General features: G+C 58.4%; 52 protein-coding genes (1 of these 52 running past the window's edge). 35 read left to right on the plus strand and 17 right to left on the minus strand.

Annotated elements, in window-relative coordinates:
• The 4 genes from fmt to AC19YX_RS30115 form a co-directional block, all read left to right on the plus strand.
• Positions 1 to 499: the 3' portion of a methionyl-tRNA formyltransferase gene (fmt, locus tag AC19YX_RS30100; RefSeq protein WP_500607702.1), read on the plus strand. 461 nt of this gene lie to the left of the window's left edge; only the last 499 of its 960 coding nucleotides appear in the window; its start codon lies beyond the left edge, outside the window; it ends in the stop codon at positions 497 to 499.
• Positions 496 to 1,821, plus strand: coding sequence for a 16S rRNA (cytosine(967)-C(5))-methyltransferase RsmB (gene rsmB / locus AC19YX_RS30105; protein WP_500607703.1), 1,326 nt, complete (start codon positions 496 to 498; stop codon positions 1,819 to 1,821). The genes fmt and rsmB overlap by 4 nt, the downstream gene beginning before the upstream one ends.
• A 22-nt stretch (positions 1,822 to 1,843) precedes the next feature.
• Positions 1,844 to 3,217, plus strand: a complete 1,374-nt coding sequence (gene trkA / locus AC19YX_RS30110; RefSeq protein ID WP_078470318.1) for a Trk system potassium transporter TrkA — start codon at positions 1,844 to 1,846, stop codon at positions 3,215 to 3,217.
• A gap of 99 nt (positions 3,218 to 3,316) precedes the next feature.
• On the plus strand, positions 3,317 to 3,634 hold the full coding sequence (locus AC19YX_RS30115; RefSeq protein WP_500607704.1) for a tetratricopeptide repeat protein: 318 nt from the start codon (positions 3,317 to 3,319) through the stop codon (positions 3,632 to 3,634).
• Between the two features lie 62 nt (positions 3,635 to 3,696).
• Here AC19YX_RS30115 and AC19YX_RS30120 read toward each other — a convergent pair whose 3' ends face one another.
• The 3 genes from AC19YX_RS30120 to tag form a co-directional block, all read right to left on the minus strand.
• Entirely contained in the window at positions 3,697 to 3,936 is a 240-nt protein-coding gene (locus AC19YX_RS30120) for a hypothetical protein (RefSeq protein ID WP_020294969.1), read from the minus strand.
• A 72-nt stretch (positions 3,937 to 4,008) separates the two neighbouring features.
• A complete protein-coding gene (locus AC19YX_RS30125) occupies positions 4,009 to 4,896 on the minus strand; it encodes a lysophospholipid acyltransferase (protein WP_500607705.1) in 888 nt (295 codons plus the stop codon).
• 42 nt (positions 4,897 to 4,938) lie between these two features.
• A complete protein-coding gene (tag, locus tag AC19YX_RS30130) occupies positions 4,939 to 5,502 on the minus strand; it encodes a DNA-3-methyladenine glycosylase I (protein WP_078470322.1) in 564 nt (187 codons plus the stop codon).
• An 81-nt stretch (positions 5,503 to 5,583) separates the two neighbouring features.
• Between tag and glyQ the strand changes: the two genes are divergently transcribed.
• The 4 genes from glyQ (at position 5,584) to AC19YX_RS30150 (ending at position 9,988) form a co-directional block, all read left to right on the plus strand.
• Positions 5,584 to 6,537, plus strand: a complete 954-nt coding sequence (glyQ, locus tag AC19YX_RS30135; protein ID WP_003213601.1) for a glycine--tRNA ligase subunit alpha — start codon at positions 5,584 to 5,586, stop codon at positions 6,535 to 6,537.
• Positions 6,534 to 8,591 carry a glycine--tRNA ligase subunit beta gene (gene glyS, locus AC19YX_RS30140; RefSeq protein WP_500607706.1) on the plus strand — a complete coding sequence of 686 codons (2,058 nt, stop codon included), beginning with the start codon at positions 6,534 to 6,536 and terminating at the stop codon, positions 8,589 to 8,591. The genes glyQ and glyS overlap by 4 nt, the downstream gene beginning before the upstream one ends.
• Positions 8,592 to 8,601: 10 nt before the next feature.
• Positions 8,602 to 9,135, plus strand: a complete 534-nt coding sequence (gene gmhB, locus AC19YX_RS30145) for a D-glycero-beta-D-manno-heptose 1,7-bisphosphate 7-phosphatase (RefSeq protein ID WP_078470324.1) — start codon at positions 8,602 to 8,604, stop codon at positions 9,133 to 9,135.
• An 82-nt stretch (positions 9,136 to 9,217) separates the two neighbouring features.
• Positions 9,218 to 9,988, plus strand: coding sequence for a lysophospholipid acyltransferase family protein (locus AC19YX_RS30150; protein ID WP_078470325.1), 771 nt, complete (start codon positions 9,218 to 9,220; stop codon positions 9,986 to 9,988).
• Between the two features lie 231 nt (positions 9,989 to 10,219).
• Here the strand turns inward: AC19YX_RS30150 and AC19YX_RS30155 are convergent, their stop codons facing one another.
• The 3 genes from AC19YX_RS30155 to AC19YX_RS30165 all read right to left on the minus strand — a co-directional run bounded on the left by AC19YX_RS30155 (position 10,220) and on the right by AC19YX_RS30165 (position 14,268).
• A complete protein-coding gene (locus AC19YX_RS30155) occupies positions 10,220 to 12,523 on the minus strand; it encodes a CHASE2 domain-containing protein (RefSeq protein ID WP_500607707.1) in 2,304 nt (767 codons plus the stop codon).
• Between the two features lie 18 nt (positions 12,524 to 12,541).
• Positions 12,542 to 13,552, minus strand: a complete 1,011-nt coding sequence (locus AC19YX_RS30160) for a FecR family protein (protein WP_500607708.1) — start codon at positions 13,550 to 13,552, stop codon at positions 12,542 to 12,544.
• A 434-nt stretch (positions 13,553 to 13,986) separates the two neighbouring features.
• Positions 13,987 to 14,268, minus strand: coding sequence for a hypothetical protein (locus AC19YX_RS30165; RefSeq protein WP_421548149.1), 282 nt, complete (start codon positions 14,266 to 14,268; stop codon positions 13,987 to 13,989).
• A gap of 228 nt (positions 14,269 to 14,496) precedes the next feature.
• Between AC19YX_RS30165 and AC19YX_RS30170 the strand changes: the two genes are divergently transcribed.
• Positions 14,497 to 15,225, plus strand: a complete 729-nt coding sequence (locus AC19YX_RS30170) for a response regulator transcription factor (protein WP_078470329.1) — start codon at positions 14,497 to 14,499, stop codon at positions 15,223 to 15,225.
• 27 nt (positions 15,226 to 15,252) lie between these two features.
• Here AC19YX_RS30170 and AC19YX_RS30175 read toward each other — a convergent pair whose 3' ends face one another.
• The 11 genes from AC19YX_RS30175 to dnaA form a co-directional block, all read right to left on the minus strand.
• Positions 15,253 to 15,573, minus strand: a complete 321-nt coding sequence (locus AC19YX_RS30175; RefSeq protein WP_178102932.1) for an immunity protein Imm33 domain-containing protein — start codon at positions 15,571 to 15,573, stop codon at positions 15,253 to 15,255.
• 11 nt (positions 15,574 to 15,584) lie between these two features.
• Positions 15,585 to 15,926 (minus strand): hypothetical protein, encoded by a 342-nt coding sequence (locus AC19YX_RS30180; protein ID WP_500607709.1) that lies wholly within the window; start codon positions 15,924 to 15,926, stop codon positions 15,585 to 15,587.
• 23 nt (positions 15,927 to 15,949) lie between these two features.
• Positions 15,950 to 16,435, minus strand: coding sequence for a DUF4265 domain-containing protein (locus AC19YX_RS30185; protein ID WP_500607710.1), 486 nt, complete (start codon positions 16,433 to 16,435; stop codon positions 15,950 to 15,952).
• Between the two features lie 56 nt (positions 16,436 to 16,491).
• Entirely contained in the window at positions 16,492 to 16,875 is a 384-nt protein-coding gene (locus tag AC19YX_RS30190) for an Imm10 family immunity protein (RefSeq protein ID WP_500607711.1), read from the minus strand.
• Positions 16,872 to 17,384 (minus strand): DUF4265 domain-containing protein, encoded by a 513-nt coding sequence (locus AC19YX_RS30195; protein WP_500607712.1) that lies wholly within the window; start codon positions 17,382 to 17,384, stop codon positions 16,872 to 16,874. The genes AC19YX_RS30190 and AC19YX_RS30195 overlap by 4 nt, the downstream gene beginning before the upstream one ends.
• 6 nt (positions 17,385 to 17,390) lie before the next feature.
• Positions 17,391 to 17,867 carry a hypothetical protein gene (locus AC19YX_RS30200; protein WP_500607713.1) on the minus strand — a complete coding sequence of 159 codons (477 nt, stop codon included), beginning with the start codon at positions 17,865 to 17,867 and terminating at the stop codon, positions 17,391 to 17,393.
• A 22-nt stretch (positions 17,868 to 17,889) separates the two neighbouring features.
• Positions 17,890 to 18,294 (minus strand): Imm1 family immunity protein, encoded by a 405-nt coding sequence (locus tag AC19YX_RS30205; RefSeq protein WP_421548154.1) that lies wholly within the window; start codon positions 18,292 to 18,294, stop codon positions 17,890 to 17,892.
• A 122-nt stretch (positions 18,295 to 18,416) separates the two neighbouring features.
• Positions 18,417 to 20,834 (minus strand): DNA topoisomerase (ATP-hydrolyzing) subunit B, encoded by a 2,418-nt coding sequence (gene gyrB / locus AC19YX_RS30210; RefSeq protein ID WP_020294943.1) that lies wholly within the window; start codon positions 20,832 to 20,834, stop codon positions 18,417 to 18,419.
• Positions 20,835 to 20,838: 4 nt separating this feature from the next.
• Entirely contained in the window at positions 20,839 to 21,942 is a 1,104-nt protein-coding gene (gene recF / locus AC19YX_RS30215) for a DNA replication/repair protein RecF (protein WP_020294942.1), read from the minus strand.
• A 20-nt stretch (positions 21,943 to 21,962) separates the two neighbouring features.
• A complete protein-coding gene (dnaN, locus tag AC19YX_RS30220) occupies positions 21,963 to 23,066 on the minus strand; it encodes a DNA polymerase III subunit beta (RefSeq protein WP_020294941.1) in 1,104 nt (367 codons plus the stop codon).
• Positions 23,067 to 23,104: 38 nt separating this feature from the next.
• On the minus strand, positions 23,105 to 24,616 hold the full coding sequence (gene dnaA, locus AC19YX_RS30225) for a chromosomal replication initiator protein DnaA (RefSeq protein WP_043228446.1): 1,512 nt from the start codon (positions 24,614 to 24,616) through the stop codon (positions 23,105 to 23,107).
• Between the two features lie 565 nt (positions 24,617 to 25,181).
• Between dnaA and rpmH the strand changes: the two genes are divergently transcribed.
• The 26 genes from rpmH to AC19YX_RS30355 all read left to right on the plus strand — a co-directional run bounded on the left by rpmH (position 25,182) and on the right by AC19YX_RS30355 (position 53,960).
• Positions 25,182 to 25,316 carry a 50S ribosomal protein L34 gene (rpmH, locus tag AC19YX_RS30230; protein WP_003213577.1) on the plus strand — a complete coding sequence of 45 codons (135 nt, stop codon included), beginning with the start codon at positions 25,182 to 25,184 and terminating at the stop codon, positions 25,314 to 25,316.
• A gap of 16 nt (positions 25,317 to 25,332) precedes the next feature.
• Positions 25,333 to 25,734, plus strand: coding sequence for a ribonuclease P protein component (rnpA, locus tag AC19YX_RS30235; RefSeq protein ID WP_020294939.1), 402 nt, complete (start codon positions 25,333 to 25,335; stop codon positions 25,732 to 25,734).
• Positions 25,727 to 25,972 carry a membrane protein insertion efficiency factor YidD gene (gene yidD, locus AC19YX_RS30240; RefSeq protein ID WP_010465488.1) on the plus strand — a complete coding sequence of 82 codons (246 nt, stop codon included), beginning with the start codon at positions 25,727 to 25,729 and terminating at the stop codon, positions 25,970 to 25,972. The genes rnpA and yidD overlap by 8 nt, the downstream gene beginning before the upstream one ends.
• Positions 25,973 to 25,974: 2 nt before the next feature.
• Positions 25,975 to 27,678, plus strand: coding sequence for a membrane protein insertase YidC (yidC, locus tag AC19YX_RS30245; protein ID WP_078470338.1), 1,704 nt, complete (start codon positions 25,975 to 25,977; stop codon positions 27,676 to 27,678).
• Positions 27,679 to 27,757: 79 nt separating this feature from the next.
• Positions 27,758 to 29,128 carry a tRNA uridine-5-carboxymethylaminomethyl(34) synthesis GTPase MnmE gene (gene mnmE, locus AC19YX_RS30250; RefSeq protein ID WP_500607714.1) on the plus strand — a complete coding sequence of 457 codons (1,371 nt, stop codon included), beginning with the start codon at positions 27,758 to 27,760 and terminating at the stop codon, positions 29,126 to 29,128.
• Between the two features lie 550 nt (positions 29,129 to 29,678).
• A complete protein-coding gene (gene mnmG, locus AC19YX_RS30255; protein WP_201128691.1) occupies positions 29,679 to 31,571 on the plus strand; it encodes a tRNA uridine-5-carboxymethylaminomethyl(34) synthesis enzyme MnmG in 1,893 nt (630 codons plus the stop codon).
• Between the two features lie 5 nt (positions 31,572 to 31,576).
• Positions 31,577 to 32,212 (plus strand): 16S rRNA (guanine(527)-N(7))-methyltransferase RsmG, encoded by a 636-nt coding sequence (gene rsmG, locus AC19YX_RS30260; RefSeq protein ID WP_500607716.1) that lies wholly within the window; start codon positions 31,577 to 31,579, stop codon positions 32,210 to 32,212.
• A gap of 18 nt (positions 32,213 to 32,230) precedes the next feature.
• Entirely contained in the window at positions 32,231 to 33,028 is a 798-nt protein-coding gene (locus tag AC19YX_RS30265) for a ParA family protein (RefSeq protein ID WP_020294934.1), read from the plus strand.
• A gap of 9 nt (positions 33,029 to 33,037) precedes the next feature.
• Positions 33,038 to 33,910, plus strand: a complete 873-nt coding sequence (locus AC19YX_RS30270) for a ParB/RepB/Spo0J family partition protein (RefSeq protein ID WP_020294933.1) — start codon at positions 33,038 to 33,040, stop codon at positions 33,908 to 33,910.
• A 148-nt stretch (positions 33,911 to 34,058) separates the two neighbouring features.
• The gene (locus tag AC19YX_RS30275) at positions 34,059 to 34,466 is read left to right on the plus strand and encodes a F0F1 ATP synthase subunit I (RefSeq protein ID WP_020294932.1); all 408 of its coding nucleotides are present in this window, start codon (positions 34,059 to 34,061) and stop codon (positions 34,464 to 34,466) included.
• Between the two features lie 16 nt (positions 34,467 to 34,482).
• The gene (atpB, locus tag AC19YX_RS30280; RefSeq protein WP_078470341.1) at positions 34,483 to 35,355 is read left to right on the plus strand and encodes a F0F1 ATP synthase subunit A; all 873 of its coding nucleotides are present in this window, start codon (positions 34,483 to 34,485) and stop codon (positions 35,353 to 35,355) included.
• A gap of 130 nt (positions 35,356 to 35,485) precedes the next feature.
• Complete coding sequence (gene atpE, locus AC19YX_RS30285) at positions 35,486 to 35,743, plus strand: F0F1 ATP synthase subunit C (RefSeq protein WP_002555987.1); 258 nt, start codon at positions 35,486 to 35,488, stop codon at positions 35,741 to 35,743.
• Positions 35,744 to 35,800: 57 nt separating this feature from the next.
• Positions 35,801 to 36,271 (plus strand): F0F1 ATP synthase subunit B, encoded by a 471-nt coding sequence (locus AC19YX_RS30290; protein WP_020294929.1) that lies wholly within the window; start codon positions 35,801 to 35,803, stop codon positions 36,269 to 36,271.
• Between the two features lie 12 nt (positions 36,272 to 36,283).
• The gene (locus AC19YX_RS30295) at positions 36,284 to 36,820 is read left to right on the plus strand and encodes a F0F1 ATP synthase subunit delta (RefSeq protein WP_020294928.1); all 537 of its coding nucleotides are present in this window, start codon (positions 36,284 to 36,286) and stop codon (positions 36,818 to 36,820) included.
• Between the two features lie 21 nt (positions 36,821 to 36,841).
• Positions 36,842 to 38,386 carry a F0F1 ATP synthase subunit alpha gene (gene atpA / locus AC19YX_RS30300; RefSeq protein ID WP_020294927.1) on the plus strand — a complete coding sequence of 515 codons (1,545 nt, stop codon included), beginning with the start codon at positions 36,842 to 36,844 and terminating at the stop codon, positions 38,384 to 38,386.
• 50 nt (positions 38,387 to 38,436) lie between these two features.
• A complete protein-coding gene (atpG, locus tag AC19YX_RS30305) occupies positions 38,437 to 39,297 on the plus strand; it encodes a F0F1 ATP synthase subunit gamma (RefSeq protein ID WP_020294926.1) in 861 nt (286 codons plus the stop codon).
• A gap of 27 nt (positions 39,298 to 39,324) precedes the next feature.
• Complete coding sequence (gene atpD, locus AC19YX_RS30310; RefSeq protein ID WP_020294925.1) at positions 39,325 to 40,701, plus strand: F0F1 ATP synthase subunit beta; 1,377 nt, start codon at positions 39,325 to 39,327, stop codon at positions 40,699 to 40,701.
• Positions 40,702 to 40,746: 45 nt separating this feature from the next.
• Positions 40,747 to 41,172, plus strand: a complete 426-nt coding sequence (locus tag AC19YX_RS30315) for a F0F1 ATP synthase subunit epsilon (RefSeq protein ID WP_078470342.1) — start codon at positions 40,747 to 40,749, stop codon at positions 41,170 to 41,172.
• A 114-nt stretch (positions 41,173 to 41,286) separates the two neighbouring features.
• Entirely contained in the window at positions 41,287 to 42,654 is a 1,368-nt protein-coding gene (gene glmU, locus AC19YX_RS30320; RefSeq protein ID WP_078470343.1) for a bifunctional UDP-N-acetylglucosamine diphosphorylase/glucosamine-1-phosphate N-acetyltransferase GlmU, read from the plus strand.
• Positions 42,655 to 42,892: 238 nt separating this feature from the next.
• Complete coding sequence (locus tag AC19YX_RS30325; protein WP_020294921.1) at positions 42,893 to 43,660, plus strand: DeoR/GlpR family DNA-binding transcription regulator; 768 nt, start codon at positions 42,893 to 42,895, stop codon at positions 43,658 to 43,660.
• Positions 43,661 to 43,670: 10 nt separating this feature from the next.
• A complete protein-coding gene (gene glmS / locus AC19YX_RS30330) occupies positions 43,671 to 45,503 on the plus strand; it encodes a glutamine--fructose-6-phosphate transaminase (isomerizing) (protein WP_078470344.1) in 1,833 nt (610 codons plus the stop codon).
• Positions 45,504 to 45,785: 282 nt separating this feature from the next.
• On the plus strand, positions 45,786 to 46,640 hold the full coding sequence (locus AC19YX_RS30335; RefSeq protein WP_042556885.1) for a TnsA endonuclease N-terminal domain-containing protein: 855 nt from the start codon (positions 45,786 to 45,788) through the stop codon (positions 46,638 to 46,640).
• Positions 46,637 to 48,805, plus strand: coding sequence for a TnsB C-terminal domain-containing protein (locus AC19YX_RS30340; protein ID WP_042556884.1), 2,169 nt, complete (start codon positions 46,637 to 46,639; stop codon positions 48,803 to 48,805). Before AC19YX_RS30335 ends, AC19YX_RS30340 begins: the two co-directional genes overlap by 4 nt.
• Positions 48,802 to 50,262: an ATP-binding protein gene (locus AC19YX_RS30345; protein ID WP_042556883.1), complete on the plus strand. Its 1,461-nt coding sequence runs from the start codon at positions 48,802 to 48,804 to the stop codon at positions 50,260 to 50,262. Before AC19YX_RS30340 ends, AC19YX_RS30345 begins: the two co-directional genes overlap by 4 nt.
• Positions 50,263 to 50,278: 16 nt before the next feature.
• Positions 50,279 to 51,946, plus strand: a complete 1,668-nt coding sequence (locus AC19YX_RS30350) for a TnsD family Tn7-like transposition protein (protein ID WP_042556882.1) — start codon at positions 50,279 to 50,281, stop codon at positions 51,944 to 51,946.
• 382 nt (positions 51,947 to 52,328) lie between these two features.
• The gene (locus tag AC19YX_RS30355; protein WP_224450881.1) at positions 52,329 to 53,960 is read left to right on the plus strand and encodes a TnsD family Tn7-like transposition protein; all 1,632 of its coding nucleotides are present in this window, start codon (positions 52,329 to 52,331) and stop codon (positions 53,958 to 53,960) included.
• Positions 53,961 to 54,231: the final 271 nt, after the last annotated feature.

The following is a 54,231-nucleotide window of genomic DNA, read 5'->3' on the forward strand; positions in this document are numbered from 1 at the left end:
GGTCAGCACCCCGATCACCGCCGAAGACACCGGTGGCAGCCTGCACGACCGCCTGGCGCACATGGGCCCACCGGCCGTGGTGCAGGCCATCGCTGGCCTGGCTGCCGGCACCTTGCACGGCGAAGTGCAGGACGACACGCTCGCCACCTACGCCCACAAGCTGAACAAGGACGAGGCGCGTATCGACTGGAGCCGCCCGGCCGTTGAGCTGGAGCGCCTGGTGCGCGCCTTCAACCCGTGGCCGATCTGCCACAGCAGCTTGAATGGCGAAGCCTTGAAAGTCCTGGCCGCGCAACTGGCTGAAGGCCAGGGCGCACCGGGTGAAATCCTCGGCGCCAGCAAGGACGGCCTGATCGTCGCCTGCGGTGAACAGGCGCTGTGCCTGACCCGCCTGCAATTGCCCGGCGGCAAGGCCCTCAGCTTCAGTGACCTGTTCAACAGCCGCCGCGAGAAATTCGCCATCGGCACGGTCCTCGGCCAAACGGTAGACGCCCAATGAACCCGCGTCTGGCCGCCGCCAAGGCCCTGGCAGCCGTACTCAACGGCAAGGCATCGCTCAACAGCTCGCTGCCGACCCAGCTGGACAAGGTCGAAGACCGCGATCGCGGCTTCACCCAGGACCTGGCCTTCGGCACTGCGCGCTGGCAGCCACGGCTGTCGGCACTGGCGGCCAAACTGCTGCAGAAGCCGTTCAAGGCAGCCGATGCCGATGTCGAGGCCCTGCTGCTGGTCGGTCTCTACCAACTGCTCTACACCCGGGTTCCACCCCACGCCGCCATCGGCGAAACCGTGGGTTGCGCCGACAAGCTGAAAAAACCCTGGGCCAAGGCCCTGCTCAATGCCGTGCTGCGCCGCGCCCAGCGTGAAAGCGAAACGCTGCTGGCCGAGCTGGAACATGACCCGGTGGTGCGCACAGCCCACCCGCGCTGGCTGCAAAAGTCGCTCAAGGCGTTCTGGCCCGAGCAGTGGGAGGCCATCTGCGCGGCGAATAACGCGCACCCGCCGATGATCCTGCGGGTCAACCGCCGTCACCATTCCCGTGATGCCTACCTCGGGCTGCTGAGCGCCGCCGGTGTAGCGGCCACGCCTTGCGTGTACAGCCAGGATGGCATCGTCCTCGACGCCGCCGCCGATGTGCGCGGCCTGCCGGGCTTTGCCGAAGGCTGGATCAGCGTGCAGGACGAAGCCGCGCAACTGGCCGCCGACCTGCTGGACCTGGCCCCCGGCCAACGGGTGCTGGACGCCTGCTGCGCACCGGGCGGCAAGACCTGCCACATCCTTGAAGTCGAGCCCAAGCTGGCCGGCGTGGTCGCCGTCGACCTGGAAGCCAAGCGCCTGGTGCGCGTGCGGGAAAACCTCGAACGCCTGGGGCTGGCCGCCGAACTGATCGCCGCCGATGGCCGCGACACCCAGGCCTGGTGGGACGGCAACCCGTTCCAGCGGATCCTGCTGGACGCGCCATGCTCGGCCACCGGGGTCATCCGCCGCCATCCGGACATCAAGCTCACCCGCCAAGCCGACGACATCGCCGCCCTCGCACAGCTGCAAGGCGAGCTGCTGGACGCGCTGTGGCCAACCCTCGACGTCGGCGGGATCCTGCTCTACGCCACCTGCTCGACCCTGCCCACTGAGAACACCGCAGTGATCGAAGCGTTCCTGGGGCGCACCCCGGGAGCTCGCGAATTGGACATCGCCGGGCAAAACGGGCAGCCTGCGGCCGGCTTGAAGCAACCCCACGGTCGTCAGTTGCTGGCTCAGCAAGGCGGCCATGACGGGTTCTACTACGCCAAGCTGATCAAGATCGCCGCCGCGCGCGGTTAACCGGGTTTAAGGGAGTGACTGGATGAAGATCATCATCCTCGGCGCAGGGCAGGTGGGTGGCACCCTGGCGGAACACCTGGCCAGCGAAGCCAACGACATCACCGTGGTCGACACCGACGGCGAACGCCTGCGGGACCTCGGCGACCGCCTGGACATCCGCACCGTGCAGGGCCGCGCCTCGTTCCCGACGGTGCTGCGCCAGGCCGGTGCCGACGACGCCGACATGCTGGTGGCGGTGACCAACAGCGACGAGACCAACATGGTCGCCTGCCAGGTCGCCCACACCCTGTTCCACACCCCGACCAAGATCGCCCGGGTGCGCGAAGCCGCGTACCTGACCCGCGCCGGCCTGTTCGACAACGACGCGATCCCGGTGGACGTGCTGATCAGCCCCGAGCAGGTGGTGACCAACTACATCAAGCGCCTGATCGAACACCCCGGCGCCCTGCAAGTGATCGACTTCGCCGAAGGCAAGGCGCAGCTGGTGGCGGTCAAGGCCTACTACGGCGGCCCGCTGGTGGGCCAGCAACTGCGCCAGTTGCGTGAGCACATGCCTAACGTCGATACCCGGGTGGCGGCGATCTTCCGTCGTGACCGGCCGATCATGCCCAAGGGCGATACGGTGATCGAAGCCGACGACGAGGTGTTCTTCATTGCCGCCAAGGCCCACATCCGAGCGGTGATGAGCGAGATGCGCCGCCTTGATGAAACCTACAAGCGCATCGTCATCGCCGGTGGCGGGCAGATCGGCGAGCGTCTGGCCGAGGCCATCGAAAGCCGCTACCAGGTGAAGATCATCGAGATGAACCCGGCGCGCTGCCGCTACCTCTCGGACACCCTGGACAGCACCGTGGTGCTGCAGGGCAGCGCCTCGGACCGCGACCTGCTGCTGGAAGAGAACATCGCCGACGCCGACATCTTCCTGGCCCTGACCAACGACGACGAGGCCAACATCATGTCGTCGCTGCTGGCCAAGCGCCTGGGGGCGAAGAAGGTCATGACCATCATCAACAACCCGGCCTACGTCGACCTGATCCAGGGCGGCGATATCGACATCGCCATCAGCCCGCAGTTGGCCACCATCGGCACCCTGCTGGCCCACGTGCGCCGTGGCGATATCGTCAGCGTGCACTCCCTGCGCCGGGGCGCGGCGGAGGCGATCGAGGCCATCGCCCATGGTGACGCCAAGTCGAGCAAGGTGATCGGGCGCGCCATCGAGAACATCGGTCTGCCGCCGGGCACCACCATCGGCGCGATCATTCGCGATGAAGAAGTGCTGATCGCCCACGATGACACCGTGATCGAGGCCGGCGATCACGTGATCCTGTTCCTTGTGGATAAAAAGCACATCCGCGACGTGGAAAAACTGTTCCACGTCGGCCTGAGCTTCTTCTAACCCCTCGCGCTCGCCTGTGGCGGCTGCCCCAGGCTCGGGCGCGTTGCCACAGCCGCTGTGCTTCTTGCACAACCAAAACTATCCACAGGACCCAAGACCATGCTGGATTCCCTGGAAAAAATGCTCGCCAAGGGTGTGGATAACGCCCTGTTACGCTTCGGCCTGGGCAAGGGCTACCTGGACCTCGGTGAACCCGCCAAAGCCGCCGAGCACCTGCAACGCTGCGTGGCCTTCGACCCCAAGTATTCGGCCGCGTGGAAGCTCCTGGGCAAGGCCTTCCTGGCCCAGGCCGACTATCCGGCCGCACGCCAGGCCTGGGAACAGGGCCTGGAAGCCGCCCGCGCTCATGGCGACAAGCAGGCAGAAAAGGAAATGACCGTCTTCCTCAAAAAGCTCGAGCGCCACTCCCAACCGTAAATCCCCCCGACCGTCCCAACCCGCGCCTCGGCGGCTACAGGGTTGAGGGGCGGTTGGAGGGTTCAGAGATAGCGCAGCGCAATGCCTTGCGCGTCGACCTGCACCACTTCCATGCGCACTCGCGGCGCAATGACCGGCAAGCCCTGGACCTGTCCATAGACCACCGCGCCCTTGGGCAGGGCGGCCAGGATCGGGTTTTGTACATACACGCCGCTGGACGACAGGTTGCGCGTCTGCCCCAGGCACTCGCCGAAGCTCTCGTGCTGGATGGTGATGCGGAAGGATTTACGCTGATCGGACATCTGTTGCGCCCTTGCTCGTCAGGTGTGGATAACTTCAGGCATGAAGTTATCCACAGATCATGCCAGCTCTTGTCAGTACCAGCGCTCTTCGCCGGGCGGACGTTTCTTGAAGCGTTTCATGCTCCACATGTACTGGCTCGGATACGCCGCCACATAGCGCTCGACCACCTTGCTCATGGCCGCGCAGGACACCTGGGTATCGGTGCTGTACATCGCTTCGGGTGCCGCTTCGAGGATCACCTTGTAGCCTGAACCGTCAGGCAGGCGCAGGGCGTGCAGGAATACACCCACCGCCTTGCCCCCGGCCAGCATGTTCGGCACGAACTTGCTGGTGAGCGCCTGGGTGGCGAAGAAGGGCACGAAGATCCCGGCGGATTCGGCCGGTTCCGGGTCGGCGGGAATCCCCACTGCCCCCCCTTTGCGCACTTCCTTGATGACACTGAGGATGCCTTCCTTGGTGGACGCGGCAACGCGATTGCCCAACTGCACCCGCTGTTTGCGCAGCAGATCATCCACCGCCTTGAGCTTGGGCGGACGGTAGAAAATGATCGGTTTGCACTGGTTGCAATAGAAGTGGTTGAGCACCTCCCAGTTGCCCAGGTGGCTGGTGATGCCGACCACGCCCTTGCCCGAGGCCAGAGCCTCCTTCAGCACCTCCAGGCCCTGGACTTCACGCACCAGGTCGATGGAGCGCTGGGCCGGCCAGATCCAGGCGCAGGCGCTTTCGGTCAGGGACTTGCCGATGTCTTTCAGGCTCTGTCCCACCAAACGCTCGCGTTCGGCGGGGTCCATTTCAGGGAAGCACTTGGCCAGGTTGATCCGCACCACATCGCGGGAACGGTTGGGGGTTTTCCACATGATCCAGCCAATGGCCGAACCGACGGCCTGCACTGCGCGCCACGGCAGCAGGGCAAACAACCGCAGAGCGCCCACCAGCAGGGCGCCTTTGAACTTATCCACAAGTGACTCCTGAGCTGTTGGTCATGACCTAGTCGCAGCCGGCTATTCTAACCGCGCGTTGGCGAGGAAGGCGTAGCGATCACAGTCACGGGTGTGATCCATGACCATGCCCGAGGCCTGCATCAAGGCATAACAGATGGTCGGTCCGACGAACGTGAAGCCGGCTTTCTGCAGGCCCTTGCTCATCGCCTGGGCCTCGGGCGTGACCGCCGGCACTTCACTGCGGTCCTTGAAATGATTGACTTTGGGCACCCCGCCGACAAACGACCAGAGCAGACCCACCGGGTCTTCCAGCTCCAGCCAGGCCTGGGCATTGCGCCGGGCGGCGTTGAGTTTGAGGCGGTTGCGGATGATCCCGGGGTCGAGCATCAGCTCGTCGATTTCGGCATCGCTCATCTGCGCCACCCGCTGCACATCGAAGCCGAACAGCACCTGGCGATAGCGCTCGCGCTTCTTCAAAACGGTGATCCATGACAGCCCGGCCTGGAACCCTTCGAGCAATAACAACTCGAACAAGCGCTGCGCATCGCGTAGCGGCACGCCCCACTCCTGATCGTGATAAGCCATGTACAGCGGATCATCGGAACACCAAAAGCAGCGTGGCATAAGGCTCCAGGGGGCGTGCGCACGACCGAATCGGGTATACTCCCGCTCCTTAAATCGCAGCCCAAGTAACAGGTGAATTTCGTGAGCCAGCCTACGCCAGCCGTGCGTACCTTCCAAGACTTGATCCTCGCCCTCCAGCAATACTGGGCCGAGCAAGGTTGTGTGGTACTTCAGCCCTACGATATGGAAGTAGGCGCCGGCACTTTCCACACCGCTACCTTCCTGCGGGCTATCGGCCCGGAAACCTGGAACGCCGCTTATGTGCAGCCCAGTCGTCGCCCGACTGACGGCCGCTACGGCGAAAACCCAAACCGCTTGCAGCACTACTACCAGTTCCAGGTGGTATTGAAGCCCAACCCGGACAACTTCCAGGAGCTGTACCTGGGTTCGTTGAAGCACGTGGGCCTCGACCCGCTGGTGCATGACATCCGTTTCGTCGAAGACAACTGGGAATCGCCAACCCTCGGCGCCTGGGGTCTGGGCTGGGAAGTCTGGCTCAACGGCATGGAAGTCACCCAGTTCACCTACTTCCAGCAAGCCGGCGGCATCGAGTGCTACCCGGTCACCGGCGAAATCACCTACGGCCTGGAACGCCTGGCCATGTACCTGCAGGGCGTGGACTCGGTGTACGACCTGGTGTGGGCCGACGGCCCGTTCGGCAAGGTCACCTATGGCGACGTGTTCCACCAGAACGAAGTGGAGCAGTCGACCTACAACTTCGAACACGCCAACGTCGAGAAGCTGTTCGAACTGTTCGACTTCTATGAAAGCGAAGCCAAGCGCCTGATCGAGCTGGATCAGCCGCTGCCGTTGCCGAGCTACGAAATGGTGTTGAAGGCTTCCCATACCTTCAACCTGCTGGACGCCCGCCGTGCCATCTCGGTAACCGCGCGCCAGCAATACATTCTGCGAGTCCGCACCCTGGCGCGTTCCGTTGCGCAAGCCTACCTGCTGGCCCGTGCCAAGCTGGGCTTCCCGATGGCGACCCCGGACCTGCGTGACGAAGTGTTGGCTAAGCTGGAGGCGGCACAATGAGTGCGCAAGATTTCCTGGTTGAACTGGGCACTGAAGAACTGCCACCCAAGGCCCTGAATACCCTGGCCGAAGCCTTCCTGGCCGGCATCGAGAAAGGCCTGCAGGCCGCTGGCCTGGGCTTTGAAGCCAAACAGGTCTATGCCGCGCCACGGCGCCTGGCGGTCCTGATCACCGCGCTGGCCACCCAGCAGCCTGATCGAAGCATCAACCTCGACGGCCCGCCACGCCAGGCCGCGTTCGACGCGGAAGGCAACCCGACCCAGGCAGCCCTGGGTTTCGCCAAGAAATGCGGCGTCGAGCTCAGCGAAATCGACCAGAGCGGCCCGAAACTGCGCTACAGCCAGAGCATCAAGGGCAAGCCGACTGCCAGCTTGCTGCCGACCATTGTCGAAGACTCGCTGAACGACCTGCCAATCCCCAAGCGCATGCGCTGGGGTGCCCGCAAGGAAGAGTTCGTGCGTCCGACCCAATGGCTGGTGATGCTGCTCGGTGACCAGGTCATCGATTGCACCATCCTGGCCCAGAAAGCCGGTCGTGAATCCCGTGGCCACCGTTTCCATCACCCGGAAACCGTGCGCATCAGCTCGCCGGCCAGCTACCTCGACGACCTGCGCGGCGCCTACGTGCTGGCAGACGCCAATGAGCGTCGCACGCTGATCAGCAAGCGCACCGAAGAACTGGCGCGCCTGCAGGAAGGCACCGCCATCGTGCCGCCAGCCCTGCTCGATGAAGTGACCGCCCTGGTCGAATGGCCAGTGCCGCTGGTGTGCTCGTTCGAGGAGCGCTTCCTCGACGTGCCGCAAGAAGCCCTGATCATCACCATGCAGGACAACCAGAAGTACTTCTGCCTGCTGGACGTCGACGGCAAATTGCTGCCGCGCTTCATCACCGTGGCCAACATTGAAAGCAAGGACCCGCAGCAGATCATCGCCGGTAACGAGAAAGTCGTTCGTCCGCGCCTGACCGATGCCGAGTTCTTCTTCAAGCAAGACAAGAAGCAGAAGCTCGAAGACTTCAACTTGCGCCTGCAGAACGTGGTCTTCCAGGAAAAACTCGGCAGCGTCTACGACAAGGCCGAGCGGGTTTCCAAGCTGGCCGCCTTCATCGCCCCACGCATCGGTGGCGACGCCCAGCGCGCGGCCCGTGCCGGCCTGCTGTCCAAGTGCGACCTGGCCACCGAAATGGTCGGCGAGTTCCCGGAGATGCAAGGCGTTGCCGGCTACTACTACGCCCTCAATGACGGCGAGCCGCAAGACGTTGCCCTGGCGCTGAACGAGCAGTACATGCCCCGTGGCGCCGGCGCGGCCGAACTGCCGAGCACCCTGACCGGTGCGGCGGTGGCCATTGCCGACAAGCTTGACACCCTGGTGGGGATCTTCGGCATCGGCATGCTCCCGACCGGCAGCAAGGACCCCTATGCCTTGCGCCGTGCGGCCCTGGGCGTACTGCGTATCCTGATCGACAAGAAGCTCGACCTGGACCTGACCGAAGCCGTGGCCTTCGCCGTCAACGCTTTCGGCAGCAAGATCAAGACCGCCGGCCTGGCCGACCAGGTGCTGGAATTCGTCTTCGACCGCCTGCGTGCGCGTTATGAAGATGAAGGCGTGGACGTGGCCACCTACCTCTCGGTGCGTGCACTGAAGCCGGGCTCGGCGCTGGACTTCGACCAGCGCGTACAAGCCGTGCAGGCCTTCCGCAAACTGCCGGAAGCCGCCGCACTGGCCGCCGTGAACAAGCGTGTATCGAACCTGCTGAGCAAGGTCGAAGGCAGCGTGCCGAGCACCGTGGAAGCCAAGTACTTCGACAACGCCAACGAGTTCTCCCTGTATTCGGCGATCCAGCAAGCGGATCAGGCGGTGCAGCCAATGGCCGCAGCGCGTCAGTACAGCGAGACCCTGGCCCGCTTGGCCGCCCTGCGCGAGCCGGTGGATGCGTTCTTCGAAGCGGTGATGGTCAACGCTGAAGACGCCAACGTACGGGCCAACCGCTATGCGCTGCTGGCGCGTCTGCGGGGCTTGTTCCTGGGCGTTGCCGACATCTCGCTGCTGGGCTGAGGGGCTGCTGGTGAAACTGCTGATTCTCGATCGGGACGGGGTGATCAACTACGACTCCGACGCTTACATCAAGTCGGTGGAGGAGTGGCACCCACTCCCCGGATCGATCGCGGCCATCGCGCAGTTGAGCAAGGCCGGCTGGACGGTAGCGGTCGCTACCAACCAGTCGGGCATCGCTCGCGGCTACTACGATATCGCCACCCTCGACGCCATGCATGAGCGCCTGCGGGCGCTGGTGGCCGAGCAGGGTGGCGAGGTCGGGCTGATCGTCTACTGCCCACACGGTCCCGATGAGGGTTGCGCCTGTCGCAAACCCAAGCCGGGAATGCTGCACGCCATTGCCGAGCACTATCAGGTGCCCCTGACCGGTCTATGGTTTGTAGGCGACAGTCTCGGTGACCTGGAAGCGGCCAAGGCCGTCGACTCTCAGCCAGTTTTGGTAAAAACCGGGAAAGGCACAAAGACCCAGGGCTTGAACCTGCCGGTTGGCACCTTGATTTTTGACGACCTGGCGGCTGTTGCCGCTGAACTTATCCACCACTAAAGCTCTTCTGAAATCCTGATCAAGGACTGTTCGGGGGTGCGCTTTTAATAGGCGGGCAGTGCCCGCAACGGTAAATGCCGCTATGTCGATCGTGCAGGCCATCAGAACTTTTTTCTTTTACCTGCTGCTGGGCACCAGCTCGTTGCTGTGGTGTTCCCTGAGCTTTTTTATCGCGCCTTTTTTGCCGTTCAAGGCGCGCTACCGCTTTATCAACGTTTACTGGTGCCGCTGCGCGTTGTGGCTGACCAAGGTTTTTCTCGACATCCGTTTTGAAGTCAAAGGCGCCGAAAACATCCCGGACCGCCCCTGCGTGATTCAGTCGAACCACCAGAGCACCTGGGAGACGTTCTTTCTCTCGGCGTACTTCGAACCTCTGAGCCAGGTGCTCAAGCGCGAGTTACTGTTTGTGCCGTTCTTCGGCTGGGCCATGGCCATGCTGCGGCCGATCGCCATCGACCGCGACAACCCCAAGGCCGCCTTGAAAGTGGTCGCCAAGAAGGGCGATGAACTGCTCAAGGACAACGTCTGGGTACTGATTTTCCCCGAGGGCACCCGGGTCCCCTACGGTCAGATCGGCAAATTTTCCCGCAGTGGCAGCGCCCTGGCGGTGAATGCCAACTTGCCGGTCCTGCCGATTGCCCACAACGCGGGCAAGTTCTGGCCGAAGACCGGTTGGGCCAAGCGCTCCGGCACCATCACCGTGGTGATTGGCGAGCCGATGTATGCCGAAGGCTCGGGACCACGGGCCATTGCCACCCTGAACGACCGGGTACAGGCCTGGAACGAACAGGCACAACGGGACATGGGTTCACTGCCGCCAGTGAGCGCCGAAGCGGAGTCGCTGGCGTCCTGAGTATCTGTGGATAACCTGTGTACGGTTTTCTGTCTAATCGGCGAAATAGCTTCGTAAATTTATGATTTATATACATATTTCCGAAGCTCATAAAACGCCGAAAAACGTGCATAAGTTTTTCGCAGCCCCTCGCGAGGGCCGAACTCGCGAGGCTGCGCTGGACCTGTAACACGCCGTCCATGCACCTGACACCCCCACGGCGGCCAGCAGCCTGGCAGCAGCGGCCACGGGTTACTCTTCCAGCAGTGGCAGTTGCAGGGTGAAGGTCGAGCCTTGCCCCAGTTGACTGCGGCAGATGATCCGCCCCTGATGGCGCTCCACCACGGCCTTGACCATCGACAACCCCAGCCCCAGCCCATCAATGCCCTGGGCCGAGGAAAATCTCTGGTACTGACCAAACAGCTGCGGCAGATCCTGGGCGGCGATGCCTTTGCCCTGGTCGCTGATCTCACAGCTCAGCCAGCCCTCGCGGCAACTGACATGCACGCTCACCACAGAGCCCTCGGGGCTGTACTTGATCGCGTTCTCCAGCAGATTGAACAACGCCCGCGTGAGCAGGGACTGATCGGCCAGGACCATGCCTTCGGCATCTTCGTCGAGGTCGTGGACCAGGGTGATGCGCTTCAACTGGGCAATGGTCGCCGCCAGGTCGAACGCATCCAGCACCAGCATCGCGAAGATGCTCGGCTGGAACTGATAAGCCTCGGACTCGGCCTTGGCCAACTGCACAAAGGCTTCGGTCAGGCTCAGTGCGCGGCGTACCTGCTGTTCGATCTGCAGGTACACCTGGTTCTCACCGGGCGCCTGATGGCGCTGCACATCGAGCAAGGCGAGGATCGCCGAGTGGGGCGCGCGCAAGTCATGGGACAGAAACCGCAGCAGCACCGCGCGCTGCTGCTCGGCATCGCGCTCGACGCTGAGGTCGGTGAAGCTCAGCAGCCAGCCGATCGGTGTATCGCTGTCAGCTGGCAGCAACGGGGCCCGATCCAGGCGCAGGCTGCGCTCTTGGGTATCGCGAAACTCCAGGCACTGCAGTTGCGACAGGTCAGGCGACGAACCCTGTGGATAACCCAGCTCCGCCAACTGGGCGAGCAGTTCAGTGCCCAGCAGCGGGTTGGCGAACAGTTCGCGGGCCTTGCGATTGGCCAGCAGGATCCTGCCATCGGGGTTGCTGATCAGCGTCGCCACCGGCAGGTACTCCAGGCCATCGGCGATAAACCGGCGAGTGTCGCGGGTGCGGCTCATGGCCTGTTCCAGGGCGACAATCTGCCCCTGCAATACATCGCCGGACGCGACCGGGGTATGGCGGCGCTCGGGCAGAACCTTGGGTTCGCTGTCCAGGCGCGCCAGCTCCCAGCCGAAATAAGCCAGGATCACGCTCAAGCGCCGCCAATTCCAGATCAGGTACGCCAGCAGCATCCCCAGCAGGCTGGCTGCGGGCGACCACCAGCCGCCCGCCCGCAGCAACAGTGCCGAGCCCAGCAATGCCAGGCCCATGCACCCCAGGGTCAACCACAGCGCATGGCGTGGGCGCCACAACAGCAGGCCGAGCAGGGCGGCCACCAGGGCCACCGACAGCAGGGTCGCCGGCCAGTTGCCCAGCGCCACGATACTGCGCTGCTGCAATAAACCGTTAAGCAGGTTGGCCTGGATCTCGATGCCGGGAGTGGTCCCCAGGCTGGCCGACTGCGGCGTGACGTAGCGATCACCCAGGCCCGGGGCCGTGGAACCGATCAGGATCAAGCGGTCACGCAGCAACTCCGGCGGCACGTCGCCACGCAACACACTGACATAGGGCACGCTGGGAAAACCGCCCGCCGCGCTGATGAAGGGAATCCGCACCTCATGGGCTCGCAGCCAACCCTGGGCCAGCTGAGGCTCGGCAGAGCCGGGCAGGGTCGCAGACGAGCCGGCCGGCCGCGTCATTTCATACAGCAGCCAGGCCAGTTGCGCCTTGGGGCTCTGCGCCAAGCCCTCACGCAAATACACGCTGCGCACAATGCCGTCGGCATCAGCCTGGGCATTGATATGCCCCACGGCCTTGGCACAGTCGCGCAACACGGCCACCGGTTCGATCTCACCCAGGGGTTGCCCATAGCGGGCGACGCTTTCGCGCAGCAACGGCAACAGCACATTGCCCGAGCGACACAGGGCCTGGGCCAGGCGCACATCGTTATCCGGCTGGCTGTCGGGCTCGCTGAAAATCACATCGAACAGCACGCCCCGAACCTCGGCCTCGCGCAAGCGGTCCAGCAGATCCGCATGCAGCGACCGCGGCCAGGGCCATCGGCCGAGTTGTTGCAGGCTGTAGTCGTCGATGGTGACGATCAGGATTCGCGGGTCGACGGGCAGGGGGCTGAGCCGGTTCAGGCTGTCGTACAGCAGGTTGTTCAGCGCCAGCCCCGGGGTCAGGGACAACAGGGCGGTCAGGGGCAGCAGGATCAGGCTGACCCAGAGCCATTCCCGTACCAGACCGCGAAACAGGCGCTGAGCCTGGGTCGGCTCCCGACCTTCCACACGGCGCCAACGCTTCATCGGCAGCAGGCCGCAGGCTTATTGAACATTGCTGGTGCGCGGGTAATAGAAAATGTCATACACACCCGTCTCGCCCTCCAGCCCGTGCTCATCGAAAGCAGAGAGACGCACATGGTAGAAAAAGGCCTTCAGGCCGCTGAAGTTGACCTCGGGGGTGCTGGAAAACTGCTCCTGCTTGATGTTCAGGAATTCCTTGTCGGTCGCCACCTGGGCACGGTAGCGCCTGGCGCCCGGCAAGGGTTTGAAGATCAACTGCCAGACCGGCGCGCTGCCTGTCTGTCCGGCCTGGCCCAGCAGTCGCGGTGCCGGCAGCAGGTCGATCGGGGTCAGGGTGCCTTGTTTCTGAATGCGCAGGCCCTGGCGGGCCATGACCTGCACCTCGCCGGGGAGCGGGCCCACCGGTTGATCCACAGGCTTGTTCCTAACCGGCTTTTTAGCCTGGGGCGGATCATCCTCCCGACTCACCGCCACCTGCCCGTTAAGCACTTCGACCAACGCCTGCTGATCGTCATTGCGCACTCGGAAATGAGTACCACGTACCCCCAGGACACCTACTGGCGTGAGGATCTGGAAGCGATCGTGGTCACTGCTGCGCTTGATCACATAGGATTCGATCTGGCCCTGTTCCAGGCTGACCTGGGGCACCGCGTACTCCTGGTTCAGGCGCAGGGTGATCTTCGAACTGGAGGGCAGCACCACCCGCGAACCGTCTCCCAACGAGAGGCTGACGAAGGCTGAAGGCGAGGTCTTCACCCCCTCCTGCTCATCAATATTCATGCCCTCTTCGAGGAGGGTTTCCCGGCCCTGGGCATCCACCTTCCAGGCTTCACCCGTCAGATGCTCCACCGTTGCCGGCAAGGGCTGGCCGCGGCATTGCAGATTGTCATCGATATAGGGCAAACGCCGAGGCGCGGCGCCGGCGTCCATCAGCGGCAGGAGCAGACACCCGAGCACACCACTCAGAACCAGCAGGCGACGGCCCGGGAAAGGCCAGGATAACGTGGGCTGCAAAGGGGTCGTTTGAGTCATGGAGTGTGCTTGGACCTGTGGCAAACCGACGGGTAAACCCTGTTATCGAACCTGTGCACCATACCTGAGGCCGATCCTGAGCCGATAGCTGCCCTTTCAAGCGCCAGCCAACGCGTGCGGTGCTGGTCAGGGTATGCGGTACAAAGCGCAGGTAAAAGTGCGTGGCGATCCAGGCATGCCGACACAAGGGGAGGGTGACACTTCCGTGTGTCGGCACCGTGGCGACAGATCGCCCGGTGATCATCCTGAGGAGGCACTCCTTTTATTCCCCTTCAACACGGCTTGCGAGCAACCCGTGTCCCGCCAGCCTGGCGGTTGACACTCCCTGTGTCGGAGCACTTCCTGATGCCCCGTGTGCCACTCAGCGAATAGGAATCTACCGCCCCCAAGGCTCGGCTGGCCGATTTGCAAGATTTGTTCAGAATCCTTGGGTTCTAGAACACCCAGCGTTGCTGCTCCTGGTGCAGGGCACTTTGCTCGACGTAATGCAGGGTACTGGGAGCCACCTGGTTCGAATCAGCAAAGCCTGTGACACTGGCACTCGCTTGCGGGCTGCGCTGAACCGGCAGGTGCCCAGGGTGGGCGCTGGCAGGCGACAACACCGTCGACCCCAGGCTGAGATAGACAGCCAGTGCCAAGGCACCGAAACACCCGAGATCCTTACCCTGCACCGCCCTCACCAGCAGCCCACGGCCTGTACGAAACATCTTCCCCATGATCCTTTTCCTTGCGGGTTGCAGTCGGTATGGTTCTGCCGCACGGCAGGCCGTGACAGTGCTCCTGTCGCCTACCGGCTATTTGACATCAGCGTACCGAGCCCGCAATCGCGTCAGAGCAAATCGCCACAATTGTTCAGATTCACCTTGGCGGCCTAAACTCACCTCCACTCAGACGCCGTAAAAAACGGCCACAGTGCTCCCCCTGCAATCAAGGAACTGCCCCGCATGCGTGTCGCAATACTGGATGACGAGCCCGCCGAACTGGCCCGGGTGGAACAGACACTGCGACAGATCCCCGGGCCGGGGGACCAGCCCTGGACCCTGCACAGCTTCGAACGTGGTGAGGACCTGCTGCGCCAGCTGCGTCGAGAGACCTTTGACCTGCTGGTGCTCGACTGGCAACTGCCCGACCTCAGCGGCCTGTCATTGCTGCGCTGGACCCGCGAACACATGGAAGCGCCGCCGGCCGCGATCATGCTCACCAGCCGGGATGCCGAAAGCGATATCGTCCAGGCGCTGAATGCCGGGGCCGACGATTACGTCAGCAAACCCTTCCGTCCCAACGAACTCAAGGCTCGGGTCATGGCGGTACTGCGCCGCCACGGTTTGCAGCGCAGCACCGCCACCGAAGTGCTGAGCTTCAATGACCTGACCTTCGATGATGCGGAGCTGACCGTGACCCGGGCAGGTCAACCCATCAGCCTTACCGACCGCGAATACCGCCTGGCGCGCTGCCTGTTCGACAACCTGGGGCGACCGCTGTCACGGGAATACCTGTACCAGCGGTTCTGGACCCACGAAGAGATCGTGTCCTCACGGCCGCTGGACACCCACATCTACCGCCTGCGCAACAAGTTGGGGCTGACCACCGACCGTGGCTGGCAGTTGCTGACCATCTACGGTTACGGCTACCGGCTGGAAAGTGTCGCGTCGCCTGGCGAGCAGGGCAACTGACCGCTTACCGTTAATAGCGACTTGATATCAGTGCGGGTCCTGCCAGACATCTTCATAGCCGGCGCGGTCGATGATGAAACGCGTCCCGCTCGGCAGGTACAGGTAATCGATCACCTCCGGCAGCAGCTCGACCAGGTGCTCGGCGCATAGGGGCTGGTAGAAATCCACGGCGGTGGAATGTTCGCCGCAGTGGATAAACCAACTGACCGTGCCGTTCTCGGGCAACTCGACCCGGGTGCCATAGATGGGCGACTGCGCAAGGGAGCCGGTGGCCAGTGCAATCATCGGCTCCGGCGCCTGGGGAGCGAGGTCGTAGCGTTCACAGATAAGCTGCTGTCGTTCGTTCATTGGCCCAGCCATCAAGGGAAAATAGGGAGAGTCCTGCCCAGGGCAAAGACCTGTTCGAGTGCCACCTCGTCATCGCTGTCACCGTCTTCGAAACACCTGAAACGACGCCCCCGCAGTGCCGGCTCCAGGCACTCGTGCAACGCCGCGGTCCGAAACAGCAACTCCATCCACAGCGTCTGCTCGCTCTCGAAGGTCAGGCGCAGATCATAGTCGGCGCGGCTGCCCAGGCCAGGGTCCTTGAACTCGATCACCTGCTCGGCCGCCCGCACACAATTCGCACTGCCGCGCAGCTGATCCATGACCTGCCGCACGTCCAGCGGCTCATCAAACACCAGACGATATTCATAGCTCATGCTCGTCTTAACTCCGTTCGCGGTCAGCTATCCAGCCACCAATTGAGCAAGGTCTCGTCATTGGTGTCATCGAGGTTTTTATAGATGTTGGCGTAGTACCACTCGATGCCCGTGGTCTCGCGGAAACGGTTGAAGAACAGGGCGATGTTGTCCATGCCGTTTCGCGCCGGCACCGACAATGTCAGATTGCCCTTATAGCGCCCGTCGAGCATGCCGCCCAACTCGGTCGCCACATCCGCCCCCAGGGCGATGATGTGTTCTTCCGGGATGTGATTCGAATAAATATGGATGCAGAAGTTACCGCCACGCTTGAGCACCACGGCGGGGACCTGCGGGTCCTTGATCGAAATAATATCGCCCTTGGCCAGGTTCAGCGTCAGCCCCGGTGAGTAGAGAATCTCGTAACTGTCCGCATCGATCCGCCGTACATGCAGCGGCTCATAGACCGGGCCATGGTCATTCTGCCCCGCGACGACCCGGATCGATATTTCCTGGTTTTCATCATCCATAACAAACTTCCGAGCGATTACTGTTTTTACAAAGGGTGAAAAGAGCCGAGCCGGGCTCAGCCCCGGATAGGGGTCAACTGCTCGACAAACACCTCTCGAAGCGCCTGTTCGATGGCCGGATCGTCTTGCAGCTCAGGTGCCAGCAACAGCACCAGCTGATCCAGGCCCATACACCAGGTGACGGAGCTGGCCATGCTGAAAATGATGCGGTCCTGTTCGATACGCACCTGTGCAACCCCGCCATAGCCGGAGAGGGCAGGGCTGGAGATTTCGAGGTGGTAGGTGTCCTGGCCCAGGGCGGCGTCCTGTTCGTCGCACTCGGTGCTGCGTTGCAACAATAGGTAGTGCTCGGGCTCATCGGCGGCATCGGCAAAAGCCACAAGCCATACATAGTCTTCCAGGGTTGCGCTGAAAAAACTGGCAGGCCATTCAACAGTCATGCTTGAACCTCAAGTGAAGCCAGTGAAGAGCACTCGCTCATGCGCGCAGGCTCAATGGCCCCGTGCTGTAAACAGGCATCTTCATAGGCGATATGTTGGTCGTCGGTGATGGAGGACAGGTAGTGGTCGATTACGGAAAAACCGACCTCGGGCGCGATATCCACAGTGAACAGCGACAGGCCCCGGGTAACCGTACACCTGGCGCCGAGGCTGCGCAGGTGCTGCACAATGCTCGAGCGCTCTGACTCGCGCTCGGCAAAAACCCGCAGCGTCGAGTGCCCGGATTGCCGCACCACGCGGATAGCGATCAGCTCATGGGCATCGGCGCGAGTCAGTACCCAGTCCCCCTTGCTCACGCCGTAGAGGTAATAGGGCGTGTTGTCCAACTCGTAGACACCTGCGCCCCGTTGGATGCCCCACAGCGACTCGTACTCCACCGGTGGGTAACCGTCGGCGTCGAGGGTGAGTTTGAAAATGATCTTGTGAAACTGTGCTGTCGAGTTATCCATTCCATCTCAAAGAGGCGCCGCCATGGGCCTCACGAACTGTCCGTAAAAGAAGTTTTCCTCGAAGGAAAATATGACCTCTGCACTGCCCGGCATCACCAGGGCCGTATTCTCATCGGACGGATAGAAAAAGTCGTCCCAACATTTTATAAAAATATCCCTGGGCACCTGCGCCGCGCAGCGTCTGCCCCAGAACAGCCAGAGCAGATCCGCCTCCGGGCTTAGCCGCCGCTCGAAGAACAATGACGACTCTGCGCGCCGGGCAAAATCCAGTGTGGTTTTTTCATGGCATTGAAACAGGCTGGGCAGCTCAGTGATAAGGCTGGGCACTGGAATGAATCGGTCCCATAGCGCCTGTGACGCTGCCTGATCAAACAGCACGACTCGCTGTTTATCGTCCGCACTCAGAGCACAATCCGCGGCATTGAAACGCCAGGCGATGGGGTAGCGTGCTTCATCGAATAGGTGGCTGCTTGTACCTGCCAAGGTCAACGTCCTTATTGTCCAGTTAGCCTTCCACTTCCCAAGCCAGATCGGGATCGGCCGAGCCATAGTCCGAGAAATAAGCCAGGGCCTGCCTCGCCCGCTCTTTAGCCACACACTGATGCCGAGGGTAACTGCCGGACTGGCCGCCCGCGACCAGTTCAATCTGCTGATCGTCAGGACTGTCTGCGCTGAGCAGGGTCTGCAACGATTGGTCGATGTCCTGGGCGATAAAAACCACATACTGCTCGGCCGCACCGCCCCCGATATGCATCAGGGTCTCGTCGCTGAAGAAAAAAACCGTCGAGCTGAAAGCCTTTCCGTCCAGGCGGTTGAACGCGGACAGCACCTGCGCCGAGTCGGGGTTTAACCACTCATGGGGGTGGCAACGATTACCGGCATATTCATCTTCAATGATTTTCTTGAGCATTCGCCATGGCTGCCTTGGCCGGATAAAAACATAAATCGTTATAGATGACGGATTGAACAATCTGCCAATAAAAAAGGCCAACGCTAAGCGTCGGCCTTTTTATTTTCAGCTGTGTCCCGGGATCAGAAGTCCAGGTTGGACACGGCCAGGGCATTGCTTTCGATGAAGTCACGGCGAGGTTCGACCGCATCACCCATCAGGGTGTTGAAGATCTGGTCTGCGCCAATGGCGTCTTCGATGGTCACTTTGAGCATCCGGCGCTGGCTTGGGTCCATGGTGGTTTCCCACAGCTGATCCGGGTTCATTTCACCCAGACCTTTGTAGCGCTGGATGGTGTGACGCTTGGTGCTTTCAGCCATCAGCCACTCAAGGGCTTCCTTGAACTCGGTGATGGCTTTCTTGCGCTCGCCGCGCTGGATGTACGCGCCTTCGTCCAACAGGGTGCTCAACTGCGCGCCCAGGGTGACGACCGTCTTGTAATCATTACTGCCGAAGAAGTCGCGGTTGAACGTGATGTAGTTCGACAGACCGTGGGAGATCAGTTCGACCTCTGGCAGCCAGACGTTACGTTCACGGTCTTCACGCAGGCTGGCCTTGTAGACCAGGCCGGACTTCTCGACGGTGCGCAGGCGCACTTCGTACTGGGCCAGCCAATCCTGCATCGCGGCATGATCGCCCAGCTGTTCCAGGCTGACGGCAGGCAGGTAGATGAAGTGCTCGGTCAGTTCCTGAGGGTACAGGCGCGACAGACGCTTGAGGGTCTTCATCACCATGCGGAAGTCGTTTACCAGGCGCTCCAGCGCCTCGCCGGAGATGCCCGGGGCTTCTTCGTTCAGGTGCAGGCTGGCGTCTTCAAGGGCCGACTGCGTCATGTACTCTTCCATGGCGTCGTCGTCTTTGATGTATTGCTCTTGCTTGCCTTTCTTCACCTTGTACAGCGGCGGCTGAGCGATGTAGATGTAGCCGCGCTCGATCAGCTCCGGCAACTGACGGAAGAAGAAGGTCAGCAGCAGGGTACGGATGTGCGAACCGTCGACGTCAGCATCGGTCATGATGATGATGTTGTGGTAACGCAGCTTCTCGATGTTGTACTCGTCGCGACCGATACCACAGCCCAGGGCGGTGATCAGGGTGCCAACCTCTTGCGAGGAAATCATCTTGTCGAAGCGAGCTTTCTCGACGTTGAGGATCTTGCCCTTCAACGGCAGGATGGCCTGGGTACGACGGTTGCGACCCTGCTTGGCGGAACCGCCAGCAGAGTCACCTTCCACGAGGTAAAGCTCGGAGAGGGCAGGGTCTTTTTCCTGGCAGTCCGCCAGTTTGCCCGGCAGGCCGGCGATATCCAGCGCGCCTTTACGGCGGGTCATTTCACGAGCCTTGCGCGCCGCTTCACGGGCACGGGCAGCGTCGATCATCTTGCCGACCACCAGCTTGGCTTCGTTCGGGTTTTCCAGCAGGAAGTCGGAGAAGTACTTGCCCATTTCCTGTTCGACCGCGGTCTTCACTTCGGAAGACACCAGCTTGTCTTTGGTCTGGGAGCTGAACTTCGGATCCGGCACCTTGACCGAGATAATTGCGGTCAGGCCTTCACGGGCATCGTCACCGGTGGTGGCGACTTTATGCTTCTTCGCCAGGCCTTCCTGTTCGATGTAGTTATTCAGGTTACGGGTCAGGGCCGAACGGAAGCCCACCAAGTGGGTACCGCCGTCACGCTGTGGAATGTTGTTGGTGAAGCACAACAGGTTCTCGTTGAAGCTGTCGTTCCACTGCAGGGCGATTTCCACGCCGATGCCGTCTTCACGCTGCATGCTGAAGTGGAACACCTGGTTGACCGCAGTCTTGTTGGTGTTCAGGTATTCAACGAATGCACGCAGGCCGCCTTCGTACTTGAACAGCTCTTCCTTGCCGCTGCGCTCATCCTTGAGGACGATGCCGACACCGGAGTTGAGGAAGGACAATTCACGAATCCGCTTGGCCAGGATGTCCCAGCTGAAGTGGATGTTCTTGAAGGTTTCAGCCGAAGGCTTGAAGTGAATCTGGGTACCGGTGGTTTCGCTTTCGCCAACGATCTTCATCGGCTCTTGCGGAACGCCGTGGACGTAAGTCTGTTCCCAGATCTTGCCGCTACGGCGCACAGTCAGGATCAGCTCAGCAGACAAGGCGTTCACTACCGACACACCCACACCGTGCAAGCCGCCGGATACTTTGTAGGAGTTGTCGTCGAACTTACCGCCGGCGTGCAGCACAGTCATGATGACTTCGGCTGCGGAAACGCCTTCTTCTTTATGCACATCAACCGGAATGCCGCGACCGTTGTCGCGCACAGTGATGGATTCGTCCGGGTGGATGATGATGCTGATGTCGTCGCAGTGGCCAGCCAGTGCTTCGTCGATCGAGTTGTCGACCACCTCGAACACCATGTGGTGCAGACCGCTGCCATCGTCGGTGTCACCAATGTACATACCGGGACGTTTGCGTACGGCATCCAAACCTTTCAGCACTTTAATGCTGGTCGAGTCGTACGTATTTTCTTCGCTCATGCCTTCACTCCCGATGGTCGTGGGTCTGGGTGATACGGCCCTGTTCCACGTGGAACAGAGCGACTGGCGTTTCCGTCTGCCAGCCTTCCCTCAATAATTCGTGGTCTACACAGGTGATAAACACCTGGCAGCGTAAGTCTTCCAACAAGCGACAAAGTGCGCGGCGATGCTGCTCGTCCAACTCGGACGGCAAGTCATCCACCAGATAAATACACTGCCCGCGCCGGGCCTGGCTGACCAAGTGCCCTTGGGCAATGCGCAAGGCACAGACCACCAGCTTCTGCTGGCCGCGGGACAAGATATCCGCGGCGTTATGTGCACCCAACTTGAGGCGCAAATCAGCACGCTGGGGACCGGCCTGGGTATGACCCATCTGCTGATCACGGTGCAGGGACGTCGCGAGCACATCACTGAGCTCCCGGTCTTTATCCCAACCACGGTAATAGCTAAGCGTCAGGCCCTCGAGCTCCAACAGTTCGCCCAAGGTCCGCTCAAAGACTGGTTTCAAGGCTTTGATATAAGCGCGGCGGTATTCATCAATTTCAGCGCTGGCCTGACACAGTTCCCGGTCCCAGGCTGCTTGCGAAGCGGCGTCAAGTGTACCATGCCGCAGCCATGAGTTCCGCTGCCTCAGGGCCTTCTGCAAGCGCTGCCAGGTCGACATGAAGCGGGGTTCCACGTGGAACACACCCCAGTCGAGAAACTGTCGACGAATTTTCGGAGCCCCTTCCAGCAGGCGAAAGCTGTCGGGGTTGATCAGTTGCAGCGGTAGGATTTCCGCCAACTGAGCTGCACTGCGAGCGTTCTGCCCGTCGATGCGAATCTGAAACTCTCCCTGTCGATCCCGGGAAATCCCCAAGCTGCTATGCCCGCCTTCCGCCAGCTCGACCTGACCAAACACGGTGCACGCCAACTGCTCGTACTGGATTACCGGCAACAGACGAGCACTGCGAAACGAGCGAGCAAGCCCCAGCAAGTGGATGGCTTCGAGCACGCTGGTTTTGCCACTGCCATTGGCGCCGTAGAGAAGGTTGATGCGGGGGGAGGGGGAGAAGGTCACCGGGTGCAGATTGCGCACCGCGGTGACCGAGACGCGACTGAGGGACATCTAGCTTCTGCTGAGCATGGTTACAGGCGCATCGGCATGACAACATAAGCCGAGTCGTCGTTGTCGGATTCCTGGACCAGGGCGCTGCTGTTGGAATCGGAGAGGATCAGGCGCACCTGTTCGGTGGTCATCACCCCCAGCACATCGAGCAGATAGCTGACGTTAAAGCCGATTTCCAGGGAGCCGCCGTTGTATTCCACGCCGACTTCTTCTTCCGCCTCTTCCTGTTCCGGGTTGTTGGCCTGGATCTTCAGTTGACCATTGGCCAATTGCAGACGGATACCTCGGTACTTCTCGTTGGAGAGAATCGCAGTACGGCTGAAGGCTTCACGCAGCGCCTGACGGTCGCCCAGTACCAGCTTGTCGCCACCTTTAGGCAGCACACGCTCGTAATCCGGGAACTTGCCGTCGACCAGCTTCGAGGTAAAGGTGAACTCGCCGGTGGTGGCGCGGATGTGGTGCTGCCCCAGGACAATGCTGACGTTGCCATCCGGCTCGGTGAGCAGGCGTGCCAGCTCGAGGATACCTTTGCGCGGCACGATCACCTGGTGGCGATCCGGCTGGCCGATATCGGCTTGCATCGAGCACATGGCCAGACGGTGACCATCAGTGGCCACGGCACGAATGATCCCGGCCGATACTTCCAGCAGCATACCGTTGAGGTAGTAGCGCACGTCCTGCTGGGCCATGGCGAAGCTGGTGCGTTCGATCAGACGACGCAACTTGCTCTGCTCCAGGCTGCAGGTCAGCGAGCCCGGGCCTTCCTCGACAGTCGGGAAGTCATTGGCTGGCAGAGTCGACAGGGTGAAACGGCTACGGCCGGCCTTGACTACCAGCTTCTGCTCATCGAGCTTGATATCGATCAAGGCGTCGTTGGGCAGGCTTTTGCAGATGTCCATCAGCTTGCGCGCCGGCACGGTGATTTCGCCAGGCTCGGCTGGCTCTTCAAGTTGCACGCGACCGACCAGCTCGACTTCCAGGTCGGTACCGGTCAGCGACAGCTGCTGGCCTTCGACAACCAACAGCACGTTGGAGAGCACCGGCAAGGTCTGGCGGCGTTCGACGACGCCTGCGACCAGTTGCAGGGGTTTCAACAGGGCTTCGCGTTGAATGGTGAAATGCATGGTCTAGTCCCTTGCCTTAATAAGCTGCGCTGGTGTCATCAAGTGGTCAGTGTACGCAGCAGGTTCTTGTAGTCCTCGCGGATGTCCGCGTCGGATTCCTTAAGTTCATTGATCTTGCGGCATGCGTGCAAGACCGTGGTGTGATCGCGGCCGCCGAACACATCGCCGATTTCCGGCAGGCTGTGGTTGGTCAGCTCTTTGGACAAGGCCATGGCCACCTGGCGTGGACGCGCAACGGAGCGCGAGCGACGCTTGGACAGCAGGTCGGAAATCTTGATCTTGTAGTACTCGGCGACAGTGCGCTGAATGTTATCCACAGAGACCAACTTGTCCTGCAAGGCCAGCAGGTCCTTCAGGGATTCGCGAATCAACTCGATGGTGATGTCGCGCCCCATGAAGTGCGAGTGAGCGATGACACGCTTGAGCGCCCCCTCCAGCTCACGCACGTTGGACCGAATGCGCTGGGCAATGAAAAACGCGGCATCGTGCGGCAGATCGACTTTGGCCTGGTCGGCCTTCTTCATCAGGATCGCGACCCGGGTTTCCAGCTCCGGCGGCTCCACGGCCACCGTCAGGCCCCAGCCAAAACGCGATTTCAGACGCTCTTCGAGGCCCTCGATCTCTTTCGGGTAGCGGTCACTGGTGAGGATCACCTGTTGCCCACCTTCGAGCAGGGCGTTGAAGGTGTGGAAAAACTCTTCCTGGGAACGCTCCTTGCGGGCGAAGAATTGAATGTCATCGATCAGCAACGCATCCACCGAGCGGTAGAAGCGCTTGAACTCGTTGATGGCGTTCAGTTGCAGGGCCTTGACCATGTCGGCCACGAAGCGCTCGGAATGCAGGTACACGACCTTGGCATTCGGATTCTTCTTTAATAGGTGGTTACCCACAGCGTGCATCAAGTGAGTCTTACCCAGACCTACACCGCCATACAGGAACAGCGGGTTGTAGCCATGCTTGGGGTTGTCCGCGACCTGCCAGGCAGCGGCACGCGCCAGCTGGTTGGATTTACCTTCGACAAAGTTTTCAAAGGTGAAGGTGCGGTTCAGGTAGCTGGTGTGCTTGAGCGCACCTTCGACCTGGACAGTCCGTTGTTCGGCGCGCACCGGTGCCTGCTGCGAGCTGGCGCCGGCCATCGGGTCGAAGCTGTCACGGGAAGGCTCTTCACTGACATGGGCGACTTTCTTCGCAGAAGCCTTGGTCGGTGGCGGGGCACTTACTGGCGCACTGGAAGGTTCAGCCGCCTGGGCTTTGGAAGCGGCAGCCGCCAAAGGCGCGTTAGGCGCAGCCCGGGGTGCCGAACTGCGTTTGCTGCCTATTAATAAGGAGAGCGCAGGTGTTGAACCATTGCCGTGCTCATCGAGCAGCTCGAGCACACGACCCAGGTACTTTTCATTGACCCAATCGAGAACAAAACGATTCGGTGCGTAGACACGCAACTCGTCGCCTTCGGCTTCGACCTGTAGCGGACGGATCCAAGTGTTGAATTGCTGGGCAGGCAGCTCATCACGCAGAAGCTCCACGCACTGCTGCCAAAGTTCCACTGACACGGATATCCCCTAAGTTGAAAGCCGGTGAGGCAAAAACAGCCGCCATTGTAGCGGCCGCACGCAGACTTATCCACACGTAGGTTGCTCACAGACCACTAAGAATCAATGTCTTAACCGGAAAAAACACGACCAATGGTATGTGCATAAGCTCTGTGGATAACCCCACTTAAGGTCGTTGTACAAGTGGGGGCTAAACTCGGTGGATAACCTGGCTGTGGATAACTACCTATTCCACACACAGCTTATCCGATAGCGCAGCACAGGCAGAGCACCGCTTCTCGACAGTGTTGTCATTCCCTGTACAGTACGTCGTTCAAGGGCTTAAGGTACTTATCCACAGAAGAGTGGCTGCCTAACTTTTATAAGCTTTACAGAAAAGCTTTAAATAATTCCCTTCTTTATTTCTATATCTAGGTAACCGGTGTCTCGAACCAACAGCCGCCCATATCTGTTTACAAGGAAAAGCTGGTTGGAAATTGACCTAGAGGCTTGCATTCTCTAGAATCGCCGGTCTCTTAAAACGGGGGCCATTCCGGCCCGTTGTGGACGAACCAGGTAACACGACATGAAACGTACTTTCCAACCAAGCACTATCAAACGCGCTCGTACTCACGGTTTCCGTGCTCGCATGGCTACCAAGAACGGCCGTGCCGTCCTGTCGCGTCGTCGCGCCAAAGGTCGTGCGCGTCTGGCAGTTTGATAATCCGGCACTGGAGGTGAGTCAGGACTTCAGTCGGGAAAAGCGTCTGCTTACTCCCCGGCATTTCAAGGCAGTCTTTGACTCCCCTACCGGCAAGGTTCCGGGGAAAAATCTCCTGCTCCTTGCGCGCAACAACGACCTTGATCACCCCCGTCTGGGGCTGGTTATCGGAAAGAAGAGCGTAAAGCTCTCCGTTGAGCGCAACCGCCTGAAACGTTTGATGCGCGAATCGTTTCGCCTGCACCAGGATTCTCTGGTCGGCTGGGACATCGTTATCGTCGCGCGCAAAGGTTTGGGCGATGTAGAAAGCCCCGAATTGATTCAGCATTTCGATAAGCTCTGGAAACGTCTGGCTCGTAACAAGCCGGTACCAGCAGTCAAAACCGAAACTGCAGGGGTAGACAGTCCTGATGCGTAAACTGGCGCTCGTTCCGATCCAGTTTTATCGCTATGCCATTAGTCCTCTGATGGCCAGTCACTGTCGTTTCTACCCCAGTTGTTCCTGCTACGCGTATGAAGCCATCGAAAATCATGGCCTTCTACGCGGTGGCTGGCTGACCTTTCGTCGTTTAGGTCGCTGTCATCCGTGGAATCCCGGTGGTTATGACCCGGTTCCACCTATCCCTACCTCCCGTTCTTCTTCGATGGCCGAGTAATCATGGATATTAAACGCACGATCCTGATCGTCGCCCTGGCAATCGTGGCTTATGTCATGGTCCTTAAATGGAACCAGGATTATGGCCAGGCTGCCCTGCCGACTCAGAATGTTGCTGCCAACACTACCCCTGCGGGTCTTCCCGACACGGTAAATGGCAACAACACTTCCGCCAGTGACGACATTCCACGCGCTGCGAGCGATACCAGTGCCCCCGCTGAAGTTCCAGTGGCGGTCAGCAAAGACCTCATCCAAATCAAGACGGATGTATTGGATCTGGCTATCGATCCACAAGGCGGTGATGTTGCCCAGCTGAAGCTGCCGCTGTATCCACGCCGTCAAGATCACCCGGAAATTCCGTTCCAACTGTTCGATAACGGTGGCGAACGTGTTTACCAGGCTCAAAGTGGTCTGATTGGCACCAACGGCCCTGACGCCAGCTCGACAGGCCGCCCGGTGTTCTCCTCGGAGAAGAAAAGTTATCAACTGGCTGACGGTCAGGATCAACTGGTCGTTGACCTGAAGTTCAGCAAGGACGGCGTCAACTACATCAAGCGTTTCACCTTGAAACGCGGCCTGTATGACGTGGTTGTCACCTACATCATCGACAACCAGAGCGCCCAACCGTGGACAGGTGCAATGTTCGCGCAGTTGAAGCGTGACTCCAGCGCCGATCCATCGTCGAGCACCGCCACCGGCACCGCGACTTACCTTGGCGCTGCCCTGTGGACAAGTTCCGAGCCGTACAAAAAAGTGTCCATGAAGGACATGGACAAAGTGAACGAAGACAAAACCAAGGCGCCGATCACGGAAACCGTGAAAGGTGGTTGGGTTGCATGGCTTCAGCACTACTTTGTAACGGCGTGGATTCCGCCAAAAGACGAAAATAACGTCGTTCTGGCCCGTAAAGACAGCAAAGGCAACTACATCATTGGCTTCACTGGCCCGGCGTTGACCGTCGCTCCAGGTGCCAAGGCTGAAACCAGCGCCACCCTTTACGCCGGTCCGAAAAGCCAGGCCGTACTCAAAGAGTTGTCCCCAGGTCTGGAACTGACTGTGGATTACGGCTTCCTGTGGTTCATTGCTCAACCGATCTTCTGGTTGCTGCAACATATCCACAGCCTGGTGGGTAACTGGGGTTGGTCGATCATTTTCCTGACCATGCTGATCAAGGGGATCTTCTTCCCACTGTCGGCTGCCAGCTACAAATCCATGGCGCGCATGCGTGCTGTAGCCCCGAAACTGGCTGCGCTGAAAGAACAACATGGCGATGACCGGCAGAAAATGTCGCAAGCCATGATGGAGCTGTACAAGAAAGAGAAGATCAACCCGCTGGGTGGATGCTTGCCGATTCTGGTGCAAATGCCGGTATTCCTTTCGCTGTACTGGGTACTCCTGGAAAGCGTGGAAATGCGCCAGGCTCCGTTCATGCTGTGGATAACCGACCTGTCGATCAAAGACCCGTTCTTTATCCTGCCGATCATCATGGGCGCGACCATGTTCATCCAGCAGCGTCTGAACCCGACACCTCCGGATCCGATGCAGGCGAAGGTCATGAAAATGATGCCAATCATCTTCACCTTCTTCTTCCTGTGGTTCCCGGCTGGTCTGGTTCTGTACTGGGTGGTCAACAACGTGTTGTCGATCTCTCAACAGTGGTACATCACTCGTAAGATCGAAGCGGCTACCAAAAAAGCCGAGGCGTAACTTACTCTGTGGATAACCACTCAAAACGCCCCCTAGTGGGGCGTTTTGCTATCTGCCACTTTTGTCTGGATCTCGGGTTATGAATATCCCTCGTGAAACCATCGCTGCCGTCGCCACCGCTCAAGGTCGCGGTGGCGTGGGCATCGTGCGAATTTCCGGACCGCTGGCCAGCGTCGCCGCCAACGCCATCAGCGGTCGCGAACTGAAACCACGCTTTGCCCACTACGGACCCTTTTTCGGTGACCTCGACGAAGTACTGGATGAAGGGATCGCCCTGTATTTCCCTGGCCCGAACTCGTTCACCGGCGAAGATGTCCTGGAACTTCAGGGGCACGGCGGCCCGATCGTGCTCGACATGCTGTTGCAGCGTTGCCTGCAGCTGGGCTGTCGCCTGGCCCGGCCGGGGGAGTTCAGCGAACGGGCCTTCCTCAATGACAAGCTCGACCTGGCCCAGGCCGAAGCGATCGCCGACCTGATCGAAGCCAGCTCAACCCAGGCCGCGCGCAATGCCTTGCGCTCGTTGCAGGGGGCGTTTTCCCAACGTGTGCATAACTTGACTGAGCAGTTGATCGGCTTGCGTATCTACGTCGAGGCCGCGATTGATTTTCCTGAAGAGGAAATCGACTTCCTCGCCGATGGCCACGTGCTAAGCATGCTGGATAAGGTGCGCGACGAGTTGGCCAGCGTGTTGCGCGAAGCCGGGCAAGGCGCGTTGCTGCGTGACGGCATGACCGTGGTTATCGCCGGCCGGCCGAATGCCGGTAAATCCAGCCTGCTCAATGCATTGGCCGGACGGGAAGCCGCCATCGTTACCGAGATCGCCGGCACCACCCGGGACATCCTGCGCGAACATATCCACATCGATGGCATGCCACTGCATGTGGTGGACACCGCAGGCTTGCGCGATACCGATGACCAGGTGGAGAAAATCGGTGTGCAGCGTGCGCTCAAGGCCATTGGCGAGGCGGATCGGGTCCTGCTGGTGGTGGACGCCACGGCGCCCGAGGCTGCGGATCCCTTCGCCCTATGGCCGGAGTTCCTCGAGCAGCGCCCGGATCCGTCAAAGGTCACGCTGATCCGCAACAAGGCAGATCTTACCGGGGAAGCGATTGCCCTCGAGGTCAGCGATGATGGCCACGTCACCATCAGCCTCAGTGCCAAGTCTGCCGGCATGGGCCTGGAACTGCTGCGCGAGCACCTGAAGGCCTGCATGGGCTTTGAGCAGACCTCGGAAAGCAGCTTCAGCGCACGCAGGCGTCACCTGGAAGCCCTGCGCCATGCCAGTGCCGCCCTTGAGCACGGACGAGCTCAACTGACCCTGGCCGGTGCTGGCGAGCTCCTGGCCGAAGATTTACGCCAGGCTCAGCAAATGTTGGGAGAAATTACCGGGGCGTTCAGCTCGGATGACCTGTTAGGGCGAATTTTCTCCAGTTTCTGCATCGGTAAATAGCTCCTGCGTTGCACCCAGACAGGCCGTTCGCGCCTGTCTGCTTCCCTTCTTTTAAAAAAACCACGTTCTTGCCAGATGAAATCTTTCGTCCTGGCGGCTTTCTCGTGCCCGGCATTTGCCTGAAAGACCATTTTCTGTGGATTAAGCCCTGTGAATAACTACCCCTGTGCTCGGTTGATAACAGGGCCTCAAAACTGAGGAAAAACCCCTCTGTGGATAACCACTGCTTTAATCCACAGGCTTAAACCGGTTATCCAACGGCCTCATGAGCACATGACCACAGACTTTTAAACCTCTGTACATCACGTAAATAAAGGCCTGTGTCAATCTATCCACAGAAAAGGTGCTCAGTAAGAATAAACATAAAAACAAAGATTTAATAACTTTCTCTCTTTTAATTTCTATTGACTGTGATTCATCCACAGCTGGTTAAATTTTGTGCAAAGGGTTCTTTAGAGGTGGGGAAGTCCCTATACTTGTCGACCTGGTTCAAAAACCTGAGCCCAGACCTATTCCTAATTACCTAACTGAAGCAGGCACGAGGTGCGTGGTGGATTTCCCTTCCCGTTTTGAAGTGATCGTCATCGGCGGCGGTCATGCCGGTACCGAGGCAGCACTTGCATCAGCACGCATGGGGGCAAAAACCCTGTTGCTGACGCATAACGTGGAAACCCTCGGTGCCATGAGCTGCAACCCAGCCATTGGTGGCATTGGCAAAAGCCATCTGGTCAAGGAAATCGACGCCCTTGGCGGCGCGATGGCTATTGCCACCGATAAAGGTGGTATTCAATTTCGCGTATTGAACAGCCGCAAAGGCCCGGCGGTACGAGCGACACGTGCCCAGGCCGACCGCATTCTGTACAAGGCAGCTGTCCGCGAAATACTGGAAAACCAGCCGAACCTGTGGATATTTCAACAAGCCGCTGACGACCTGATCGTGGAACAGGACCAGGTACGCGGTGTTGTGACTCAGATGGGCCTGCGTTTCTTCGCCGATTCCGTGGTGCTGACCACCGGGACCTTCCTTGGCGGACTTATCCACATCGGTATGCAGAATTACTCCGGTGGTCGCGCCGGCGATCCGCCGTCGATTGCTCTGGCACAGCGTCTGCGCGAACTGCCTCTGCGTGTCGGACGCCTGAAAACCGGTACGCCGCCACGCATTGACGGGCGTTCGGTGGATTTCTCGGTGATGTCCGAGCAGCCGGGCGATACCCCGATCCCGGTCATGTCGTTCATGGGCTCAAAAGAGCAGCATCCACGGCAAGTCAGCTGCTGGATTACCCATACCAACGCCCGGACTCACGAAATCATCGCCTCCAACCTCGACCGCTCGCCGATGTATTCCGGTGTGATCGAAGGTATTGGCCCGCGTTACTGCCCATCGATCGAAGACAAGATCCATCGCTTTGCCGACAAGGAAAGCCATCAGGTCTTTATCGAACCCGAAGGCCTGACCACTCATGAGCTGTACCCGAACGGGATCTCCACATCCCTGCCGTTCGATGTGCAGTTGCAGATCGTGCAATCGATCCGCGGCATGGAAAACGCGCACATCGTTCGTCCGGGTTATGCCATCGAGTACGACTACTTCGACCCGCGGGACCTGAAGTACAGCCTGGAAACCAAAGTCATCGGCGGCCTGTTTTTCGCTGGCCAGATCAATGGCACTACCGGTTACGAAGAGGCCGGCGCCCAAGGTTTGCTGGCCGGTACCAACGCTGCGCTGCGCGCCCAGGGCAAAGACAGCTGGTGCCCGCGTCGCGATGAGGCCTATATCGGGGTGTTGGTCGACGACCTGATTACCCTGGGTACTCAAGAACCGTATCGGATGTTCACTTCCCGTGCCGAGTACCGGCTGATCCTGCGCGAAGACAACGCCGACCTGCGCCTGACCGAGAAAGGTCGCGAATTGGGCCTGGTGGATGACACCCGTTGGGCTGCTTTCTGCAAAAAACGCGAGAGCATCGAGCTGGAAGAACAACGCCTGAAGAGCACCTGGGTTCGCCCCGGCACCCCACAGGGCGATGCGATTGCCGAAAAATTCGGCACCCCGCTGACGCACGAATACAACCTGCTGAACTTGTTGAGCCGTCCGGAAATCGACTACGTCGGACTGGTGGAAGTGACCGGGCAGGGCGCAGAAGATCCACAAGTCGCCGAGCAGGTTGAAATCAAGACCAAATACGCCGGCTACATCGATCGCCAACAGGACGAAATCGCTCGCCTGCGGGCCAGCGAAGACACCAAATTGCCTGTGGATATCGACTACACCAAGATTTCCGGGCTCTCGAAAGAGATCCAGAGCAAGCTTGGCGTCACCCGTCCGGAGACCCTGGGCCAGGCTTCGCGCATTCCGGGCGTGACGCCGGCGGCGATTTCCCTGTTGATGATTCACTTGAAAAAACGCGGCGCCGGCCGTCAGTTGGAGCAAAGCGCTTGAGCTCAATGGTCACCTCGCAACATGCAGAAGAGTTATCCACAGGTGCTCGCGAGCTCGGTGTCACTCTGACAGAAACCCAGCATGCGCAATTGCTGGCGTACCTGGCCCTGTTGATCAAATGGAACAAGGCCTACAACCTGACCGCAGTGCGCGATCCGGACGAAATGGTCTCGCGTCATCTGCTCGATAGCTTGAGCGTGATGTCGTTCATCGAAAACGGTCGCTGGCTCGACGTCGGTAGCGGTGGAGGGATGCCTGGCATCCCCCTGGCGATCCTGTTTCCCGAGTCGCAAGTGGCCTGCCTGGACAGCAACGGCAAGAAAACCCGCTTTCTGACCCAGGTCAAACTCGAACTCAAACTGGATAACCTTCAAGTTATCCACAGTCGCGTTGAAGCGTTCCAGCCTGAGCAGCCGTTCAACGGGATCATTTCCCGGGCGTTCAGCAGCATGGAGAACTTCACCAACTGGACTCGCCATCTTGGCGACCGCGATACACGTTGGCTGGCAATGAAGGGCGTTCATCCCGCGGATGAGCTGGTAGCATTGCCGACGGACTTCCACCTCGATAGCGAACAGGCCCTGGCCGTACCCGGTTGCCAAGGCCAACGCCATCTGCTGATACTGCGCCGCACGGCATGATTGGGAACACAAGCAAGAATGGCTAAGGTATTCGCGATAGCGAACCAAAAGGGTGGCGTGGGCAAGACCACCACCTGCATCAACCTCGCAGCATCCCTGGTCGCGACCAAGCGCCGGGTGCTGTTGATCGATCTTGATCCACAGGGCAACGCCACCATGGGTAGCGGTGTGGATAAACACGGCCTGGAGAACTCGGTCTATGACCTGCTGATCGGCGAATGCGATCTGGCCCAGGCGATGCACTTCTCCGAACACGGCGGTTATCAACTGCTGCCGGCCAACCGCGACCTGACCGCGGCAGAAGTCGTCCTGCTGGAAATGCAGATGAAAGAAAGCCGTCTGCGCAGCGCCTTGGCACCCATCCGCGAAAATTACGATTACATCCTGATCGACTGCCCACCGTCGCTGTCGATGCTCACCCTCAATGCGCTGGTGGCCGCCGATGGGGTCATTATCCCCATGCAGTGCGAGTACTTCGCCCTGGAAGGCTTGAGCGACCTTGTGGATAACATCAAGCGCATCGCCGAGTTGCTGAACCCCAACCTGAAGATCGAAGGCCTGCTGCGGACCATGTATGACCCGCGGCTGAGCCTGATGAACGACGTTTCGGCCCAGCTCAAGGAACACTTTGGCGAGCAGCTGTACGACACGGTCATTCCACGCAACATCCGTCTGGCCGAAGCGCCAAGCTACGGCATGCCGGCGTTGGCCTACGATAAACAATCGCGCGGTGCCCTGGCTTACCTGGCCCTGGCCGGCGAGATGGTTCGTCGCCAGCGTAAAAATTCACGCGCAGCCGCCGCTCAGGCAACTTAAGGAATCCCCATGGCCGTCAAGAAACGAGGTCTCGGACGTGGACTGGATGCACTGCTGAGTGGTCCGACCGTCAGTTCTCTGGAAGAACAGGCGACCCAAGCCGACCAGCGCGAGTTGCAACACCTGCCGCTGGACCTGATCCAGCGCGGCAAGTATCAACCGCGTCGTGACATGGACCCCCAGGCGCTGGAAGAATTGGCGCAGTCGATCAAGGCCCAGGGCGTGATGCAGCCGATCGTGGTTCGCCCCATCGGCTCCGGGCGTTTTGAAATCATCGCCGGTGAACGCCGTTGGCGCGCCAGCCAGCAGGCCGGTCAGGAAACCATCCCGGCGATGGTCCGCGACGTACCGGATGAAACCGCCATTGCCATGGCACTGATCGAAAACATCCAGCGCGAAGATCTCAACCCGATCGAAGAAGCCGTGGCCCTGCAGCGCTTGCAGCAGGAGTTCCAGCTGACTCAGCAACAGGTCGCCGAAGCCGTGGGCAAGTCCCGCGTGACCGTGGCCAACCTGCTGCGCCTGATCGCGCTGCCGGAAGTGATCAAGACCATGCTGTCCCATGGCGACCTGGAGATGGGTCATGCCCGAGCCTTGCTCGGTCTTCCGGAAAATCAACAGGTTGAAGGGGCGCGACACGTTGTCGCACGGGGGCTGACCGTACGCCAGACCGAGGCCCTGGTTCGCCAGTGGTTGAGTGGCAAACAGGAGCCCGCTGAACCGGTCAAGCCGGACCCGGATATCGCCCGACTCGAACAGCGTCTGGCTGAGCGCCTAGGCTCTGCGGTGCAGATCCGCCACGGGAAGAAGGGCAAAGGGCAGTTGGTGATCGGGTACAACTCCCTTGATGAGCTCCAGGGTGTCCTCGCACACATCCGCTGAAACATTTCCTCATGTAGCGCGCAGTCGGAAATCACTACCTGGCAGTTGAATAGGGGCTGAACCGCCCCTATACTCTGCGCGCATTTTGTCGGCACAAATTATGCCAAGTTATTGAATTCTGGCAGCCGACCATTGAGGAGCAACCGTGATGGAAACCCGCACGCCAAACCGCTTGCCGTTCCATCGCCTGGCAGTTTTTCCGGTATTACTGGCTCAATTTGTCGTCGTATTGCTGGCCGCCTTGGCGCTCTGGCAATGGCATGGAGTCGTAGCCGGATATTCAGGCCTCTGCGGAGGACTGATAGCCTTGCTGCCCAATGTGTACTTCGCTCATAGGGCATTTCGGTTTTCCGGCGCCCGAGCAGCTCAGGCTATCGTCCGGTCTTTTTATGCCGGCGAGGCGGGCAAACTGATTTTGACGGCAGTGCTGTTTGCATTGACGTTTGCAGGTGTGAAGCCATTGGCGCCGCTGGCTGTATTCGGCGCCTTCGTGCTGACCCAACTGGTCAGCTGGTTCGCTCCCCTGCTTATGACAACAAGACTTTCGAGACCTTAGGGCGTTTGAGGCAACCATGTCAGCAGAAACAACCGCTTCGGGCTATATCCAGCACCACTTACAGAACCTGACCTTCGGGCAGCTACCCAATGGCGGCTGGGGCTTTGCCCACACCGCCGCAGAAGCCAAGGAAATGGGCTTCTGGGCATTCCACGTCGATACCCTCGGCTGGTCTGTCGCACTGGGTGTGATCTTCGTTCTTCTGTTCCGCATGGCGGCCAAGAAGGCCACCTCCGGCGTGCCTGGCGCGCTGCAGAACTTCGTTGAAGTGATGGTCGGCTTTGTCGATGGCAGCGTGAAGGATAGCTTCCACGGTCGTAGCCCGGTGATTGCACCTCTGGCACTGACCATCTTCGTCTGGGTGTTCCTGATGAACGCCATCGACCTGGTACCCGTGGACTGGATTCCACAGTTGGCCATGTTGATCTCTGGCGATCAGCACATCCCATTCCGTGCAGTGTCGACCACTGACCCGAACGCCACCCTTGGCATGGCCCTGTCGGTGTTCGCGCTGATCATTTTCTACAGCATCAAGATCAAGGGCTTCGGCGGCTTCATCGGCGAACTGACCCTGCACCCGTTCGGCAGCAAGAACATCTTCGTTCAAGCCCTGCTGATCCCGGTGAACTTCCTGCTGGAATTCGTGACCCTGATTGCAAAGCCGATCTCTCTGGCTCTGCGTCTGTTCGGCAACATGTACGCTGGCGAGCTGGTGTTTATCCTGATCGCCGTGATGTTCGGCAGCGGCCTGCTCTGGCTCAGCGGCCTGGGCGTGGTGCTGCAATGGGCGTGGGCTGTGTTCCACATCCTGATCATCACCCTGCAAGCGTTTATCTTCATGATGCTGACCATCGTCTACCTGTCGATGGCGCACGAAGAGAACCATTAAGACCGGTTTCGACTAGTCTGATGTCCCTCTCGCCTCGGTGAGAGGGGGCCCTTACAGGGCATGAAATGATTTGTTTTACCGCTTTAATCTAAAAAACCTAAACCATACGACGTAAAAGTCGGGAGGAAAGATGGAAACTGTAGTTGGTCTAACCGCTATCGCTGTTGCACTGTTGATCGGCCTGGGCGCACTGGGTACCGCAATTGGTTTCGGCCTGTTGGGCGGCAAGTTCCTGGAAGGCGCAGCGCGTCAGCCAGAAATGGTTCCAATGCTGCAAGTTAAAATGTTCATCGTTGCCGGTCTGCTCGACGCCGTAACCATGATCGGCGTTGGTATCGCTCTGTTCTTCACCTTCGCAAACCCCTTCGTTGGCCAACTCGCTGGCTAATCACTCGATTCTTCGAGTTGATTGGTGTGATGGACAACGAACGAGCGAGGTGTTGGCGTGAACATTAATGCAACCCTGATTGGTCAGTCCGTTGCGTTCTTAATTTTTGTAGTGTTCTGCATGAAGTTCATTTGGCCTCCGGTCATTGCAGCTTTGCACGAACGCCAAAAGAAGATCGCGGATGGACTGGACGCTGCCAGCCGAGCAGCTCGTGACCTGGAACTGGCCCAAGATAAAGCGGGTCAGCAACTGCGCGATGCAAAAGCTCAGGCAGCCGAAATCATTGAGCAAGCCAAGAAACGCGGCTCTCAGATCGTCGACGAGGCCCGTGAACAGGCTCGTGTCGAAGCTGACCGTGTGAAGGCTCAGGCTCAGGCCGAGATCGAACAGGAACTGAACGGTGTCAAAGACGCGCTGCGTGCCCAACTGGGTAGCCTGGCAGTCAACGGCGCAGAGAAGATCCTGGGTGCCACAATCGATCAAAACGCGCACGCAGAGCTGGTTAACAAACTGGCTGCTGAAATTTAAGCGAGGGCGATCATGGCAGAACTGACCACGTTGGCCCGACCTTACGCTAAGGCGGCCTTCGAGCACGCTCAGGCCCACCAGCAACTGGCCTCTTGGTCAGCCATGCTCGGCCTGGCTGCAGCGGTGTCACAAGATGACACCATGCAGCGCGTGCTCAAGGCCCCGCGACTGACGAGCGCAGAAAAGGCCACCACGTTTATCGACGTGTGTGGCGACAAGTTTGATGCCAAGGCACAGAATTTCATTCACGTTGCCGCCGAAAACGATCGTCTCCTGCTGTTGCCGGAGATTTCCGCTCTGTTCGACCTGTACAAGGCCGAACAAGAGAAATCGGTAGATGTGGATGTCACCAGTGCTTTCGCATTGAACCAAGAACAGCAAGACAAACTCGCCAAGGTTCTCAGTGCACGGCTCGGCCGGGAAGTGCGCCTGCACGCTGCGGAGGATGCCAGCCTGATTGGTGGCGTCGTAATCCGCGCCGGCGACCTGGTTATCGATGGCTCGATTCGCGGCAAACTCGCGAACCTAGCCGAAGCATTGAAATCTTGAGTTTGAAGGGGCAGCAGAGCAATGCAGCAACTCAATCCTTCCGAAATAAGTGAAATTATCAAGGGCCGCATCGACAAGCTCGATGTGACCTCCCAAGCCCGTAACGAAGGCACTGTCGTCAGCGTATCTGACGGCATCGTGCGGATTCACGGTCTGGCCGACGTTATGTACGGCGAGATGATCGAGTTTCCGGGCGGCGTCTACGGTATGGCCCTCAACCTGGAGCAAGACTCCGTAGGTGCCGTTGTATTGGGCGCATACACCAGTCTGGCTGAAGGCATGAGCGCCAAGTGCACCGGCCGCATCCTCGAGGTTCCAGTTGGTAAGGAACTCCTGGGTCGCGTAGTCGACGCACTGGGTAACCCAGTTGACGGCAAAGGTCCGCTGAACAACACCTTGACCGACGCGGTCGAGAAAGTTGCTCCAGGCGTGATCTGGCGTAAGTCGGTAGACCAGCCTGTACAGACTGGCTACAAGGCTGTCGATGCCATGATCCCAGTCGGCCGTGGCCAGCGTGAGCTGATCATCGGTGACCGTCAGATCGGTAAAACCGCTCTGGCGATCGACGCGATCATCAACCAGAAGAACAGCGGTATCTTCTGCGTCTACGTTGCTATCGGTCAGAAACAATCGACCATCGCCAACGTGGTTCGCAAGCTGGAAGAAAACGGCGCCCTGGCCAACACGATCATCGTGGCTGCCAGTGCTTCGGAATCTCCTGCGCTGCAATTCCTGGCACCGTACTCCGGTTGCACCATGGGCGAGTTCTTCCGCGACCGCGGTGAAGACGCGCTGATCGTTTATGACGATCTGTCCAAGCAAGCAGTGGCTTACCGCCAGATTTCCCTGCTGCTGCGTCGTCCACCAGGCCGTGAAGCCTACCCAGGCGACGTGTTCTATCTCCACTCCCGTCTGCTGGAGCGCGCATCCCGCGTTTCGGAAGAGTACGTAGAGAAGTTCACCAACGGCGCGGTAACCGGCAAAACCGGTTCCCTGACTGCTCTGCCGATCATCGAAACTCAAGCTGGCGACGTTTCCGCGTTCGTTCCGACCAACGTGATTTCCATCACTGACGGTCAGATCTTCCTGGAATCGGCCATGTTCAACTCCGGGATCCGTCCTGCTGTGAACGCCGGTGTTTCGGTATCCCGTGTAGGTGGTGCTGCTCAGACCAAGATCATCAAGAAGCTCTCCGGTGGTATCCGTACCGCTCTGGCTCAGTACCGTGAACTGGCGGCATTCGCCCAGTTCGCTTCTGACCTGGACGAAGCGACCCGTAAGCAACTTGAGCATGGTCAGCGCGTTACCGAGCTGATGAAGCAGAAGCAATACGCGCCAATGTCGATCGCCGACATGTCGCTGTCGCTGTATGCCGCTGAGCGCGGGTTCCTGACTGACGTCGAAATCACCAAGGTCGGCAGCTTTGAACAAGCGCTGATTGCTTACTTCAACCGCGATCATGCCGACTTGTTGGCCAAGATCAACGTGAAGGGTGACTTCAATGACGAAATCGACGCTGGCCTGAAAGCCGGTATCGAGAAGTTCAAGGCCACCCAAACCTGGTAAGCCGCAGCGGGAGCCGCAAGGCTCCCGCTTGCTAACCTGATAGGTGTTACATGGCAGGCGCAAAAGAGATTCGCAGTAAGATTGCGAGCATCAAAAGCACGCAAAAAATTACCAGCGCCATGGAAAAAGTGGCGGTCAGCAAAATGCGCAAGGCACAAATGCGCATGGCTGCTAGCCGTCCTTATGCGGAGCGTATCCGCCAGGTAATTGGGCATCTGGCCAACGCCAACCCGGAATATCGCCACCCGTTCATGATCGACCGCGAAATCAAGCGCGTTGGTTATGTCGTCGTGAGCAGTGACCGTGGTTTGTGCGGTGGCTTGAACACCAACCTGTTCAAGGCCCTGGTCAAGGACATGGCGGTAAACCGCGAAAACGGCGTCGAGATCGATCTGTGCGTGGTAGGCAGCAAAGGTGCGGCATTCTTCCGCAACTTCGGCGGTAACGTCGTTGCAGCCATCAGCCACTTGGGTGAAGAGCCGTCGATCAATGATCTGATCGGCAGCGTCAAGGTGATGCTGGATGCTTATCTGGAAGGCCGTATTGATCGCCTGTCCGTGGTGTCCAACAAGTTCATCAACACCATGACGCAGCAGCCTAAGGTGGAGCAGTTGATTCCGCTGGAGGCAACCCCGGATCAAGAACTCAAGCACCACTGGGACTACCTCTACGAACCAGACGCCAAAGAGCTGCTAGACGGCTTGATGGTGCGCTACGTGGAGTCGCAGGTGTACCAGGCGGTGGTCGAGAACAACGCAGCTGAACAAGCCGCGCGGATGATCGCAATGAAGAACGCTACCGACAACGCCGGTGATTTGATCAGCGATTTGCAGCTGATCTACAACAAGGCGCGTCAGGCTGCGATCACCCAAGAGATCTCGGAAATCGTCGGCGGCGCTGCCGCGGTTTAACGGTTCAAATATTCAGAGGATCCAGCTATGAGTAGCGGACGTATCGTTCAAATCATCGGCGCCGTTATCGACGTGGAATTTCCACGCGACAGCGTACCGAGCATCTACAACGCGCTGAAAGTACAAGGCGCGGAAACTACTCTGGAAGTTCAGCAGCAGCTGGGCGACGGCGTAGTTCGTACCATTGCGATGGGTTCCACCGAAGGCTTGAAGCGCGGTCTGGACGTTATCGACTCTGGCGCAGCCATCTCCGTACCGGTCGGTAAAGCGACCCTGGGCCGGATCATGGACGTACTGGGCAACCCGATTGACGAAGCTGGCCCGATCGACACCGAAGAGCGTTGGGGCATTCACCGTCCAGCACCTTCGTTCGCCGAGCAAGCGGGCGGCAACGACCTGCTGGAAACCGGCATCAAGGTTATCGACCTGGTTTGCCCGTTTGCCAAAGGCGGTAAAGTCGGTCTGTTCGGTGGTGCCGGTGTAGGCAAAACCGTAAACATGATGGAACTGATCCGTAACATCGCCATCGAGCACAGCGGTTATTCCGTGTTCGCCGGTGTGGGTGAGCGTACTCGTGAGGGTAACGACTTCTACCACGAGATGAAGGATTCCAACGTTCTGGACAAAGTGGCACTGGTTTACGGTCAGATGAACGAGCCGCCGGGTAACCGTCTGCGCGTAGCACTGACCGGCCTGACCATGGCCGAGAAGTTCCGTGACGAAGGTAACGACGTTCTGCTGTTCGTCGACAACATCTATCGTTACACCCTGGCCGGTACTGAAGTATCCGCACTGCTGGGCCGTATGCCTTCCGCAGTAGGTTACCAGCCGACCCTGGCTGAAGAGATGGGCGTTCTGCAAGAACGTATCACTTCGACCAAAGAAGGTTCGATCACCTCGATCCAAGCGGTATACGTACCTGCGGATGACTTGACCGACCCGTCGCCAGCGACCACCTTCGCCCACTTGGACGCCACCGTCGTTCTGTCCCGTGACATCGCTTCCCTGGGTATCTACCCAGCGGTCGATCCACTCGACTCGACTTCGCGCCAGCTGGACCCGAACGTGATCGGCCAGGAGCACTACGACACCGCTCGCGGCGTTCAGTACGTGCTGCAGCGCTACAAAGAGCTGAAGGACATCATCGCGATCCTGGGTATGGACGAGCTGTCGGAAACCGACAAGCAGTTGGTATCCCGCGCTCGTAAGATCCAGCGCTTCTTGTCGCAGCCGTTCTTCGTGGCTGAAGTCTTCACCGGTGCTTCGGGTAAATACGTTTCCCTGAAAGACACCATTGCTGGCTTCAAAGGCATCCTCAACGGTGACTACGACCACCTGCCAGAACAAGCGTTCTACATGGTCGGCGGCATCGAAGAAGCGATCGAGAAAGCCAAGAAACTGTAATCCCGGCGCCCGGCAACGGGCGCTAATTTAGGTTGAGGCAAGCAGATGGCTATGACAGTCCATTGCGATATCGTCAGCGCGGAAGGGGAAATCTTCTCCGGTCTGGTTGAAATGGTAATTGCGCACGGTGAGCTGGGTGATCTTGGTATCGCTCTGGGTCACGCACCGCTGATCACCAATTTGAAGCCAGGTCCGATCCGCTTGATCAAGCAGGGCGGGGAAACCGAGGTGTTTTACATCTCCGGTGGTTTCCTCGAGGTTCAGCCGAACATGGTCAAGGTTCTTGCCGACACCGTGCAACGTGCTGCCGACCTGGACGAAGCCTCCGCTCAGCAAGCCGTCAAGGCCGCTGAGAAGGCCCTGAATGAAAAGGGCGCAGATTTCGACTACGGTTCTGCTGCTGCACGTCTGGCCGAGGCTGCAGCTCAGCTGCGCACCGTCCAGCAGATCCGCAAAAAGTTTGGCGGCTAAGCCCTGAGCTTTATGTGTGATTGATTAAAAAGGGTAGCCTCGGCTACCCTTTTTCTTTTTCTGCAACTCTCACTTCTTGGTCGTAGCCTGACCTCCCAGGATTGGTAGCCAGTCATGTCTCTCGAAATCGTTATTCTCGCTGCCGGTCAAGGCACGCGCATGCGCTCGGCCTTGCCGAAGGTTCTGCACCCGGTGGCGGGCAACTCCATGCTCGGCCATGTTATCCACAGTGCCCGCCAGCTCAGCCCGGAGCGGATTCACGTGGTCATCGGCCACGGTGCCGATGCCGTGCGCGAGCGCCTGGCAGCGGATGATCTGAATTTCGTGCTGCAGGACAAGCAGCTCGGTACCGGCCATGCGGTTGCCCAGGCGGTGCCGTTCATCAGTGCCGATACGGTGCTGATCCTCTATGGCGACGTGCCGTTGATCGAGGTCGAGACCCTGCAACGCCTGCTATTGCAGGCCGGCCCCGAGCAGTTGGGCCTGTTGACGGTTGAATTGGCGGACCCGACCGGCTACGGGCGCATCGTGCGCAACGGCGAAGGCAAGGTTACCGCCATCGTCGAGCAGAAGGACGCCAACGAAGCCGAGCGCGCTATCACCGAAGGCAACACCGGTATTCTCGCGGTCCCGGCCAAGCGTCTGGGCGACTGGATGAGTCGGCTGTCGAATAACAACGCCCAGGGCGAGTATTACCTGACCGACGTGATCGCCATGGCGGTCAGCGACGGGTTGACCGTGGCCACCGAGCAACCCCATGACGCCATGGAAGTGCAGGGCGCCAACGATCGCAAGCAACTGTCGGAACTGGAACGGCACTACCAGTTGCGCGCGGCGCGTCGTCTGATGGCCCAGGGCGTGACCCTGCGCGACCCGGCACGTTTTGACGTCCGCGGTGACGTCACGGTCGGCCGCGACGTGCTGATCGATATCAACGTGATTCTTGAAGGCCGGGTGGTGATCGAGGACGACGTGGTTATCGGCCCTAACTGCGTGATCAAGGACAGCACCCTGCGCAAGGGGGTGGTGATCAAGGCGAACAGCCACATCGATGGCGCGGTGTTGGGCGAGGGCAGCGATGCCGGTCCTTTCGCACGCCTGCGTCCGGGCACGGTGCTGGATGCCCGGGCCCATGTGGGTAACTTTGTCGAACTGAAGAATGCCCACCTCGGCGAAGACGCCAAGGCCGGTCATCTGACCTACCTGGGCGATGCCGAAATCGGCGCACGGACCAACATCGGTGCGGGCACCATCACCTGCAACTATGACGGCGCCAACAAGCACAAGACGGTGCTTGGCCAGGATGTATTCATTGGTTCCAACAACTCCCTGGTGGCGCCTGTGGATATCTTGGACGGCGCGACTACTGCGGCCGGTTCGACGATCAACCAGAAGGTGGAGAAATCCCAGTTGGCCGTGGCGCGCTCCCGGCAAAAGAATATCGACGGCTGGAAACGTCCGGAGAAGATCAAAAAGAACTGAGTTATCCACAGCCCGGGTGCAATGCCCGGGCTGTTGTTACATAAATGTCAGGCGCAAGTGTGTTCCCGACTCCCACCCGAGAGGCATGCACCGGGTAGCGCTGATCGTAGCTAGACCCGTTCTGTGGATAACTTTCCACCCGCCAACACCCATGGTTTTTTCCATCGCCCGCTTGACGAATTTCAGCCGATAGGTTTTGATTGCTTCCGTTATCTTTCGAATCGAAACTTAAGCCCCCATGTCGAAACGCAATACACCCCAACGACGCCACAATATTCTTGCCTTGCTCAATGAACAGGGCGAAGTGAGCGTGGACGAGCTGGCCAAGCGCTTCGAAACTTCGGAAGTTACGATCCGCAAGGATCTGGCTGCACTTGAGAGCCACGGTTTGCTGCTGCGACGCTACGGCGGTGCTATCAGCATGCCCCAGGAATTGGTCAGCGAGATTGGCCAGCCGGTCTCCAAGTACAAGCAGGCTATCGCCCGCGCTGCGGTCAAACGCATTCGCGAGCACGCGCGGATAATCATCGACAGCGGCAGTACCACCGCCGCCATGATTCCCGAACTTGGCCAGCAGCCAGGCCTGGTGGTCATGACCAACTCCCTGCACGTGGCCAACGCCCTGAGCGAGTTGGAGCACGAGCCGGTGCTGTTGATGACCGGTGGCACCTGGGACCCGCACTCCGAGTCCTTTCAAGGCCAGGTCGCCGAACAGGTACTACGCTCCTACGACTTCGACCAGTTGTTTATCGGCGCCGACGGTATCGATCTGGTGCGAGGAACCACCACCTTCAACGAGTTGCTGGGCTTGAGCCGAGTGATGGCCGATGTGGCCCGGGAAGTGGTGGTGATGGTGGAGGCTGACAAGATCGGCCGCAAGATTCCCAACCTGGAGCTGCCATGGAGCAGTGTCCATACCCTTATTACCGACGATCGCCTGCCGCTCGAGGCCCGCGACCAGATCCAGGCCCGTGGCATTACGCTGATATGCGCGGCTGTCATTTAGGAGAAAAACCATGTGTGGAATTGTTGGCGCCGTTGCTGAACGTAATATCACGCCGATCCTGCTCGAAGGCCTCAAGCGCCTTGAATACCGTGGCTATGACAGCGCCGGTGTAGCCGTTTTCACCAACGCCGGCACCCTAGAGCGCGTGCGTCGCCCGGGCAAGGTCAGCGAGTTGGAACAGGCCCTGGAGGCTGAACCTCTGGTTGGCCGCCTGGGTATCGCCCACACCCGTTGGGCCACCCACGGTGCCCCTTGCGAGCGCAACGCCCACCCGCATTTCTCCGGCGACCTGGCCGTGGTGCACAACGGCATCATCGAGAACCACGAAGCCCTGCGCGCACAGCTCAAGGCCCAGGGTTATGTGTTCACCTCCGACACCGACACCGAAGTCATCGCCCACCTGCTGAACCTCAAGCTCAAGGAGCTGGGTGACCTGACCGTGGCCCTCAAGGCCACCGTCAAAGAGTTGCACGGCGCCTACGGCCTGGCGGTGATCAGCGCCTCCCAGCCTGACCGCGTGATTGCCGCCCGCAGCGGCAGCCCGCTGGTGATCGGCTTGGGCCTTGGCGAGAACTTCCTGGCTTCCGACCAACTGGCCCTGCGCCAGGTGACCGACCGCTTCATGTACCTGGAGGAGGGCGATATCGCCGAGATCCGCCGCGACAGCGTGCAGATCTGGGACGTGACGGGGAACCCGGTCGAGCGCGAAGCCGTGCAGTACCGCGACGGTGCCGAAGCTGCCGACAAGGGCGAGTTCCGCCACTTCATGCTCAAGGAAATCCACGAGCAGCCAGCCGTGGTGCAACGCACCCTGGAAGGCCGCCTGAGTCAGAACCAGGTGTTGGTCCAGGCCTTCGGTCCACAGGCCGCCGAGCTGTTCGCCAAAGTGCGCAATGTCCAGATCGTCGCCTGCGGCACCAGTTACCACGCCGGCATGGTTGCCCGTTACTGGCTCGAAGAGCTGGCCGGCATCCCGTGCCAGGTCGAAGTTGCCAGCGAGTTCCGCTACCGCAAGGTGGTGGTGCAGCCTGACACCCTGTTTGTCACCATTTCCCAGTCCGGGGAAACCGCCGACACCCTGGCCGCCCTGCGCAATGCCAAGGAGCTGGGCTTCCTCGCCAGCCTGGCCATCTGCAACGTCGGCATCAGCTCGCTGGTGCGTGAATCCGACCTGACCCTACTGACCCAGGCCGGCCGTGAAATTGGCGTAGCCTCGACCAAGGCCTTCACCACGCAACTGGTCGGCCTGCTGCTGCTGACCCTGTCCCTGGGCCAGGTCCGTGGCACCTTGGCCAAGGGCGTCGAAGCGACCCTGGTAGAAGAACTGCGCCGCCTGCCGACCCGCCTGGGCGAAGCCCTGGCCATGGACAGCACGGTGGAAAAAATCGCTGAGCTGTTCGCCGAGAAGAACCACACCCTGTTCCTGGGTCGCGGTGCGCAATTCCCGGTGGCCATGGAAGGGGCGCTCAAGCTCAAGGAAATCTCCTACATTCACGCTGAAGCCTACCCGGCCGGCGAGTTGAAACACGGCCCGCTGGCGCTTGTGGATAACGACATGCCGGTGGTGACTGTGGCGCCGAACAACGAGTTGCTGGAGAAGCTCAAGTCCAACCTGCAGGAAGTGCGCGCCCGTGGCGGCGAGCTGATCGTGTTCGCCGATGAGCAGGCAGGCATGACCAATGGCGAAGGCACCCACGTGGTCCACATGCCGCACATCCACGACATCCTGTCGCCGATCCTCTACACCATCCCGCTGCAACTGCTGTCCTACTACGTCGCCGTGCTCAAGGGCACCGACGTCGACCAACCGCGCAACCTGGCCAAGTCGGTGACAGTGGAGTGAGTTATCCACAGGCGTAAATCGCGTGTGGCTTTGAACAATAAAGATTGACACAAAACAATAAAGTTTGACACTCATGAACATAGATTGACACAAGGCTCAAACCCCCGTATCTACGGGGGTTTTTCCTTTCCAGGCTTTCCCTTTGGTCTGGATTCATCGCTTCAACTCTCTGCGGGTGTAGTCTAGAAAATGCTTTGAATATGGCCGCTACGGCGGTCGTGTTCTTCTACGACTTTTCTCGGCGTGAGGTGAAGCGGTCCGCATCGACTGAGGAGGCGTGGGTTGCGAGGTCGTAAGTTTGCATCACAGCAGGACATTGAACGGCACATTGCAAATGGATTTGGCGAAGGCGCCGGGGCAAGCTACGTGCCTTGGCTGCGGGTACAAGATGTCCCGTCGATAGGTCGTTCGCACAAAATCCAAGGTGTGAAGATCGAGAGGATTCATCACCTACTGTCAGATCTCGAGCGTTCGTACTTCCTTGTGTGTGAATTTTCTGAAGACGTCGTGGATATCCGTGAGCAATATCCGTTACTACCCACAGAGCGCGCGCAAGCGATAGCGTCGGCAATAGATGTACGTTATCCCAGATACCCTAGAACGACACTGCCCTATGTAATGACAACAGATTTCCTGCTAACCGTTAAGGACTTGAGCGGAAACTTTAAGTCGGTAGCTAGAACGGTGAAGTATCGATCCGACCTAGTTGGCAAAGGAAGTAACCGCACGCTTGAAAAACTTGAGATTGAAAAGCGCTTTTGGCAAAGCCAAGGTGTTGATTGGAAAATCGTCACAGATGAATTTTTTACACGAGATTTGATAAAAAATCTTGGACTAATCAGAAAATACTCGAAGCTCCCTCGCGATTTAATGAAAGTCCCTTTGCATTCGAGTTTTATCGAGTGCCTAGCAAACAGCCGGGAATATTCGTGGACTTTGGCCACCTGTCTAAGAAAAATAGCGTCCCTTCTGTCCATCTCTTATCTAGACGCTCAGGCAATTTTCTTCCATCTGGTTTGGAACAAGGTACTGAAAATAGATTTGATTAACACTCCTCTCCACCTTACTAGTCTAGTTCCTGAATTCGAAGTTTTCCAGATCCCTGTCCAAGGATCGTTGAAGGAGAAAATGTCATGACTGTCCTCGTTAATGAGGTTTTTGAGCCTGTTACCGATCTGTCGGTCATCGCTACGATAGCTAGGCTCATTTACCAAGATGAAACGCATGACTTGGCTGTGGTGATAGATCTAGCAGACCCACCCCGGCAGCCCTACGCCATTGGTCTCGAAGAGTTGCGTCGTTCGTTAGCGTCTGGTCACACGAAACCAGCAGCCATTACCACACCCGAGTTTATGCTTGTGCTTGAGGACCAGCTGGATGAGAGAGCCAAGCAAGGCCGGGACGAAAAGTGGGCGGTCATAGCCCCGCTGCTAGATCCTGAATATCCAGGACAAATATTTGTACGGGGAGAGTTAGGCCGGCTTGTTACCAAACGGGCGTCAGAGCTCGGAATTCAGCGAAAAACGATCTATCGGCTTCTTTACCGATATTGGTTTTATGGTCAAGTTCGAAACTCATTACTTAATAATTACTCGGCGGTAGGAGTTGCCGATAGAAAATATGATCCGAGTAGGCCTCCAGGGCGAAAACCTACGTTTCAAGGCGTTCTCACTGCGCCTTCCAAGATGCTCAGTGCGGTTGATAAACGATGCATACGAGTTGGATATGCCCTTTATGTAAAAGATAAGAAATCTTCTATTTCGAGCGCATATGACGAAATGTTGAGAAGATTCTACTCGGTTCGAGACATCTCTAAAAACAGTGAAGAAGAGCTTCGTTTGCTACCTAGCTTAGAGCTGCCCAGCCTGAGGCAATTCAGATATTGGGGACAGATTTTTTTCGACGAAATTGAAACCGAGCGTGGCCGTAAAGGGTTGAGGAAGTGGTTAAAGGACTGCCGTCCGCTTTCAGGTACCGTTCGCGATTGGCTGCGTGGACCGTGTCATCAGTTTGAAATCGACGCAACTATTGCCGATATTTATTTGGTCAATAGCTACTCTAGACGGATGCTTATTGGCCGGCCCGTAGTTTATATCGTTGTGGATAGTTTCTCCGGAATGATTGTTGGCCTCTATGTAGGATTGGAAGGTCCCAGTTGGAACGGGGCGAGGCAAGCGCTGTTCAACGCGTTTACCCCCAAAGTCGAGTTCTGCGCTCAGAACGGCGTTGAAATCAATTCAGATGATTGGAATTGTCACCACCTGCCCCACCAGATTTACGCCGACAGGGGAGAGATGTTGTCACTGGCAGCAGAGGGGCTATCGTCAGGCTTGGGAATTGAGATGGGCACGGCTCCGCCTTATCGGCCTGATTGGAAGCCTATGGTAGAAAGTCGGTTTGGCATTTTGAATGATTTGACGGGTATCAGATGGCTACCTGGCGGGGTAGCTGCGCGAGACAAAGAGCGAGGCGAGCGAGATTACCGGCTCGATGCCACGCTAAACCTCAAAGAGTTCACCCAGATCCTCATCAATTGCGTGCTCCACTATAACCGGCACCATCGACAGCCTGACCGACTGACTCAGGCGATGATGAATGACGGTGTTGAACCTACGCCCAACGGGATATGGAATTGGGCCTGCGAAAACGACCTGATCGAATCCAACAAACGTCCCGACGAGCTGGTTTACCTCCATCTCTTGCCGCGCGAGCGCGCGACCGTTCAAAAGGGCGGCGTGATGTTTCGCGGCATGCACTACGTTTGTGATATGGCCATAGAGAAAGATTGGTTTGCCAAGGCTCGCAAAGGGGGCGTTTGGTCAATAGAGTGTTGGTTCGATCCGAACTCTGCGGCGCACATCTGGATCCAGGGAGAGGCCAAGCAGTTTATCCGCTGTGATCTTCGACGATCGGATGCCGGTTACGCGAATTACCGCTCGGACGAGATTTTTGATCTGCTCGAAGCCTATCGCCAAAAACCGCCTACTCACCGGCGAGCCGAGCTGGAAAGCCGTGTGCAGCTTAGCGATCAGGTCCACCAGATCATCAGCCATGCGCTCGCAGAACGAAAATTGGAACCTGCTCCGCCCACCAAGGCGGAGGCCACTGGAAACATCCGCGAGAACCGCGCAGAAGAACGTCTCCGTGAGCGTGAAAATGCGGCTGTTCCTGAAGGCGTCAGGGCGGAGCCAGCTTCACTTCAATCTGAATCGACACCGAAAGCGCATGACTCATATGCCGGCGAGCGCACTGCGCAAGTTATCGATTTGCTCAAAAGAATTCGGCCAGGACAGGCAAAATGAAAGGTGCGCAGACGTTTGCCAATTACGTCAAACAGGACATAAGTGAGTATGCGGGCAATCCGCTTATCGAAGCTTTGCCTCCTATATTGTCGGAGGCGGCGGCTATTGAGCTGATCTCGAATTTTCCTCAGCCGGTGGATCCGAAAGAGCTGACCCTCGAAGGATCCACTCGAATTCACTGTATCGACCGATTAAGAACCGTGGTACAGCCGTTTTTGTTACACCTGGAACTGGAGGCCCTGTTTTCACTGCTCATCCGTCGAGGGTATGTTGGGCGTAACCCGATGTCGCCCGCTACCGTCCGGCATTTGCATTCTTTATCGGGGGCTCAGCGTTACCACGATGCGTTCAAGTCCACTGCTGAAACGTTTACCGTCGTCGGCCTGAGCGGTATTGGCAAGTCGACGGCACTCCACGCCATTTTGAGCCTTTATCCACAGACAATCCGTCATGAGCGCTATGAGGGAAAGCAGTTTGTTCATACCCAAATCACTTGGCTGAAGCTTGACTGCCCTCGGGATGGATCGCTGGCTGGATTTTGCCAGCAGTTTTTTTATGCGGTTGGTGACGCTCTAGGAGACAAGGACTATCACAAGCGCTACAGGCATCGAAATATCAATGATGCGCTGCAACAGATGGAGCAGGTGGCCAGCACGTTTTTCATCGGCGCCTTGTTAATCGACGAGCTGCAAAACCTCCACCTGGCGAAAACCGGTGGTAAGGAGAGCATGCTGAATTTCTTTCTGCACTTGGTTAACAACATTGGTATCCCGGTCGTTTTCAGTGGCACGAACTCTACGATTAGCCTGTTCTCAGAAGCCATGCGGACTGCCCGCCGAGTCTGTGGTGCCGGTACGCTGGAATTCAAACGATTCGAAAAAGAGGATGAGGAGTGGCGGTTGTTAGTCGAAAATCTCTGGAGCTATCAGTGGTGCAAGCAGACTGCTGAGCTGACTGACGAGATTTTCGACACGCTGTATGAGCACACTCAAGGCGTCACAGATTTCCTGGTCAAGCTGCTGGTATTGAGTCAGCGTTATGCGGTCCAGAGTGGCTCGGAGTGTTTGACTGCCGAGGTCCTGGTGAAGGTAAGCAACTCAAAAATGCAGATTCTAAAGCCAGCCCTTTCAGCTCTGCGTAGCCGAGATCCGAAGCGGATGCGGCAGTTCGACGATTTGCTGCCGATTGAGGATCAACTGAGCGAAATGATGGTCTTCGACGGTTTGGCACGAGAGGATCGCCTCGCCTTGCTTCGAAGCGTTGTGTCCCGTGAGAAGCCGGCAGACCAATCTCCAACCATTCTTGCGAAGGATCACCCATCGCCTATTGCAACTGGTGTGGAAAACTCAGAGGCTAAAGCCCTAAGCGAACAGGACGCTCCCCTCGATGCTCTGCGAGCTGCGGGCTGGCTCAACGAGGACTTGTTTGAGTTCTCACCGATGTATCACAAAGCGTGAGTCGGGGGGTGGCGAAGTGCACCTTAAACTCCATTTCTTCCCCACCGCGTTCCCCGATGAGACGCTGCACAGCGTGATATCTCGCTATGCCCGTCTTTGCGGTGTTCGTAATTGCCAAGCAGCATTTGCCGGCCTGAAATCGGCGGCAGCATTTTCGCAAAATGTGGCATTCCCAAGTCATTTAGGGGAGTTTGTCGACGCGCTACCCAGCGGTACCGAGCTATCGATAGCCGAGGTCCTTATGCGTCACACGCTATTACCCTACTATGCGCCGTTTTTGACTATGAGCCAGGTAGAACACGCTCGGACGCTGATGACTGCCGATGGGAAGGGTTTGATGTTGAAGCTGGGCGTCAACGCGAGCCGTATTGGATTCGCCTCCCGAGTGCGGTTATGCCCAGAATGTATCGCCCAAGATCAGGCCCAACGGGGAGTTGCTTACTGGCACAGGGTTCACATGCTTCCAGGCGTGCTGGTATGTCCGCATCACGGGACGTCACTTAGTATCCTTGATCCTCGCTGGTCCAGCCGCAGCTCTCGACAACTCAATCTGCCGAGTGATGAGAATGTGCAAGCTCACACGTTACGTCTCGATACCCCGTCGCTGAGCATGCCGCCGCTTCACGAAATAGCGTTGCGCTCACTTCAGGTCATCGAGTCTGAAGTCAGTGCTTTGTCAGCGGAGGCGGTGCGCTACACGTTTTTACAAAGGGCAACGCAGCTTAACCTTGCCTCTGATAACCATCGCTTGCACATGCACATGCTGGCGCAGCACATGGCCGATTTTTTTGCCGCACTCCCGCAAGAATGGGAATTTTCCATACTCGGAGAAGTTCGTGCAGGTACACCCGCCTCGTGGGTCACGAAGCTGCTTCGTACGCCAATAACCTCCCACCACCCGCTCAAATACATTTTATTGGCCGGTGCTCTGGGCATTGACATGGTGAACTTGCTGCATGGTCAACGCCCGGTGAAACAGGCGGTGGCGTGTGGTCCGATAGCTCACATTCAACTTCACACGCGCCTTTCTCCGGTGATGCCCGGTGAAGGCATGGACTGTTCGTCAGCCGCTGTGTGGAAACATGCTCTTGAGGGCGCTGATGCCAAAAAGATCGCTGCCGTTCTAGGCGTTTCATTGGCGTATGTCTATCGTCACATCCGAAATGTAGCCGGCGGGCAAGGTGCTTGGAGTGAGGCAAGATTTCACATTGAGCTATGCGCAAGACGCACGGCTTTCGAGGCTGATTATCGTTTTTACAAAGCACATGCATGCAGGGGGTATGCGTGGCTGTATCGCCACGATAGGCGGTGGCTTTCGGAGTCAACTGTAAACCCAAGCCCCCATCGTACGCCCCGTCTAAATAGCGCCGAAATGTTCGCTGCCCTCGATGCGAGACTGGCCGGCGAAGTCCGTCAGTGTGCTGAAGCGCTTTATGCTCTTGCGGGTAAGCCTGTCCGCATCTCGCGTACCAGAATTGGCCGGGAGCTTCATGTTCTGTCTCGCTTCGAAAAGCAGCTCTGCAAGCTTCCTCTCTGTGCAGCAATGCTCGACAAAGTATGTGAATCAATCGAAGGCTTCCACGATAGGCGTCTGCGATGGGCTAGAAGCAAATTGCTCTCGGAGGGCAAGCCTATATCACGTTCTTCGCTTTACAGGGTCGCGAGCATTCGGCCCACGCTGTAATCCAGCCAGCCATTCCCTCGATCTAAAAAAGTTCTGAATTTAATTCAACGTAAACACATTATTTTTCTGTTAATGAATATTTGCACCTTCCAGAATAGCTACGGCATACGCTGGATGACCACGATCAGCAAGTAAAACGTACTAACCCGCGATCAACAGAAATAGTTTTGCAATTGCCATGGGCTGACCTGCGCAGGTTATCGATACGTGTTTTGTATTCAAGAGTACGATCGCGGCAGGGCTTAGATGAATTCACTACGGTTAAAAGTTGAGCGGCTGGGTATCATTTCCAAATCGATACCGGATACAGAATTTGACGGGTTGCATATATACTGCCCCCGGATGCATATTCTCTTCGAGCCCTACCTTTAATCGGTAAATGATGTCTGATCTATTGTTTTTCCCCGTGTCGATGCCGGATGAAATGCTGCACTCTCGTGTCACCCGATATCACTATCTGTCAGGCAACAGAACCGCGACAGAAACCTACCGCGATTTGTTCGCATCGAAACCCTTTTGCATTGGTGGCATCGTACCCAATCAGATCGAGAGGCTCGCCCACAGACTGCCGGGGCAATCGGAGAGCAATCTCGCAGAGCTGATCAGTAGCAATACCACTTTTCCTGCTTACCGGCCTTTTCTTGGGGTTAAGCAGGGTCCGGAGAACAACGTAGGTCCGCTGGGTTATGACGGGGTGGTACGGGTGCCCCGCAGAGAGGAGTCCACCCATGGCAAGGCTAAGCTTTGTCCTACCTGCGTTCAGGAGGATTTGATTGATCGGGGTTCTGCCTACTGGCATCGATCTCACCAAATACCCGGTGTTGCCGTCTGTTGGCGTCATGGCGACACATTGATCCATGCCTGCCCCGAGTGCTCTCGCCCGTTCTACCGAAAATTGAAGCTACTTCCCAATCTGACTGAGCCATGCGCATGCGGTTGGAGCCCCTTAAACAGCGCAGCGACTCACAAGGGCTCAAAACTGGAACAGAAAGTCGCCCTGTTCGCACACGATATCTTGCAACGCAATATTCCTCCGATAGGCAGTACGGTATTAAGTTCTTGCTACGTCCGCCAATGCAAGAAACGCGGATATATTTTCGGAAAAAATGCAGGTATCGCAAAACTATTCGACAGCATCCAAAGCGCTTACGGTGATGAGCTTTTGTCGCAGATTGATCCAGCCTATAACACCGGGAAACATGAGCAATGGATCCGGCTCAAATCAGACAAAGGTCAGCTAAATATGCCGCTCGCGAGGCATTTGATCATTGCTCTTCATTTGTTTTCCAGTGCAGATGACTTTGAAGAGGCTCTGAAGAATGAGTCTATTCTGCTGAGTGCCTCTGTTTCTCCGCGAGCGTCCAAAGTTGAAGAATCGCATCCTAGCCAAAAAACTAGGTATCGCCAAAAAATTGAGTTGCTTTTAGCGCTACGTAACGACGCCGATGTCGAGTACCTCTGGAAGAAGGCGTACAAACCTACGCAATGGATTCTAGAACATGATAACGCATGGTTAATGGCAAAACTCCGTGCACCTAAAAAAATTGCAGTTACGGTCGAAAAGTCTGTCGACTCAAGAGACGGCGCGTATGCGGCCCTTATCGAAGCGGGCGTAGATGAGCTATATAAAGTTACGAAAGATCCGAAGAGAGTGAATATTCGGAATTTGCAATCGCTACTCCCAGGTTCGTTACCTCATGAGCTGGATCTACGCAAGCAGAGGTTTCCCCTTACTTATCAACAGATAAAGATTCATCAAGAGTCAGTATGGCATTTCCGTCTAAGAACTTTGATATGGACTGTCTCTGAACTCATCCGGATGAAGCTCCCGGTGAATTACTCGACGGTAAGATTGACTTCAGCGGTAGCAAGCAAGGTTTTCCTGGTATTTTCCAGTTTCTTCGAGTGGGATCTGACAAGCCTGGAAAAAACCGGAGTCGACGCGGAGGCCTTGCTCAGATCTACCGGCGTATCGAGGAATTGGGAGGGGCCACCGGTTCCAATAAGCTTTTGAGGTCATCTGTGTTCCGTCAGCGTCTGCCAACCTTTGGTGATAACAAAAATGCCATCTGGCTTGAAAGCGTAAACGCGGAGTAGGGTTCACCTTTCACATTAGTAACCTTCGCGGCAGCTTTCTGAAAGCTTTCACTTGTTACTCGGCGGTTGCAGGAGCTGAGTGCAACACGGTTATTGAATTGAAGCAGGAGCCTCATGTTGCAAGCCCATCAGCTGAGTGAATACCTCGATCGGACACAGCCAGTTAAATCGCTTGCGTGGTCGGATGT

The sequence above is a fragment of the Pseudomonas sp. MF09150 genome (genome assembly GCF_059862355.1).

What these genes read in the sequence shown, in the direction of transcription:
- rsmB (WP_500607703.1), top strand. Translation starts at nt 496, where the DNA reads ATGAACCCGCGTCTGGCCGCCGCCAAGGCCCTGGCAGCCGTACTCAAC.
- trkA (WP_078470318.1), top strand. Translation starts at nt 1,844, where the DNA reads ATGAAGATCATCATCCTCGGCGCAGGGCAGGTGGGTGGCACCCTGGCG.
- AC19YX_RS30115 (WP_500607704.1), top strand. Translation starts at nt 3,317, where the DNA reads ATGCTGGATTCCCTGGAAAAAATGCTCGCCAAGGGTGTGGATAACGCC.
- AC19YX_RS30120 (WP_020294969.1), bottom strand. Translation starts at nt 3,936, where the DNA reads ATGTCCGATCAGCGTAAATCCTTCCGCATCACCATCCAGCACGAGAGC.
- tag (WP_078470322.1), bottom strand. Translation starts at nt 5,502, where the DNA reads ATGCCACGCTGCTTTTGGTGTTCCGATGATCCGCTGTACATGGCTTAT.
- glyS (WP_500607706.1), top strand. Translation starts at nt 6,534, where the DNA reads ATGAGTGCGCAAGATTTCCTGGTTGAACTGGGCACTGAAGAACTGCCA.
- AC19YX_RS30150 (WP_078470325.1), top strand. Translation starts at nt 9,218, where the DNA reads ATGTCGATCGTGCAGGCCATCAGAACTTTTTTCTTTTACCTGCTGCTG.
- AC19YX_RS30155 (WP_500607707.1), bottom strand. Translation starts at nt 12,523, where the DNA reads ATGAAGCGTTGGCGCCGTGTGGAAGGTCGGGAGCCGACCCAGGCTCAG.
- AC19YX_RS30160 (WP_500607708.1), bottom strand. Translation starts at nt 13,552, where the DNA reads ATGACTCAAACGACCCCTTTGCAGCCCACGTTATCCTGGCCTTTCCCG.
- AC19YX_RS30165 (WP_421548149.1), bottom strand. Translation starts at nt 14,268, where the DNA reads ATGGGGAAGATGTTTCGTACAGGCCGTGGGCTGCTGGTGAGGGCGGTG.
- AC19YX_RS30170 (WP_078470329.1), top strand. Translation starts at nt 14,497, where the DNA reads ATGCGTGTCGCAATACTGGATGACGAGCCCGCCGAACTGGCCCGGGTG.
- AC19YX_RS30175 (WP_178102932.1), bottom strand. Translation starts at nt 15,573, where the DNA reads ATGAACGAACGACAGCAGCTTATCTGTGAACGCTACGACCTCGCTCCC.
- AC19YX_RS30180 (WP_500607709.1), bottom strand. Translation starts at nt 15,926, where the DNA reads ATGAGCTATGAATATCGTCTGGTGTTTGATGAGCCGCTGGACGTGCGG.
- AC19YX_RS30185 (WP_500607710.1), bottom strand. Translation starts at nt 16,435, where the DNA reads ATGGATGATGAAAACCAGGAAATATCGATCCGGGTCGTCGCGGGGCAG.
- AC19YX_RS30190 (WP_500607711.1), bottom strand. Translation starts at nt 16,875, where the DNA reads ATGACTGTTGAATGGCCTGCCAGTTTTTTCAGCGCAACCCTGGAAGAC.
- AC19YX_RS30195 (WP_500607712.1), bottom strand. Translation starts at nt 17,384, where the DNA reads ATGGATAACTCGACAGCACAGTTTCACAAGATCATTTTCAAACTCACC.
- AC19YX_RS30205 (WP_421548154.1), bottom strand. Translation starts at nt 18,294, where the DNA reads ATGCTCAAGAAAATCATTGAAGATGAATATGCCGGTAATCGTTGCCAC.
- gyrB (WP_020294943.1), bottom strand. Translation starts at nt 20,834, where the DNA reads ATGAGCGAAGAAAATACGTACGACTCGACCAGCATTAAAGTGCTGAAA.
- recF (WP_020294942.1), bottom strand. Translation starts at nt 21,942, where the DNA reads ATGTCCCTCAGTCGCGTCTCGGTCACCGCGGTGCGCAATCTGCACCCG.
- dnaN (WP_020294941.1), bottom strand. Translation starts at nt 23,066, where the DNA reads ATGCATTTCACCATTCAACGCGAAGCCCTGTTGAAACCCCTGCAACTG.
- rpmH (WP_003213577.1), top strand. Translation starts at nt 25,182, where the DNA reads ATGAAACGTACTTTCCAACCAAGCACTATCAAACGCGCTCGTACTCAC.
- yidD (WP_010465488.1), top strand. Translation starts at nt 25,727, where the DNA reads ATGCGTAAACTGGCGCTCGTTCCGATCCAGTTTTATCGCTATGCCATT.
- yidC (WP_078470338.1), top strand. Translation starts at nt 25,975, where the DNA reads ATGGATATTAAACGCACGATCCTGATCGTCGCCCTGGCAATCGTGGCT.
- mnmE (WP_500607714.1), top strand. Translation starts at nt 27,758, where the DNA reads ATGAATATCCCTCGTGAAACCATCGCTGCCGTCGCCACCGCTCAAGGT.
- rsmG (WP_500607716.1), top strand. Translation starts at nt 31,577, where the DNA reads ATGGTCACCTCGCAACATGCAGAAGAGTTATCCACAGGTGCTCGCGAG.
- AC19YX_RS30265 (WP_020294934.1), top strand. Translation starts at nt 32,231, where the DNA reads ATGGCTAAGGTATTCGCGATAGCGAACCAAAAGGGTGGCGTGGGCAAG.
- AC19YX_RS30270 (WP_020294933.1), top strand. Translation starts at nt 33,038, where the DNA reads ATGGCCGTCAAGAAACGAGGTCTCGGACGTGGACTGGATGCACTGCTG.
- AC19YX_RS30275 (WP_020294932.1), top strand. Translation starts at nt 34,059, where the DNA reads ATGGAAACCCGCACGCCAAACCGCTTGCCGTTCCATCGCCTGGCAGTT.
- atpB (WP_078470341.1), top strand. Translation starts at nt 34,483, where the DNA reads ATGTCAGCAGAAACAACCGCTTCGGGCTATATCCAGCACCACTTACAG.
- atpE (WP_002555987.1), top strand. Translation starts at nt 35,486, where the DNA reads ATGGAAACTGTAGTTGGTCTAACCGCTATCGCTGTTGCACTGTTGATC.
- AC19YX_RS30295 (WP_020294928.1), top strand. Translation starts at nt 36,284, where the DNA reads ATGGCAGAACTGACCACGTTGGCCCGACCTTACGCTAAGGCGGCCTTC.
- atpA (WP_020294927.1), top strand. Translation starts at nt 36,842, where the DNA reads ATGCAGCAACTCAATCCTTCCGAAATAAGTGAAATTATCAAGGGCCGC.
- atpG (WP_020294926.1), top strand. Translation starts at nt 38,437, where the DNA reads ATGGCAGGCGCAAAAGAGATTCGCAGTAAGATTGCGAGCATCAAAAGC.
- atpD (WP_020294925.1), top strand. Translation starts at nt 39,325, where the DNA reads ATGAGTAGCGGACGTATCGTTCAAATCATCGGCGCCGTTATCGACGTG.
- AC19YX_RS30315 (WP_078470342.1), top strand. Translation starts at nt 40,747, where the DNA reads ATGGCTATGACAGTCCATTGCGATATCGTCAGCGCGGAAGGGGAAATC.
- glmU (WP_078470343.1), top strand. Translation starts at nt 41,287, where the DNA reads ATGTCTCTCGAAATCGTTATTCTCGCTGCCGGTCAAGGCACGCGCATG.
- AC19YX_RS30325 (WP_020294921.1), top strand. Translation starts at nt 42,893, where the DNA reads ATGTCGAAACGCAATACACCCCAACGACGCCACAATATTCTTGCCTTG.
- glmS (WP_078470344.1), top strand. Translation starts at nt 43,671, where the DNA reads ATGTGTGGAATTGTTGGCGCCGTTGCTGAACGTAATATCACGCCGATC.
- AC19YX_RS30340 (WP_042556884.1), top strand. Translation starts at nt 46,637, where the DNA reads ATGACTGTCCTCGTTAATGAGGTTTTTGAGCCTGTTACCGATCTGTCG.
- AC19YX_RS30345 (WP_042556883.1), top strand. Translation starts at nt 48,802, where the DNA reads ATGAAAGGTGCGCAGACGTTTGCCAATTACGTCAAACAGGACATAAGT.
- AC19YX_RS30355 (WP_224450881.1), top strand. Translation starts at nt 52,329, where the DNA reads ATGTCTGATCTATTGTTTTTCCCCGTGTCGATGCCGGATGAAATGCTG.